This is a genomic window from Bartonella sp. HY038, from assembly GCF_014117425.1.
In the GTDB taxonomy this organism is placed as follows: domain Bacteria; phylum Pseudomonadota; class Alphaproteobacteria; order Rhizobiales; family Rhizobiaceae; genus HY038.
Genome location: NZ_CP059725.1, coordinates 230686 through 288356 on the forward strand (window position 1 = coordinate 230686; position 57671 = coordinate 288356).

The 57671-nt window shown below is 40.7% G+C and carries 55 protein-coding genes, 3 pseudogenes and 1 riboswitch (1 of these 59 running past the window's edge); of the genes and pseudogenes, 33 read left to right on the forward strand and 25 right to left on the reverse strand.

The window, feature by feature from the left end; genetic code table 11:
* The 5 genes from hpf to H3299_RS00895 form a co-directional block, all read right to left on the reverse strand.
* A protein-coding gene (gene hpf, locus H3299_RS00875; protein WP_182418473.1) for a ribosome hibernation-promoting factor, HPF/YfiA family crosses the window boundary here: on the reverse strand, positions 1-233 show its 5' end (the start). 355 nt of this gene lie to the left of the window's left edge; 233 of the gene's 588 nt are visible here — the first part of the coding sequence; it begins with the start codon at positions 231-233; its stop codon lies off the left edge, out of view.
* Between the two features lie 151 nt (positions 234-384).
* A complete protein-coding gene (gene rpoN, locus H3299_RS00880) occupies positions 385-1884 on the reverse strand; it encodes an RNA polymerase factor sigma-54 (RefSeq protein ID WP_182418474.1) in 1500 nt (499 codons plus the stop codon).
* A gap of 210 nt (positions 1885-2094) precedes the next feature.
* Positions 2095-3312, reverse strand: a complete 1218-nt coding sequence (rlmN, locus tag H3299_RS00885) for a 23S rRNA (adenine(2503)-C(2))-methyltransferase RlmN (protein WP_182418475.1) — start codon at positions 3310-3312, stop codon at positions 2095-2097.
* Between the two features lie 494 nt (positions 3313-3806).
* Positions 3807-4319 carry an invasion associated locus B family protein gene (locus tag H3299_RS00890; RefSeq protein WP_182419578.1) on the reverse strand — a complete coding sequence of 171 codons (513 nt, stop codon included), beginning with the start codon at positions 4317-4319 and terminating at the stop codon, positions 3807-3809.
* Positions 4320-4552: 233 nt separating this feature from the next.
* Positions 4553-4942: a YkvA family protein gene (locus H3299_RS00895; RefSeq protein WP_182419579.1), complete on the reverse strand. Its 390-nt coding sequence runs from the start codon at positions 4940-4942 to the stop codon at positions 4553-4555.
* 503 nt (positions 4943-5445) lie between these two features.
* On the opposite strand from H3299_RS00895, the gene H3299_RS00900 reads away from it, so the two are divergent.
* On the forward strand, positions 5446-6366 hold the full coding sequence (locus H3299_RS00900) for a sulfite exporter TauE/SafE family protein (protein ID WP_182418476.1): 921 nt from the start codon (positions 5446-5448) through the stop codon (positions 6364-6366).
* A 3-nt stretch (positions 6367-6369) separates the two neighbouring features.
* Entirely contained in the window at positions 6370-7194 is an 825-nt protein-coding gene (locus tag H3299_RS00905) for a TIGR02186 family protein (protein ID WP_246708100.1), read from the forward strand.
* Between the two features lie 72 nt (positions 7195-7266).
* Here the strand turns inward: H3299_RS00905 and mutS are convergent, their stop codons facing one another.
* Positions 7267-9990, reverse strand: a complete 2724-nt coding sequence (mutS, locus tag H3299_RS00910) for a DNA mismatch repair protein MutS (RefSeq protein ID WP_371739853.1) — start codon at positions 9988-9990, stop codon at positions 7267-7269.
* Between the two features lie 219 nt (positions 9991-10209).
* Positions 10210-10650, reverse strand: a complete 441-nt coding sequence (locus H3299_RS00915) for an RT0821/Lpp0805 family surface protein (RefSeq protein ID WP_182418477.1) — start codon at positions 10648-10650, stop codon at positions 10210-10212.
* Positions 10651-10793: 143 nt separating this feature from the next.
* Between H3299_RS00915 and pdxH the strand changes: the two genes are divergently transcribed.
* Positions 10794-11417: a pyridoxamine 5'-phosphate oxidase gene (gene pdxH, locus H3299_RS00920; protein ID WP_182418478.1), complete on the forward strand. Its 624-nt coding sequence runs from the start codon at positions 10794-10796 to the stop codon at positions 11415-11417.
* Positions 11418-11532: 115 nt separating this feature from the next.
* Positions 11533-11650: riboswitch (TPP riboswitch) on the forward strand.
* 99 nt (positions 11651-11749) lie between these two features.
* On the forward strand, positions 11750-13561 hold the full coding sequence (thiC, locus tag H3299_RS00925; RefSeq protein WP_182418479.1) for a phosphomethylpyrimidine synthase ThiC: 1812 nt from the start codon (positions 11750-11752) through the stop codon (positions 13559-13561).
* Between the two features lie 56 nt (positions 13562-13617).
* On the opposite strand, the gene H3299_RS00930 is transcribed toward thiC, so the two are convergent.
* Positions 13618-14154, reverse strand: coding sequence for an invasion associated locus B family protein (locus tag H3299_RS00930; protein ID WP_182418480.1), 537 nt, complete (start codon positions 14152-14154; stop codon positions 13618-13620).
* A 601-nt stretch (positions 14155-14755) separates the two neighbouring features.
* Between H3299_RS00930 and H3299_RS00935 the strand changes: the two genes are divergently transcribed.
* The 8 genes from H3299_RS00935 (at position 14756) to dut (ending at position 20709) form a co-directional block, all read left to right on the forward strand.
* Complete coding sequence (locus H3299_RS00935) at positions 14756-15940, forward strand: Re/Si-specific NAD(P)(+) transhydrogenase subunit alpha (protein WP_182418481.1); 1185 nt, start codon at positions 14756-14758, stop codon at positions 15938-15940.
* Positions 15937-16347, forward strand: coding sequence for a proton-translocating transhydrogenase family protein (locus H3299_RS00940; RefSeq protein ID WP_371739662.1), 411 nt, complete (start codon positions 15937-15939; stop codon positions 16345-16347). The genes H3299_RS00935 and H3299_RS00940 overlap by 4 nt, the downstream gene beginning before the upstream one ends.
* Positions 16348-16357: 10 nt before the next feature.
* A complete protein-coding gene (locus H3299_RS00945; protein ID WP_182418482.1) occupies positions 16358-17764 on the forward strand; it encodes an NAD(P)(+) transhydrogenase (Re/Si-specific) subunit beta in 1407 nt (468 codons plus the stop codon).
* A gap of 216 nt (positions 17765-17980) precedes the next feature.
* Entirely contained in the window at positions 17981-18643 is a 663-nt protein-coding gene (locus H3299_RS00950) for a hypothetical protein (protein WP_182418483.1), read from the forward strand.
* On the forward strand, positions 18643-19140 hold the full coding sequence (locus H3299_RS00955; protein WP_182418484.1) for a hypothetical protein: 498 nt from the start codon (positions 18643-18645) through the stop codon (positions 19138-19140). The genes H3299_RS00950 and H3299_RS00955 overlap by 1 nt, the downstream gene beginning before the upstream one ends.
* The gene (locus tag H3299_RS00960; RefSeq protein ID WP_182418485.1) at positions 19140-19613 is read left to right on the forward strand and encodes a hypothetical protein; all 474 of its coding nucleotides are present in this window, start codon (positions 19140-19142) and stop codon (positions 19611-19613) included. The genes H3299_RS00955 and H3299_RS00960 overlap by 1 nt, the downstream gene beginning before the upstream one ends.
* A gap of 207 nt (positions 19614-19820) precedes the next feature.
* Positions 19821-20060, forward strand: a complete 240-nt coding sequence (locus H3299_RS00965) for a hypothetical protein (RefSeq protein WP_182418486.1) — start codon at positions 19821-19823, stop codon at positions 20058-20060.
* 181 nt (positions 20061-20241) lie between these two features.
* On the forward strand, positions 20242-20709 hold the full coding sequence (gene dut, locus H3299_RS00970) for a dUTP diphosphatase (protein ID WP_371739665.1): 468 nt from the start codon (positions 20242-20244) through the stop codon (positions 20707-20709).
* A gap of 73 nt (positions 20710-20782) precedes the next feature.
* Here the strand turns inward: dut and secB are convergent, their stop codons facing one another.
* Together secB and H3299_RS00980 are read right to left on the reverse strand one after the other, a co-directional pair.
* Complete coding sequence (secB, locus tag H3299_RS00975) at positions 20783-21262, reverse strand: protein-export chaperone SecB (RefSeq protein ID WP_182418487.1); 480 nt, start codon at positions 21260-21262, stop codon at positions 20783-20785.
* Between the two features lie 120 nt (positions 21263-21382).
* Positions 21383-21910 carry an FxsA family protein gene (locus H3299_RS00980; protein WP_182418488.1) on the reverse strand — a complete coding sequence of 176 codons (528 nt, stop codon included), beginning with the start codon at positions 21908-21910 and terminating at the stop codon, positions 21383-21385.
* Positions 21911-22431: 521 nt separating this feature from the next.
* Between H3299_RS00980 and ugpB the strand changes: the two genes are divergently transcribed.
* The 5 genes from ugpB (at position 22432) to H3299_RS01005 (ending at position 28138) form a co-directional block, all read left to right on the forward strand.
* Positions 22432-23757, forward strand: a complete 1326-nt coding sequence (ugpB, locus tag H3299_RS00985; RefSeq protein WP_182418489.1) for a sn-glycerol-3-phosphate ABC transporter substrate-binding protein UgpB — start codon at positions 22432-22434, stop codon at positions 23755-23757.
* A gap of 104 nt (positions 23758-23861) precedes the next feature.
* Positions 23862-24746, forward strand: a complete 885-nt coding sequence (gene ugpA / locus H3299_RS00990) for a sn-glycerol-3-phosphate ABC transporter permease UgpA (RefSeq protein WP_182418490.1) — start codon at positions 23862-23864, stop codon at positions 24744-24746.
* Between the two features lie 11 nt (positions 24747-24757).
* Positions 24758-25609, forward strand: coding sequence for a sn-glycerol-3-phosphate ABC transporter permease UgpE (gene ugpE, locus H3299_RS00995; RefSeq protein ID WP_182418491.1), 852 nt, complete (start codon positions 24758-24760; stop codon positions 25607-25609).
* Between the two features lies 1 nt (position 25610).
* Positions 25611-26654, forward strand: a complete 1044-nt coding sequence (ugpC, locus tag H3299_RS01000; RefSeq protein WP_182418492.1) for a sn-glycerol-3-phosphate ABC transporter ATP-binding protein UgpC — start codon at positions 25611-25613, stop codon at positions 26652-26654.
* Between the two features lie 377 nt (positions 26655-27031).
* Positions 27032-28138: a substrate-binding domain-containing protein gene (locus tag H3299_RS01005; RefSeq protein WP_182418493.1), complete on the forward strand. Its 1107-nt coding sequence runs from the start codon at positions 27032-27034 to the stop codon at positions 28136-28138.
* A gap of 152 nt (positions 28139-28290) precedes the next feature.
* Here the strand turns inward: H3299_RS01005 and H3299_RS01010 are convergent, their stop codons facing one another.
* The 4 genes from H3299_RS01010 to H3299_RS01025 form a co-directional block, all read right to left on the reverse strand.
* Positions 28291-28644, reverse strand: coding sequence for a hypothetical protein (locus tag H3299_RS01010; RefSeq protein WP_182418494.1), 354 nt, complete (start codon positions 28642-28644; stop codon positions 28291-28293).
* Between the two features lie 49 nt (positions 28645-28693).
* The gene (gene zapE / locus H3299_RS01015) at positions 28694-29860 is read right to left on the reverse strand and encodes a cell division protein ZapE (protein WP_182418495.1); all 1167 of its coding nucleotides are present in this window, start codon (positions 29858-29860) and stop codon (positions 28694-28696) included.
* Positions 29861-30087: 227 nt separating this feature from the next.
* Positions 30088-30450, reverse strand: a complete 363-nt coding sequence (locus H3299_RS01020) for a cell division protein ZapA (protein ID WP_182418496.1) — start codon at positions 30448-30450, stop codon at positions 30088-30090.
* Positions 30451-30463: 13 nt separating this feature from the next.
* Positions 30464-30736 (reverse strand): DUF4164 domain-containing protein, encoded by a 273-nt coding sequence (locus H3299_RS01025; protein WP_182418497.1) that lies wholly within the window; start codon positions 30734-30736, stop codon positions 30464-30466.
* Between the two features lie 456 nt (positions 30737-31192).
* On the opposite strand from H3299_RS01025, the gene tkt reads away from it, so the two are divergent.
* The 4 genes from tkt (at position 31193) to H3299_RS01045 (ending at position 36970) form a co-directional block, all read left to right on the forward strand.
* The gene (gene tkt / locus H3299_RS01030) at positions 31193-33175 is read left to right on the forward strand and encodes a transketolase (RefSeq protein ID WP_182418498.1); all 1983 of its coding nucleotides are present in this window, start codon (positions 31193-31195) and stop codon (positions 33173-33175) included.
* 286 nt (positions 33176-33461) lie between these two features.
* Positions 33462-34469, forward strand: a complete 1008-nt coding sequence (gap, locus tag H3299_RS01035; protein WP_182418499.1) for a type I glyceraldehyde-3-phosphate dehydrogenase — start codon at positions 33462-33464, stop codon at positions 34467-34469.
* Positions 34470-34625: 156 nt separating this feature from the next.
* A complete protein-coding gene (gene pgk, locus H3299_RS01040) occupies positions 34626-35816 on the forward strand; it encodes a phosphoglycerate kinase (protein WP_182418500.1) in 1191 nt (396 codons plus the stop codon).
* A 125-nt stretch (positions 35817-35941) separates the two neighbouring features.
* The gene (locus H3299_RS01045) at positions 35942-36970 is read left to right on the forward strand and encodes a class I fructose-bisphosphate aldolase (protein ID WP_182418501.1); all 1029 of its coding nucleotides are present in this window, start codon (positions 35942-35944) and stop codon (positions 36968-36970) included.
* Between the two features lie 125 nt (positions 36971-37095).
* Here H3299_RS01045 and H3299_RS01050 read toward each other — a convergent pair whose 3' ends face one another.
* Positions 37096-37602 carry a GNAT family N-acetyltransferase gene (locus H3299_RS01050; protein ID WP_182418502.1) on the reverse strand — a complete coding sequence of 169 codons (507 nt, stop codon included), beginning with the start codon at positions 37600-37602 and terminating at the stop codon, positions 37096-37098.
* A 620-nt stretch (positions 37603-38222) separates the two neighbouring features.
* Here H3299_RS01050 and lptC point away from each other — a divergent pair.
* The 9 genes and pseudogenes from lptC to H3299_RS01095 all read left to right on the forward strand — a co-directional run bounded on the left by lptC (position 38223) and on the right by H3299_RS01095 (position 44824).
* Positions 38223-38888 carry an LPS export ABC transporter periplasmic protein LptC gene (gene lptC, locus H3299_RS01055; RefSeq protein WP_182418503.1) on the forward strand — a complete coding sequence of 222 codons (666 nt, stop codon included), beginning with the start codon at positions 38223-38225 and terminating at the stop codon, positions 38886-38888.
* 60 nt (positions 38889-38948) lie between these two features.
* Positions 38949-39521 carry an LptA/OstA family protein gene (locus H3299_RS01060; RefSeq protein WP_182418504.1) on the forward strand — a complete coding sequence of 191 codons (573 nt, stop codon included), beginning with the start codon at positions 38949-38951 and terminating at the stop codon, positions 39519-39521.
* Positions 39522-39609: 88 nt separating this feature from the next.
* A pseudogene (lptB, locus tag H3299_RS01065) lies at positions 39610-40341 on the forward strand (LPS export ABC transporter ATP-binding protein); the annotation flags it as partial.
* A 521-nt stretch (positions 40342-40862) separates the two neighbouring features.
* Positions 40863-41150: an integration host factor subunit beta gene (locus H3299_RS01070; protein ID WP_182418506.1), complete on the forward strand. Its 288-nt coding sequence runs from the start codon at positions 40863-40865 to the stop codon at positions 41148-41150.
* On the forward strand, positions 41147-41458 hold the full coding sequence (locus tag H3299_RS01075) for a LapA family protein (protein WP_182418507.1): 312 nt from the start codon (positions 41147-41149) through the stop codon (positions 41456-41458). Before H3299_RS01070 ends, H3299_RS01075 begins: the two co-directional genes overlap by 4 nt.
* Before the next feature lie 484 nt (positions 41459-41942).
* Positions 41943-42857 (forward strand): class I SAM-dependent methyltransferase, encoded by a 915-nt coding sequence (locus tag H3299_RS01080; RefSeq protein ID WP_371739821.1) that lies wholly within the window; start codon positions 41943-41945, stop codon positions 42855-42857.
* On the forward strand, positions 42854-43705 hold the full coding sequence (locus tag H3299_RS01085; RefSeq protein ID WP_182418508.1) for an RNA methyltransferase: 852 nt from the start codon (positions 42854-42856) through the stop codon (positions 43703-43705). Before H3299_RS01080 ends, H3299_RS01085 begins: the two co-directional genes overlap by 4 nt.
* Positions 43702-44181 carry a signal peptidase II gene (gene lspA / locus H3299_RS01090; RefSeq protein ID WP_182418509.1) on the forward strand — a complete coding sequence of 160 codons (480 nt, stop codon included), beginning with the start codon at positions 43702-43704 and terminating at the stop codon, positions 44179-44181. The genes H3299_RS01085 and lspA overlap by 4 nt, the downstream gene beginning before the upstream one ends.
* 85 nt (positions 44182-44266) lie before the next feature.
* Positions 44267-44824 carry a hypothetical protein gene (locus H3299_RS01095; protein ID WP_182418510.1) on the forward strand — a complete coding sequence of 186 codons (558 nt, stop codon included), beginning with the start codon at positions 44267-44269 and terminating at the stop codon, positions 44822-44824.
* A 17-nt stretch (positions 44825-44841) separates the two neighbouring features.
* On the opposite strand, the gene H3299_RS01100 is transcribed toward H3299_RS01095, so the two are convergent.
* The gene (locus H3299_RS01100; protein ID WP_182418511.1) at positions 44842-45639 is read right to left on the reverse strand and encodes a hypothetical protein; all 798 of its coding nucleotides are present in this window, start codon (positions 45637-45639) and stop codon (positions 44842-44844) included.
* A 157-nt stretch (positions 45640-45796) separates the two neighbouring features.
* Between H3299_RS01100 and H3299_RS01105 the strand changes: the two genes are divergently transcribed.
* Positions 45797-47110 (forward strand): dicarboxylate/amino acid:cation symporter, encoded by a 1314-nt coding sequence (locus tag H3299_RS01105; RefSeq protein ID WP_182418512.1) that lies wholly within the window; start codon positions 45797-45799, stop codon positions 47108-47110.
* Positions 47111-47199: 89 nt separating this feature from the next.
* Here H3299_RS01105 and H3299_RS01110 read toward each other — a convergent pair.
* Positions 47200-48092: pseudogene (locus H3299_RS01110) on the reverse strand (LysR substrate-binding domain-containing protein).
* A gap of 124 nt (positions 48093-48216) precedes the next feature.
* On the opposite strand from H3299_RS01110, the gene H3299_RS01115 reads away from it, so the two are divergent.
* The gene (locus H3299_RS01115; protein WP_182418513.1) at positions 48217-49206 is read left to right on the forward strand and encodes an aldo/keto reductase; all 990 of its coding nucleotides are present in this window, start codon (positions 48217-48219) and stop codon (positions 49204-49206) included.
* A 142-nt stretch (positions 49207-49348) separates the two neighbouring features.
* On the opposite strand, the gene H3299_RS01120 is transcribed toward H3299_RS01115, so the two are convergent.
* From H3299_RS01120 to H3299_RS01155, 8 genes and pseudogenes are all read right to left on the reverse strand, one after another.
* Positions 49349-50023, reverse strand: coding sequence for a methionine ABC transporter permease (locus H3299_RS01120; protein WP_182418514.1), 675 nt, complete (start codon positions 50021-50023; stop codon positions 49349-49351).
* On the reverse strand, positions 50016-51050 hold the full coding sequence (locus H3299_RS01125; protein ID WP_182418515.1) for a methionine ABC transporter ATP-binding protein: 1035 nt from the start codon (positions 51048-51050) through the stop codon (positions 50016-50018). Before H3299_RS01125 ends, H3299_RS01120 begins: the two co-directional genes overlap by 8 nt.
* Entirely contained in the window at positions 51050-51871 is an 822-nt protein-coding gene (locus H3299_RS01130) for a MetQ/NlpA family ABC transporter substrate-binding protein (RefSeq protein ID WP_371739674.1), read from the reverse strand. The genes H3299_RS01125 and H3299_RS01130 overlap by 1 nt, the downstream gene beginning before the upstream one ends.
* A 256-nt stretch (positions 51872-52127) precedes the next feature.
* Positions 52128-52505, reverse strand: a complete 378-nt coding sequence (locus tag H3299_RS01135) for a DUF6867 family protein (RefSeq protein ID WP_182418516.1) — start codon at positions 52503-52505, stop codon at positions 52128-52130.
* Positions 52506-52568: 63 nt separating this feature from the next.
* Positions 52569-53318: an ABC transporter ATP-binding protein gene (locus tag H3299_RS01140; RefSeq protein WP_182418517.1), complete on the reverse strand. Its 750-nt coding sequence runs from the start codon at positions 53316-53318 to the stop codon at positions 52569-52571.
* Between the two features lie 29 nt (positions 53319-53347).
* A pseudogene (locus tag H3299_RS01145) lies at positions 53348-54256 on the reverse strand (ABC transporter ATP-binding protein); the annotation flags it as partial.
* Positions 54257-54270: 14 nt separating this feature from the next.
* On the reverse strand, positions 54271-55875 hold the full coding sequence (locus H3299_RS15755; RefSeq protein ID WP_371739676.1) for a branched-chain amino acid ABC transporter permease: 1605 nt from the start codon (positions 55873-55875) through the stop codon (positions 54271-54273).
* 1 nt (position 55876) lies between these two features.
* The gene (locus H3299_RS01155; protein WP_182418518.1) at positions 55877-56791 is read right to left on the reverse strand and encodes a branched-chain amino acid ABC transporter permease; all 915 of its coding nucleotides are present in this window, start codon (positions 56789-56791) and stop codon (positions 55877-55879) included.
* Between the two features lie 395 nt (positions 56792-57186).
* On the opposite strand from H3299_RS01155, the gene H3299_RS01160 reads away from it, so the two are divergent.
* The gene (locus tag H3299_RS01160; RefSeq protein WP_182418519.1) at positions 57187-57477 is read left to right on the forward strand and encodes a hypothetical protein; all 291 of its coding nucleotides are present in this window, start codon (positions 57187-57189) and stop codon (positions 57475-57477) included.
* Positions 57478-57671: the final 194 nt, after the last annotated feature.

Sequence of the window (57671 nt, forward strand, 5' to 3'; positions counted from 1 at the left end):
GCGTCAAATGCGCCTTGCGGATCCATTGCGTCACCGGTGGTTTGCAATACCGCACCAGTGCTTAAATGTAATACGCAATCGGCAGAATATTTTGCCCCTGACTTTGTTACAGTTATATGCCCTGTAGTGCCATCAGCAAAATATTTAGAGATTGCATCATTGATGCGCTCTTCAATTCGGGTGCGGAAAGCATCACCGATATCCATATGCTGTCCTGAGATGCGTAGCGACATTGTGAACCTCGTTTATTATTTGTTACAAGACCAATGTAGCCCTAACCGATGAATAGCGCAAATACTATCCGCATCTTCCACAAACAACTTGATTTGAGCACCAGTTTTGCGGGGTTCTAGTCACAAATTATGTAAATGTCAATCGTCGAATTTAGGCTTTTGTGGACAAAATTCGTGCTTTTTTCTCACGCCGACGTGCAACAGAAGATGGAATATTCATTGCTTCGCGGTATTTGGCAACGGTTCGCCGTGCAATATCCATGCCCTCTTTTTTTAGTAAATCAACCAAATTATCATCGGATAATATAGCATTGGCCGGTTCGTCTTGGATTAATTGCCTGATGCGGTGGCGCACAGATTCTGATGAATGCGCTTCACTGCCATCTGCGGCGGCAATCGCCGTGGTGAAGAAAAAGCGCAAATCAAGCGTGCCGCGTGGTGTTGCAACATATTTATTGGTGGTAACTCGGCTGATGGTTGATTCATGAATACCAATTTTTTCAGCTAAAGCAGTCATGCTTAATGGCTTTAAATGACTAATGCCGTGGCGCAAGAAGCCCTGTTGTTGGCGCACGATCTCGCTTACCACTAGCAAAAGCGTATTCGCACGCTGGTCTAATGCTTTTAACAACCAATTGGCGCTTTGTAATGCATTGCTTAAAAACTCTTGATCGGTTTTGTCACGGCAAACAATATTGCTGTAATTTTCATTGATTAAAATTTTGGGTAATAGATGTGGGTTAAGTTCAACTCGAAAATCATCGCCACTATGCGTAATAAAAACATCCGGCACTATGATATCAGTGGGGCTTGAGCTAAAGGCAAGCCCCGGTTTTGGATCAAGCGCGCGAATTTCTCCAAGCATGTCGATTAAGTCTTCTTCATCAACCCCGCAAATCCGCTTTAATTTAACAAAATCTCGTTTGGCAAGATCTTCTAAATGGATAAGAAGCTTTGCCATTGCTGGATCATAGCGATTTTTGTCTTTAAGTTGTAGGGCAAGACAGCCGGCTAAATCCTTCGCAAAAATACCAATAGGATCAAATCCTTGCAGGCGATTTAAGACATTTTCTATTCTCGCAATTGATTGATTAAGCCGCAAGGCGGTTTCTTCTAGATCTCCAATGAAATAACCTGATTCGTCAATCTGATCGGCAAGATCACGGGCAATAAAGCGATCAACCGAATCATGAAAACTATAAAGAATTTGTTCATCAATATGGGCGCGAAGGCTAATCGGTGCACTGATAAATTGTGCAAAATCGTCAATATTACTGTTTGCACTATCTTTTAAGCGAAAATCTGCCCTTATATCGGGCTGTTTTGGATCTTCGATTCTGGGAGCGCTATCATAGATATTATCGTTAATAACTGCACTATCGGTGGCGATATGTTCACTTTGACTAAAGGCTGATTTTTGCAATTCCTCAGTGGTGAGGCTTGGTGTTTCATCACTATTTGGGCGAGTATCTTTAATATCATTATCGTTTTTATTGACAAGATCAAGCAATGGGTTGCGTTCAATTTCCTCGTTAATAAAACGTTCAAGCTCAATACCGGTCATTGCCAATAATTTAATTGACTGCACCAATTGCGATGTCATCACTAGCTGTTGGGAGTGCCGCAAATGTAATTCTGCTGATAAAGCCATTTACCTCCTCCCTTCGCTGCAAAATATTGACCAGTTTTTAATAATCCAAGTCTTTTAAAACCTAAAAAGGTCTTTTCATAAAGCTTTTTTTATTCTTTTCTTGATTTGTTGTTTATTTTTTGGCTTTCCCAAGGTCTTTTGCCATTATTATAAATAAAAAAGCCCCGAACTTTATTCAGGGCTTTCATAATCGCAATTTAAAAACAGCTTTTATGCATTGGCTGCAGCAAGCTTCTCGCGGTCTGCTTTGCGCATGCGTTCAGATGCTGATTTTAATTGACCGCAGGCAGCAAGAATATCACGGCCACGAGGCGTGCGGATAGGTGATGCATAACCGGCACGATTAACAATATCGGCAAAAAGTTCGATCTGTTCCCAATCTGAACATTGATAATTGGTGCCAGGCCATGGATTGAATGGAATAAGATTAATCTTTGCTGGGATGCCTTGCAATAATTTAACCAAGCGCTTTGCATCCTCAACGCCGTCATTAACATCTTTGAGCATCACATATTCAAAGGTAATACGCCGTGCATTGGAAAGGCCGGGATAATTACGACAGGCTTCCATTAATTGCTCTAGTGGATATTTTTTATTGATTGGCACAAGCAAGTCACGCAAGTCATCGCGCACTGCATGGAGCGATATGGCAAGCATTACACCTATTTCATCACCGGTGCGATAAATTTCTGGCACAACACCCGACGTTGATAGGGTTATACGGCGTTTAGATAGAGAAATTCCTTCGCCATCGGATGCAATCAGTAAAGCTTTTTTGACGCTTTCAAAATTATAAAGCGGCTCACCCATACCCATCATGACGATGTTGGAAATTTTACGCCCTTCTTCAGGTACAATCGCGCCATCAGGCGTATCCTTATCTGGAAAATCACCAAGCTTGTCACGGGCAACCAATAATTGCGCCAAAATTTCTTCCGAGGTTAAATTACGCACCATGCGCTGTGTGCCAGTGTGGCAAAATGAGCAAGTAAGGGTGCAGCCAACTTGACTTGAAATACAAAGCGTACCGCGCCCTTCTTCAGGTATATAAACGGTTTCAATCTCAACAGGCCGCCCCGCACCGCGCGGTGGGAAACGCAATAACCACTTGCGTGTACCATCGCTTGAAATTTGCTCGGTTACAATTTCTGGGCGTGCTATTGTAAAGTTTTGTGCAAGCTTTTGCCGCAATTCTTTAGAAATATTAAACATATCATCAAAAGACGAAACACCACGTACATAAAGCCAATGCCATAATTGCCCAACGCGCATACGTGTTTGACGTGCAGGAACACCGATTTTTTCAAGCGCTTGCGCCATTTCTTCGCGGCTCATGCCAATAAGGGCTGGCAGGGCTTCACTCATGCCGACAAGTGGGGGTGCTTTGTGACATGCACCAACAGGGGCTAAATCATAAGAAATGCTCATTAATAGGCTCGATTATCTAAAGGCTTTATGGTTGGTTTCATTATGGCACTTATTCATTGCACAAAGACGTAAGGAGTTTTCAATTTTTAAATTGAAATGTTTAATCCATATTATCCAGATAGGCCACCCTTGTGATTGCTCATTTTAAGCATCATTAGTCAAGTTAAGGCAAATAAGTGCAAATATCTCTATTCCATAGATGAAAATCTATATCTCATTAAAGGAGGCTTATATCATAAAAATTCTAAAAGGTCACGTTTTTTATAATAGTGATAAATGAGCCAGTTTTATTAACATGCAATATGGAACTTATAACTAAGATGTTGGCCATCTATTTTGTAAATTGCAAGATGTCTTAAAGTGAAAAACCCATGTGAAGGCACATGGGTTTATGAGTTTAATAGGCTTATAAATTCAAAATAAAACCATTAAATCAAAAGAATAGCTAATGTTTAATGTTTTATACCGTTTAGTGAGCCATTAATTAAAGCAAATTATTTGCAGTTTTTCATGGAGTTTAATGCAGCGGTAATGCCTTTAAGCGAGTAAGTATACGTTGTATTGGTACCGCGTGCTGATACCGCCTTCACCACCATAGTCGTACCCGAACGCAATGCTGCGATTAATTTTGTTTCGTTTTGCGGCGATTCAATCCAAGCCGATTTTTCTTTGGTGAAAAGTGTGAAGCTACCTTTACCATCAATCGTCACCGTAACATTGGCGCGCAAATTGTAACCGGCCATGAATTGCGGTTCAAAACTTGTCGATCCATCTGGACGCTTGGAAATAAGAAAGAAATTATCGCCATGATTGACACTTGATGGCTCTTGTTTCGTAGGTGCCGACAAGACATAGCAAACGGTACCTGTTCCAGCTTTATAGGAGTAAGCGCCCCAGTAATCAAACTGATTTAACCGTGTTGGGCTCTGTGCCATGGCGGCAGTTGCCAAACCAATGGTCAATCCAATGGTCATGATTGACGCTGCAACAAAAGTTTTTCCAAACATCATTATACCAGCTCACTTTTTTGTTTCATTTTTGTTTATCTTTAGTCTTTTGGTTTTAGTGCATTAACAGCTACATCATAAATTTCCAAAATGACTATTACTCAAATAATTTTTGTCTTTTAATTGTTTAAGCCCAAATTAGCAAATAGCAATTTAATGGCAAATTCTATAAAACAAATCAATAATGGCTTAAATAGGGTTACTAAAAAGTGAATAAGTGTATATTTTTCTGCTTAATATGCACTTTTTTTCACGTTTTTTGCTTCCAATGCCTCATCAGCTAGGTCAAAATGCTGCTCATTGATATAAGGTTTAATAGTTGCAAGGGCCGCAGCTAATACAGTTATATCATCGCTAAAGCCAATAATTGCCAAAAAATCAGGGATGATATCAATAGGCATAACAAAATAAGCAAGGGCTGCAAATAGCGTTGCCTTGACATGTTTTGGAGTGGCTGGATCAAAAGCACAATAATATGCAGCAATGAGTTCACGGGTAAATGGAATATATTGTGCTGCTTTTTTGAACGTAGACCAAAATAGTCTCTTAACACGTGTGGCACGGGTTTGTTGCTGGCGTTCACTACCTGCAGCTAAAATTTTACCCAATTGTTTTTCATCCAATACAATCGTCCTATAATTAAAAAGTTCAAGCAACCATTTTAAAATTGGTTTACGCTTATTTATGCGAATATTATCGTTTAAATAGGGATTAAATGCGGCGTTTTCCAATTAACTGCTAAAAAATTAACCATTTCTAATTTTATTGATTATATTGATAATGCGTGCTTTTGATCTATTATAAATTTCAAATGAAACATGAATGATGATATTTTGATATATTTTGTGGTCTCAACCGCTATATTCAACAAAATATATTGATTAATTGAGCTAGTTTAGAAGATTATTATCCTGGCCGCATAAAAGCGCCTAAATCATTGTTCTATTATAGAACAAAAGTTTTATAAAATGGACAGTTAGCGCTTTTTCATTACCCATACATCATATGCTTATGAGGTATGGGTTTGAAAATATAAGCTTCATTCAATCTGGCTAACGGGTTCACCCTATAGTTATATTGAAACATAAGACAGATGAACGTTAAAAGCCTGCTTCGGATTTAAGAGATGAGTATTTATCTGCCCATTGCTGAAATGTCTTTAAATATGCTGGTGTTAATTGGCATGGGAGCAGTTGTCGGTTTTTTATCTGGTCTTTTTGGCGTTGGCGGTGGCTTTTTGATTACGCCACTATTAATTTTTTATAATATTCCGCCAGCAATTGCCGTTGGTACAGGTGCCAATCAAGTTATTGCTTCATCGGTTACTGGCGCATTGTCGCATTTCAAACGCCGTACTCTTGATATAAAGATGGGTACATTTTTAGTTGTCGGTGGTTTGGTTGGCTCGGCAATCGGTATTGAGCTGTTTTCACTCTTGCGACGTATTGGTCAACTTGACCTTATTATCTCGTTGCTCTACGTGGTTTTACTTGGTGGCATTGGCATATTAATGACCATTGAAAGCGTGCGCTCAATGCGTCGTGCGCGTGGTGGCATGTCGCCAACAGTCCGCCGCCCTGGACATCAAGGTTGGATTCACCGCCTGCCATTTAAAATGCGTTTTAAAGCGTCAAAAATCTATGTCAGTGTGATTCCTGTTTTAGGTATTGGTTTTGTTATTGGTATTTTGTCATCCGTGATGGGTGTTGGCGGTGGCTTTATTATGGTTCCAGCTTTAATTTACCTTTTGCGAGTACCAACCAATGTCGTTGTTGGAACATCGCTTTTTCAAATCACTTTTGTCACCGCCTTTACCACTGTTTTGCAATCAATCACCAACCAATCGGTTGACGTGATTTTGGCATTTTTGCTGATGCTTGGCGGTGTTGTCGGTGCGCAATATGGCACCAAAGCTGGTCGCAAGTTAAAGGCCGAGCAGTTACGTCTTTTATTGGCTTTATTGGTATTGATTATGGCGCTTTGGCTAGCATTCCAGCTATTTATTCGCCCAAGTGAGCTCTTTAGCTTAACTATTGTGACGGGGTAGGTAATGAAAAATCTGTTTCCCTATCTTTTAAACAAAATAGCTGTTTGTGTTTTAGCAACAATGGTAGTTGCTGCCAATGCCCAAGCGCAGGATGCTACACCAACAGCGCCAGTTGCGACCCAAATACCCGAGCAGGTACAAATTATTGTCACCACTGATACCATCACTATTGGCACAAACTTTACCGGTACTGATCTTTATATTGCTGGCGTTGTGCAGCATGCCGACCCCTTGGTTGCGCGCCAAAATCGCTATAATATTATTGTGACCCTTGAAGGCCCCTCACGTGAAATGACCATGCGGCAAAAAAAACGCCGCCTAGGCGTTTGGGTTAATGCCGATGCGCTCACCTTTAAGTCTGTACCACTTTATTATAATCTTGGTGCAACAAGTGAGTTACGGGATATTACCGCGCCGCAAACCTATCGTGATCTTGGTTTGTCTATTGATTATATGCCCTTGCAGTCAGATAGTTTGGACCAGGAAAAAGTTCACCAATTTCGTGAACAGCTCATTGCTTTGAAGAAAAAACAACATCTATATACGGAAAATCCGGGAACAGTTATGCTTGATCCGTCTTCATTGTTTAAGGCGCGTTTTGAATTGCCTGCTAATTTGCCAGTTGGTAATTATCAAATCAAAGCGTATTTATTCCGCGATGGCGCCTATGTTAGCCATGCTGAAACCCGTATGGATATTATGAAAGCGCATTTTGCCTATTCTATCTATCATTTGGCTCATGCCCATGCTTGGCTATATGGCTTATTGGCGGTTTTTATAGCAATTTTTACCGGTTTTGCAGGACGTTTCATCTTGCGCAAGGATTAAAAAGGCAATTAGCATAAGCATTGGTTTTAGAAAAAGCGGTAAGGATTATGCGATCCTTACCGCTTTTGAAACTCAATGGCGATCAGCTTGTTGTTTTTTCCATAGGGCCTTTAATTGATATAATTCGTCTAAAGCTTCACGGGGCGATAAATTATCAGGGTTAAGGCTTTTAAACGCTTCGTCAAAAGCAGAATCAATGCTTGATTTTTCTTCATGCTTTAAAGCCACCGAAAACAGTGGCAAATCATCAATAAGCTTATTGGCTTTGCCAGAAATTTCACCATCTTCCAATTGCTTTAAAACATCACGCGCGCGGTTTACTACCTGTTTAGGTAGGCCGGCAAGCTTGGCAACTTGTACCCCGTAAGAGCGGTCGGCCGCACCTTCACCCACTTCATGCAAGAAAATAACATCGCCTTTCCATTCGCGCACTTTCATGGTGTGGTTGCTCAAACGTGGCAGTTTTTCGGTTAAAGCGGTCATTTCGTGAAAATGGGTGGCAAATAGCGCACGGCAATGATTAACTTCATGCAAATATTCAACACTTGCCCAAGCAATAGAAAGACCATCAAAGGTTGAAGTACCCCGGCCAATTTCATCAAGTATGACCAAAGCGCGTTCACCTGCTTGATTTAAAATAGCAGCTGTTTCGACCATTTCCACCATAAAGGTTGAGCGGCCACGGGCAAGATCATCAGACGCGCCAACACGGCTAAATAAGCGATCAACAGTACCAATATGGGCAGAGCCTGCCGGCACAAAAGAACCCATTTGCGCCATAATCGCAATAAGAGCATTTTGCCGCAAAAAGGTAGATTTACCACCCATATTGGGGCCAGTGAGCAACCAGATTTCACCAAATTGCGCATTTTTATGCGGAGATAGATTGCAATCATTGGCAACAAAGGGATCACTTGCTTGTTTGCGCAAAGCTTGCTCAACAACGGGATGGCGGCCAGCAACAATATTAAAAGCAAGACTGTCATCAATTTGTGGGCGGCAATAGCCTTGTTCATCGGCCAAAATAGCAAGGCTGCTGGTAACATCAAATAAGCTTAAAGCATTGGCACCATTGCGTAAAAGGTCGGCTACTGCAATAACTTCATTTTCGAGTTGACTAAAAATATCAAGTTCTATGGTCAAAGCTTTATCGGCTGCATTGGCAATGCGGCTTTCAAGGTCTGCAAGTTCAGTTGTGGTAAAGCGCATGGCATTGGCCATGGTTTGGCGGTGAATAAAGCGGGCTTTAGCGTCAGCACCTTCGGTCATTGCGCCAGATTGGTTGACGGTTACCTCGATAAAATAACCCAAAATATTATTGTGCTTGATTTTTAAGGTCTTAATGCCTGTTTCATCCATATAACGCGCTTGTAAGGCTGCAATAACTCGGCGCGACTCATCACGTAATGCGCGCATTTCATCAAGCTCTTGATGGTAGCTTGTGCGTACAAAACCACCATCGCGTTTTAACAAGGGCAGTTCATCGGCTAAGGCGCGTTCTAAATGAGCGTAAAGTGGAAGGGGTAAGGTTTTTAAGGCTTCTAAAGCTTGCGCCAATTCAATAGGTAATAAAGTATTTTCTAGCATTTCCGTTAGCGAAAAGGCGGCGGACATTGCATTTAAAATTGCGGCAAAATCGCGTGGACCGCCGCGCTCAACCCCAAGGCGTGATACAGCGCGCGGCATATCAGCTATGCCTTTTAAAATTGCTCTTATGCCATCACAAATTTGCGCATTACCAAGGAAAAAAGCCACTGCATCTAATCTTTGATTTATGACATTGGGATTGGTAAGAGGGGTCATTAAACGTTCAGCTAACAACCTTGCTCCGCCATTGGTTACCGTGCGGTCAATGGCTCTTAATAAGCTGCCATTGCGATCCCCCGATAAAGTGCGGCTTAATTCAAGGTTTAGACGCGTTGCTGGGTCAATAAAAAGGCTGCAGCCTTCAAACTCACGCTCCGGCCGCATCAAGGGTGGACGTTCGCTAATTTGGGTTTTTTCAATATAAGCAATAGCACCGCAGATAGCAATTAATTCGGGCTTAGTAAAATTGGCAAAACCGCTTAAGGTTGCCACTTTAAAATAATTGCAAATTCGAGCTTCGGCAGTTGCACTATCAAATAGGCTTTGTGGTTGTGTTGTAACACTGCGCCCTAAAATATCAAAAACGGGCCGTAAGGATTGGTCGTGGAATAGCTCATCACTGACCAAAATTTCCTTAGGGTCAATGCGCATAATATCGCCCAAAAGTCGTTCAAGACTGCTTTCAATGACTTTGAAAACACCGGTTGAAATATCAATCCATGCCAAAGCAAAGCCATGGTCGCCTTGTCCTTTAACCCGCCCCAAAGCCATAAGATAATTGGCCGATGATGGATCAAGCAATTTTTCTTCGGTGAGTGTTCCTGGTGTTACAAGACGAACAACGTCGCGCTTCACCACCGATTTTGCACCGCGCTTTTTAGCTTCTGCAGGGTTTTCAATCTGCTCGCATACGGCAACGCGGTAGCCTGCAGTAATCAGGCGTTGCAAATAATCATCTGCGGTATGAACAGGCACACCGCACATGGGAATGTCTTCACCAAGATGCTTACCGCGTTTTGTGAGCGTTATGCCAAGCGCACGCGAAGCATCAACTGCATCATCAAAAAATAATTCGTAAAAATCACCCATACGATAAAACAACATGTAATCGCTATGGGCCGCCTTGATTTCGATATATTGTTCCATCATTGGCGTTGGGCGATCAACTACAGGCGTTACGGGCTTATTGTCAGTGGCGCTTGGTTGCAAGGCTTGTGTTCCAGTCGTTCTTAAGCGATGATTAAAAATTGGCAATTATCATCATGTCACCATAAGCAATGGCACATTGATAAAATGCATATTGCGTCAATGATCAAAAATTGCAACGCTTACTACGCATTATTACACATGATAATGCGCCATTCCTTCAATGCAAACTTTCACTCAAAACTCAACTAAAATTTCAAGCTGAATTTATTTTTGATGGAATTAAAGCGCTTTTATTTGCGATACATTCCATGAAGTATCATTTTGCTGGCAGGCTTTGCCTTGATAAATCATAATGCCGTTGAAGGATTCGCGCGTAGTTTTAAATGAGCGACATTGGCTGCCATTTTCAACAAAACTGTCAAGGATAGACATGGTTCCGCGGCTACCTGTTGCGTCATTTTTCCAGTTAACGATTGAGGAATCAGGCTGCGCTGCTATTTGTTCACGCATGACTTTTTCGTCGCCGCCTAAATCAACCTTGGGTAAATTTACGCTATTTCCACCAATTGATCCGGTAATAATGCTGTTATCAGGCATGATTTGCGGTGTTTTGGGTTGCACAACAACGCAAGCTTGCAGGCACGACCCTAGCACTAATAGGCTAGAACCAAGCATTATGGGGCGAAAATAACAAGAAAATGCGTTTTTAAATTTAATCATCAAAAGCTTTCCGGTACTTTATAAACAAAGGTTTTGATGTAACCAATGCTTGAACTCTTTACGCAATACTAATAGGCTCATATCAAGCCGGACGACTTGAGCTTAACTTCTATCTCAGAATTTCACAAGCGCTAGGATATATTATGACAAATGATACATTAACAGAAGATGACTTTACCAAGGAGGAATCTCCTTTTGATCTTTTTACAAAATGGTTAGATGACGCAAGCGCTAGCGAAATAAATGACCCCAATGCGATGGCTTTAGCCACAGTGGATAGCCAAGGCCTACCCGATGTGCGTATGGTTTTGCTGAAAGGTTTTGATGGTGATGGCTTTGTTTTTTACACCAATTTTGAAAGTCAAAAAGGTGTGGAAATCTTAAATAGCATGAAAGCCGCATTATGTTTTCATTGGAAAACCTTAAAGCGGCAGGTGCGTGTTCGCGGTATTGTGGAAATCGTTAGTGATGAAGAAGCCGATGCCTATTATAATAGCCGAGCACGCGGAAGTCGTATTGGTGCTTGGGCATCTAAACAATCACGACCGCTTGAAAGCCGCTTTGCACTTGAAAAGGCAGTCGCTGAATATGGCTTGCGCTATGCTGTTGGTTCAATCCCGCGCCCGCCTTATTGGTCTGGCTTTCGCATTCGTCCAACTTATATTGAATTTTGGCACGATAGGCCATTTCGCCTTCATGACCGTTTGGTCTTTAAACGAGATAATATTGATGATGAAAACTGGCAAACCGTGCGGCTTTATCCGTAATTATCTTTAATTTATTGTGTAACTTAAAAAAGGTCATTATTCATTTAATGGCCTTTTGCTTATTTTAGAATGATTTTATTCCTCATTGACAATTGATTATATCTAGCTAATGATCGGCTTGTACCTGGGGTGTCTCGACAAGAGGCTGAGATATTGCTGGCTTTAAAGCAGCGCAATGACCCGTTGAACCTGATCCAGCTCATACTGGTGGAGGGATGGTCTTATGTCTGCTGCTTCTCGTCTTTATCTTTAGACTTATCGCAAATAGGCATTTTTCTCCTTTACCTTTGGCGAGAGGGATTTTCCTTTAAATAAAGCAAGGAGAATTCACCATGTCAGAAAATTGTTTTAAAGTAACAACTGGCGCACTTCCTTCTTCTAAAAAAAACTATAAATCAGGCACTATTTATCCGCAAATAAAGGTGCCTATTCGCTATATAAAATTGCATCCTTCTAGTAATGAACCAGATTTGCCAGTCTATGATTCGTCTGGCGCTTATAGCGATGAAAATACGGATATTACGATTGATAAGGGGCTTGCGCCTATTCGTGAATCTTGGATATTGGCGCGCGGCGATGTTGAGACCTATGAAGGGCGAACCGTCAAGGCTGCAGATAACGGTTTTGTATCGGAGGCAAAAAAAACACCAGAATTTTTGCAATGCCGCCAACCACTTCGCGCCAAAAATAATGCAGCCGTCACGCAAATGGCTTATGCACGCGCTGGTATTATAACGCCAGAAATGGAATTTGTTGCGATACGAGAAAATTTGGGGCGTGAAAATTTAGAGCATGAAATACGCACCATTGGTGAAAGCTTTGGTGCAGCTATTCCACCATTTGTAACGCCCGAATTTGTCCGCAATGAAATTGCGCTTGGTCGAGCAATTATTCCCAATAATATCAATCACCCTGAAAGTGAACCAATGATTATTGGTCGTAATTTCAGTGTGAAAATTAACGCCAATATTGGTAATTCAGCCGTGACGTCTTCAATGGAGGAAGAAGTCGAAAAAATGGTATGGGCCATTCGATGGGGGGCGGATACAGTGATGGATCTTTCAACAGGGCGCAACATTCATAATATTCGTGAATGGATTATTCGTAACTCTCCTGTGCCTATTGGCACTGTGCCAATTTATCAAGCCTTAGAAAAAGTTAATGGCATTGCCGAAAATCTAAACTGGGAAATTTTTCGTGACACTTTGATTGAGCAAGCTGAGCAGGGGGTTGACTATTTTACCATTCATGCTGGCGTGCGTCTTTCCTATATTCCCTTAACCGTTGATCGTGTTACCGGCATCGTCTCGCGCGGTGGCTCGATCATGGCGAAATGGTGCTTATATCACCATAAGGAAAGTTTCCTTTACGAGCATTTTGATGAAATATGCGATATAGCCCGTGCTTACGACATTGCCTTTTCACTGGGGGATGGTTTGCGTCCAGGTTCGATTGCTGATGCCAATGATGCGGCGCAATTTGCCGAACTTGAAACCTTGGGAGAGCTTACAAAAATTGCTTGGGCAAAAGATTGTCAAGTGATGATTGAAGGGCCAGGTCATGTGCCCATGCATAAGATTAAGGATAATATGGATAAGCAGTTAGCCTATTGTGGTGAAGCACCTTTTTATACTTTGGGGCCGCTTACTACCGATATTGCTCCGGGCTATGACCATATAACATCGGCAATAGGTGCGGCGCAAATTGCTTGGTATGGCACTGCTATGCTGTGTTATGTTACACCAAAAGAGCATCTTGGCTTGCCAGATCGACAAGACGTTAAAACCGGAGTTATCACTTATAAGATTGCAGCTCATGCCGCCGATCTTGCCAAAGGATTACCAGCTGCTCAATTGCGCGATGACGCGTTGTCGCGTGCACGGTTTGAATTTCGCTGGGAGGACCAGTTTAATTTATCATTGGATCCAGAAACTGCCCGTTCTTTTCATGATCAGACCTTGCCGAAAGAAGCTCATAAGCTTGCGCATTTTTGTTCAATGTGTGGTCCCAAATTTTGCTCTATGAAAATTTCGCACGAAATTAAAGACGAAATGGAAAAGGAAAAGCAAAAAAAAGAAGGTATGGCAACAATGGCACAAAAATATAAGCAAAATGGCGATCTTTATATGGACGTTTCAAAATAGTAAAAAGCACCTGTGTTTTCACACAGGTGCTTTCAAACTTTAAAGACATTAAAAGCTTATTGCTGTAAGGCAACGGCGCGGTCAAGACCTGCGCTAAAGCCTTTTAGTGAAACGGTGAGCGTTACATCTTGGCCACCATCAAAAGCCTTGCCAACGAGAATGAGGTTTTGTCCACTTTTTAGACCAGAAACCAATTGGTTGGTAAGTGGAAGATTTGCAACGCAACCACCTGGATAGCAAGTATTGAAAGCTGTGGTCGCTGGTGCGCCATTATCAATGCGATAGGTCATGCCTTCAGCTAAGCGAAGACCAAAAGGCAAAACAAGGTTGATTTTGCTGTCGGTTGCACTTGGAATAACCTCAATAGCCATGACGCGCTGACCATTATTTTGCATTTGCTGTTGTGATACACTACAGATTTTTTTGGAATTTTGCACACCGCAAGATACAGTCCAATCTTGGAATGTTTCTTGTACGGTACTTGCACCGCCGGAGAAACTAACTGAATTTGCGGCAGGAGCTGCATCTTGTGCAGAAGCGACCCCAAGTCCAGCGATGCTCAATACAGCTGCGATCAACAGTTTTTTCATCATATTTCTTCCTGTTTCATAGTCATAGATTGTGGCTTTACATTAAATTAAAGCTTATTATTCTCATAATTTCTAATTTTCTTAAATAAAAATTCTAATACAAATAGAATTAAATTTTGAAATTTTATATTATGACATTCTGTCGAAACCAATTAATCATTTCTTTGCTCATTAAAATACTGCAACACAAGCTGTGTAAGTTACTGAGCTTAGGTGACCTTCTATTTCAATATAAGAGTTAGAGCAATTTTGCAAAGAGTAAATAGTTAATTAAAAAATCAACAAGATTTATAAAATATTTCACCACTTTTTGGGCTAAATTTTTTATTAATTCTAATATCTTGTGCAGATTCAAACAGAGTTCTGGGTAATTCTAAAGACTGAAAAAAATAGCGAATAGATCAAAATATCTAAACATAAAAAATAATTATATTAAGTAATTAATTTTTTTTGCCTCATAAGGTTAAAATAGCATTGCAATCACCTTGATAATGGTGCTGTTATGGGGCAACAAAAATGTGTCAAAAAAATACATTGTATCACCTTAATTTAGGTGAAGCATTTTTTAATGCTTTGGTTGGTTCTAGTTAAAAGGAGAGATGACTTGGGCGAGATAATCTTCGTTGCCAAAGAAACGGCAGAGGGGGAGCCGCGTGTTGCTGCGTCTCCTGAAACAGTAAAAAAATATATAAGTCTTGGTTATAGCGTGCTCGTTGAAAAATCAGCTGGTGATCGCTCACGCATTCCAGATAGCGAATATGAATCAGCAGGCGCTACCCTTGCAAGCGCAAGTCAGGCAAAAAATGCCGATATTATTTTAAAGGTTCGCCGTCCTAATGAAAAAGAATTGTCAGCCTATAAAAAAGGCGCGGTGCTCATTGCCATGCTTGACCCCTATGGTCATGAAGGTGATGTGGCAGCGCTTGCCAAAGCTGGCATTAGTGCGTTTACAATGGAATTTATGCCGCGCATTACCCGTGCTCAGGTGATGGACGTACTTTCTTCGCAGGCTAATCTTGCCGGCTATCAAGCGGTGATTGATGCAGCTAGCACCTATGATCGTGCCATGCCAATGATGATGACTGCCGCAGGTACTGTGCCGGCTGCTAAATTATTTGTCATGGGCGCAGGCGTTGCCGGCTTGCAAGCTATTGCGACAGCTCGTCGTCTTGGTGCTGTGGTAACCGCTAATGATGTGCGTCCCGCCGCCAAAGAGCAAGTGGCATCACTTGGCGCAAAATTTATCGCCGTTGAGGATGATGAATTTCGTGCCGCTGAAACATCTGGTGGTTATGCTAAGGAAATGTCCAGCGAATATCAGGCAAAACAAGCAGCTCTTACCCAAGATCATATTGCCAAGCAAGATATTGTTATTACAACGGCGCTTATTCCAGGCCGTCCCGCACCGCGATTAATTACCAAAGATATGCTCAAAACCATGCGTCCTGGCTCAGTTGTTGTTGATCTTGCAGTTGAGCGCGGCGGTAATGTTGAAGGTGCGGTTGCCAATCAAGTGGTGGATGTTGAAGGAGTTCAAGTTGTAGGCTACACCAATATGCCGGGCCGTATTGCTGCCACAGCGTCTCAACTTTATGCGCGCAATCTTTTTGCTTTTCTTGAAAGCATGACAAATAAGGAAGCCAAAGAGTTGAAAATCAATCTAGATGATGAATTGGTAAAGGCAACTTTACTTACCCATGATGGGGCGATACTTCATCAGGCTTTCGCCCATGTAGAAATTGAAGAAAAACCAACTGCCAAAAAGGCCGCCAAGAAAGGGGCTGAATGATGGAGACCACTGCTATTGAAAATATAATTCAAAGCCTTGATCAAGCTAAAAACAGTTTAGAACAGATTGCTACAAATCAGAGCGAGACTATTATAACTATCACCCAAACAACAACGGGTGGCTCTATGGATTTTGTTTACCAATTGGCTGTTTTCTTTTTGGCTATTTTTGTTGGTTATTATGTTGTTTGGTCGGTTACGCCCGCGCTTCATACGCCGCTTATGGCGGTTACCAATGCTATTTCATCGGTTATTGTGGTTGGTGCACTTTTAGCTGTGGGTTGGTCTGCTTCTGGTATGGCGACAGCCTTTGGTTTTATTGCTCTTATCCTTGCCAGTATTAATATTGTTGGTGGGTTTTTAGTGACACAGCGCATGCTTGCCATGTATAAGAAAAAAGAAAAGTGAGGCTTAAATAATGAGTGTTCAATTTGCTGCCTTCCTTTATTTGGTGTCAGGCATTCTATTCATCATGGCCTTGCGCGGTCTATCGCATCCAACCACCAGCCGTAAAGGTAATATTTATGGCATGGTTGGTATGGGCATTGCCATTGTAACAACCCTATTATTAACCACTCCCGGATTTTTGGGTATAACCCTTATTATTGCAGGTCTTGGTATTGGCGGCGTGATCGGCGCTAGAATTGCAGATCGAATTGCAATGACCTCCATGCCACAATTGGTCGCGGCTTTCCACTCCTTGGTCGGGCTTGCAGCTGTTATGGTAGCTGCTGCCGCGCTTTATTCACCTAGTTCGTTTAATATTGGCGATGTTGGCTCAATTCATGGCCGCGCACTGGTTGAAATGGCGATTGGTGTTGCTATTGGTGCTGTGACGTTTACCGGTTCTATCATTGCATTCTTGAAGCTTGATGGCCGCATGTCTGGTAAGCCAATTTTATTGCCAGCCCGTCATCTTATCAATATTGCCCTTGGCATTGCTATTCTTGTTCTCATCATTGTTTTGGTGGCGAGCGAAAGTCATTTTGTTTTCTGGCTTATTGTTGTTTTGGCATTGGTTATCGGTGTTACTATGATTGTGCCAATTGGCGGCGCAGATATGCCGGTTGTTGTATCAATGCTTAATTCCTATTCCGGTTGGGCTGCAGCCGGCATTGGCTTTACCTTACAAAATATGGCGCTTATAATCACTGGCGCGCTGGTTGGCTCATCTGGTGCAATTTTAAGCTATATTATGTGTAAAGGCATGAACCGCTCATTTATTTCAGTAATTTTGGGCGGCTTTGGTGGTGAAACAGCCGCTGCTTCTAGTGGTGGTTCTACTGAACAACGCCCGGTTAAGCAGGGGTCTGCCGATGATGCTGCCTTTGTGATGAAGAATGCTGCTAAAGTTATTATCGTTCCAGGCTATGGTATGGCGGTTGCACAAGCACAGCATGCCTTGCGTGAAATGGCTGATAAGTTAAAGGCAGAAGGCGTTGAAGTTAAATATGCCATTCACCCAGTTGCTGGCCGTATGCCCGGCCATATGAATGTGCTTTTAGCTGAAGCAAATGTGCCTTATGATGAAGTCTTCGAGCTTGAGGACATTAATTCAGAATTTCCAACCGCTGATGTGGCCTTTGTTATTGGTGCAAATGATGTTACCAATCCGGCAGCCAAAACTGATCCAACCTCACCAATTTACGGTATGCCTATTCTTGATGTTGATAAGGCAGGAACAGTGCTATTCTTGAAACGTGGTATGGGTTCTGGCTATGCTGGCGTTGAAAATGAACTTTTCTTCCGTGACAATACAATGATGTTGTTTGGTGATGCCAAGAAGATGGTTGAAGCAATTGTTAAATCGCTTGATGCTGACTAGTCTTAAGGCTTATTGAGGCAAATATTAACGGCGATAAGATTATTAATTTTAATCTTATCGCCGTTTTTTATTGCAATTTATTATAAATATACCAAATTGCAAAGAACTTACATATTATAAAAAATAATTTATTAATGTCTTTCCATTTGTTGTTTACATTTTTCTTAAAGTATAATTTATTATATTTTGAAAATATTTAAAATAATCAAATGGTGGATGATGAAAAAAGCTCTTTCAGTTATTTTGGCAGCGGGCCTATTGGCTAGCTTATCAACAATTACATCAACAATCGTAGTGGCTGCGCCAATACCAGATGCGGCAATTCAATCTGCCCATGAAGTACCACCACCCGTGGCAAAAAATGATGCTGATTTTGATAAGGCATTATTGGATGATGTTGATGGTGTATCGCTACAGCTTTATACGCGTATTTCTTATAATGGGTTTTATAAAAAAATGCCCCTTGATAATGATGATGCGTTAAAGGCTGAATATAATATTACCAAAGCGCAGTTTGATAAGGCCAACGAAATTTTTAGCAAGCGTATGCAGGATGATAAAAGTTTTAAATTCATCAACCTTTTTGGTGCCTATTTCTGGGATCAAGCTGGCGCTGGCGGCAAAAACAGCGAGTTTGCCAAGGATTATGTCCAATCGGTTTTAAATGATGGTCCTCTTTACCTTGATCCGCCGATGACAATGACCGAATATAGCGATCTTATGCGCTATTATGGCAATAAAATTGCTTTTGAACCTGATATGGGTGAGCTAGCCGCATCTGACCGCGTGCTAAAGGATAAGGGCTACACTTTTGAGGAGTTACAGATTATTGGCGCGTGGCTTGGGCGTGCTACTGCGCTAGGCATGGGTATTCGGTAATGGTAATAAAATGGAACCGTCTATTGATACTGGCAATTTTAAGCTATCTTTTGTCAACCTTTCAGGTCATGGCGCAAGGTGCTCCCAATTATGTGCCAGGAACCCGCCTTGAAGGCGAGTATCAATCTTTTGGTAAATGGCAATTTACCGTTACCAGCCTTACGCGTGATGAAACATCTATTCATCCGCAAACAAATACGGTTGAGGTGTGTTTGAAAAAGGGTATGGATCAAGCGGCAATTCCGTTTACGCCCAAGCCTTTAAAGGGTCGCTGCGTTCTTCGTGGCAATCGATTTGCTGCAGATAATATTGACATTAATTATATTTGTGATGAAGGACAAGATATTTATAGCCACCTAAGTTTCAGCCTAGATCATAAAGGAGATGGCATTTATGAGGGGCCACTCAATTATGGAGTTGCGCCGCAAGATTTAGCTTATCAACTTCATTCCGTTGCCTATGTTACAGCAAAACGTATGAGTGATTGTGAGGACTGATGTTGCGTATATTATCTGTTATTTTATTGGTCATATTTTCATTTATGCCAATCGCTTATGGAGCTAGTGGTTTGCTTGATACAGATCGGCTCATAGAAGGCAAAGCCCGCGATACGATTGCTGAAACCTTTACCCCCGGCCTTTACAGTATCACTTGGTTTGAACCGATGCTAACGCCCAATTTAACCATTGAGAAAAGAGAGTTAAATCGTTGCTATAGCGCAGAAGACGCTAAAAATGGCGTGAATATTGCGCTGCCGCCAGCCCAACAAGCATCTTGCAAAAGCCGTACAACGATGGTGCATGATGACATTGTGTTTGATACCGATTGCACCAATAAGGCCTTTCAACAATTACGTGTAATGGAGTGCGGACACCGCCTTTGCGGTACTTATCGTTATTCAGACAAGGATGATGATCGCATTTTTGAGGCAACTGTTTTTATTGATAAAATGTCGGAAGATTGTCCTTGATTTAACACATTTTGTATTTTTTGCGACATTGGATGAAATGAGGATTATGTTATTTTATCTAATGTTGCATTCATAATAATACTCACCAGAAAATCTGGTTTGCTAATTAAATGTCGGTGTTAGAAAGGTTTTTTTATCGATAATTTAACTCTTAAACCATGGGAATTAGTGAAAGATCAGGCATATTACATTAAGGTGCTTGTCAATATGGGTATGTCCGAAGATGGCGCAATCGTTCGTTTTGGAACGGTAGGCGAAGGTGTTCATCCTAATTATCAGATAGCATTTGCTAACGGCGAGCAAGTCGACTATCGCGGTGATAATCATAAGGATAAATCAAAAGAGCCGAAATATAATCCTGCAAATTTATCGCGTGCTTATGACAATCAGGGCGTTCAGGATCTTTTATTTGAATGCATTAAACGTCAAGTAGAAAAAGAGAAATAATTAGTTTTAAGCGTGCGAATGATGGGCGTTTCTTGCAAAATTAAGATACGATAATTTAAATAGATGAGTGCGTTGCGATAGGTAGAGACATTTATTGCTTTTTGTTTAACCAAAGGGCAATATTTTTCATTTATAAAATTGCAAAATTTACTCAAATATTGATTATTTCCTTGAAGGATTGATGATGTCTGCTCACCTCCCTAAACTTGGTATTATCCGTCTTGGTCATAGCAATGGTTTGGATCTACCTGCCTATGAAACGGCAGGTGCAGCAGGAATGGATCTACGTGCTGCCCTTCCTAAAGACCGTCAGATTATTTTAAACCCAGGGCGGCGCATTTTGGTGCCAACTGGTTTGATTTTTGAAATTCCATTGGGTTATGAAGTGCAGATCAGACCACGCTCTGGTCTTGCCTTAAAGCATGGCATAACCTGCCTTAATACGCCTGGTACTATTGATAGCGATTATCGTGGTGAAATTCAGGTGCTGTTGATTAATTTAGGTGAAGAAGAATTTAGAATCACCCGTGCTATGCGCATTGCACAAGCGGTAATTGCGCCTGTTGTGCAGTTACAGTGCGAAGAGCGCCAAGAAGTTTCGCAAACAGAGCGCGGCGAAAAAGGCTTTGGCTCAACTGGACATCATTAGGGCACTAGCTAATTTTAAAGTAAATTAAAAAAATGCCTCAAATTTTCATTTGAGGCATTTTGCATTTTAAAGATTAGTTTGTTTGCACTTGTTGACGTGCATTTTCTTCAGCCATGCGCTGTTGGAAAATTGCTGCAAAGTCAATTGGGTCAATCATCAATGGTGGGAAGCCGCCACTGCGAGTAATACCAGCAATGATTTCACGCGCAAATGGGAAAAGCAAACGTGGGCATTCAATGAAAACAACCGGCATTACATGTTCTTGCGGGAAGTTTTGCACGCGGAACACGCCGCCATAAACGAGTTCAATATTGAACATAACGTCTTTTTCATCGCCTGCACGTGCATTTAATGAAAGCACAACGTCATACATGTCATCGCCCATTTCATTGGCGTTAACATTTACAGCAATATTGATTGGCGGAGCATTATCACGCAAGCGCAATGAATTTGGCGCATTTGGACTTTCAAAAGAAAAATCGCGGATATATTGCGTTAAAATATTAAGACTAGGTGCAGTTGCACCATTATTGTTTGCATCTGTTTCAGACATAAACACTACCTTCTTTTAAAGGCGAACAACGGCCCGCCAGCGTTGGAATATATTATTCGCTATCACGTAAGTACAATTATGGCAAGAAAAGCTGGAAATAGTTTTACGTTTTTTTTAGGATTATCGCAAGTTATCATCGTTTTTAGTGTCACTTATGTATTTAATGTCACGCTTTTCATCATTTTCACTGCGATAATCATTACTATCAAGATCAATGATTATTTCGCCATCCTCTGTCGATGAATAACCGCGACGATTACTTGTTTGATGGTCTGCGTAATATTTTGTGCTAAGTTTGGTGTGGTTCTTCATGAATTTTAGCAGTTTTTCTTGCACGAAAGGAATGAGCAAAATAATTGCCAAAATATCCGTTACAAAACCCGGAATAAAAAGCAAAATACCGGCAATAAAGGTCATTAAACCTTTAACCATGTGTTGGTCGGGATTTCTTCCTGCTGCAAGCTCTATTTGAACTTGCGTTATCATATCGCGGCCTGATTTTGCGATCAATGATCCCCCAATTACCATTCCCAAAAACAATAGTAATAACGTCCAAAGTACGCCGACTTGTCTTCCGACAACTATAATGCTTGCAACTTCAATAAAAAAAGCTGCAAAAAATACAAATCCAAATAAACGCAGCTTCATTAGTAATGCCTTTTAATCAACAGCGCAGTCGCCTCTAAACTTAACAAAATTATAGCTAGCTAAGATTTTACAATCTATCTTATAAAATAAAAGCTAATACCCGCTTAAATTACCAGCGGCTGAAGTTTTAATATAATTATTAAATATATAATTTAAAGTGCAGCTTTGCCTTTTGATGCTCACCGATTGAGGGGTGGGTAATGTTTATATAGTCTAATGGTTGGATATTTGCGTTTGGCAGTGATGTTATCGGTATTTAAGGCAGTGCCAACTGCGTTAACCCTTTTCGATATTTTAATAGCTAAAGATTTGTATTTTCTTAAAAATATTGCTACAAATTTTTTGTTGAATAAAAGCTGCAGTTTGAGGAAACAGTTCAACTTGGAGGAGCCATTTTTTTAATTCAACAAAATGTAATAAATTTGCAATAAGCAAGCGGTAACTCCAAGAGATTGAATGAGCCAAAATACATGGCTGGTCATATATTTTATGAGAATTTGGATCTAACTTTGGAGTAGGTTATGGGTTTTTCGGTTAAATTTGGTATTGCCGCAATTGTATCAGCGCTTTCAATGAGTACTGCATTTGCGCAAACAGAAATTACTTTTTGGCATTCAATGAGTGGTCAGCTCGGGCAGGAAGTTGAAAGCCTTGCCAATGATTTTAATAAAAGCCAGACAGAATATAAGGTTGTGCCATCTTTTCGCGGTGAATATGAAGAAAGCATGATTGCAACGATTGCTGCCTTTCGTGCTAAGCAACAGCCAGTACTCGTGCAAATTTACGAAGTAGGCACTGGCACGATGATGGCAGCTAAGGGCGCTGTTTATCCCGTATATAAATTGATGCAAGAAACCAAAGAGGCTTTTGATCCATCTGCTTATCTGCCTGTTGTTAGTGGCTATTATACCGATACTGACGGCAAAATGCTGTCTATGCCGTTTAATTCTTCAACACCTATCCTTTATTATAACAAAGACGTTTTCAAAAAGGCTGGACTTGATCCGGAAAAAGCACCAACAACTTGGGAAGACATTGAAGCTTTTTCTAAGAAAATTCTTGATTCAAAGGCAGCAAGTTGTGGTTTTACCATGACTTATGCTGCTCATTGGATTGGACTTGAGAATTTCTCGGCCGTGCATAATGTTCCTTATGGCACCAAAGAAAATGGCTTTGGTGGATTAGATGCAACTTTAACTTTTAATGGTGACTTGCAAGAGCGCCTATGGAAAGACCTGAAAAAATGGTCGGATAATGGCACTTTCCGTTATGGCGGTCCTGCTGGCGCTCTTGATTCTGCACCAATGTTTGTTGCACAAAATTGTGCCATGTTTATGCAATCATCGGGTTCGCGCGGCGGTATTGTCAAGCAAGCTAAGTTCGATGTGGGCTTTGGCATGTTGCCTTATTATGCTGATGTAAAAGGCGCTCCGCAAAACTCGATCATTGGTGGTGCATCGCTTTGGGTATTGCAAGGACATAAGGATGAGCAATATAAGGGCGCAGCCAAATTTTTAAATTTCTTGTCCTTGCCAGAAAATCAAGCGCGTTGGCACCAAAATACCGGCTATTTGCCAATTACCAAAGCTGCTTATGAGCTGAGCAAAAGCCAAGGTTTTTATGAAAAAAATCCCGGCACTGAAATAGCTATCAAGCAAATTAATTTAAATCCACCGACAGAAAATTCAAAAGGCGTGCGTTTTGGTAATATGCCACAAATTCGCTCTATCCTTGATCAGGAATTAGAAGCTGTCCTTAATGGGTCAAAGCAACCAAAGGCAGCGCTTGACGAGGCCGTTTCACGCGGCAATCAAATATTGCGTGAGTTTGAAGCTGCTAATCAATAGCTAGTAAGCGCATTTTAAAACCGAGGAAATGGCCATTTAGGGGCATTTCCTCTTTCATTTTTTTAGGCTGATTGGCCATACTTAAAATTTGGAAAAAAAGCACTATGCAAGAAAAACGGGTCTATTTTAAAAACAATACGCTGCCCTATTGGCTATTGGCACCGCAATTAGCGGTAACGTTTTTCTTCTTTTTATGGCCGGCTGCACAAGGTATAATTTCATCTTTCCAGCGTGAAGATCCATTTGGCTTTAAAACTGTATTTGTCGGCTTTGATAATTATGTCCGTATTTTTTCAAGCCCTGCCTATTTCCATGCCATTTATGTGACTGTTATTTTTGCCGTATCGGTGACGGTACTTTCCATGGGAATATCGCTATTGCTTGCTGTTGCCGCCGATCGGGTTATTAAAGCAAAATCATTTTATACGACAATGCTCTTATGGCCTTATGCAGTTGCGCCGATCATTGCTGGTGTTTTGTGGTTGTTTCTTTTCCATCCTACCATTGGCACAATACCCTATTTATTACATTTTATTGATGTTAATTGGAACCATCGTGTAAATGGAACTCAAGCGATGATATTGATCATTATCGCTGCAAGTTGGAAGCAAATTTCTTATAATTTTTTGTTTTTTCTTGCCGGCTTGCAATCCATACCAAAATCTCAAATTGAAGCTGCTGCAATTGACGGGGCAGGGCCAATAAAACGGTTTTGGACTATTGTCTTTCCACAATTATCGCCAACAACTTTTTTCCTTTTAATTATTAATATAAATTATGTGATGTTTGATACTTTTGCTATTATCGATGGCACCACTCAAGGTGGGCCAGCACAGGCAACCAATACTCTTGTCTATAAGGTTTTTGATGATGGTTATAAAAATCAAATGATCGGCGTTTCTGCCGCGCAATCAACCATTTTGATGATTTTAGTTATTGCGCTTACTATTTTCCAATTCCGCTTTGTTGAGCGACGTGTGCAGTATTAAGGAGTTCCATCATGGTAGAAAATCGCCCTTTTATGGTGTTCCTTACTTATTTTATCCTCATTGTAGGTATCATTATTACCTGCTTTCCTGTTTATATCGCCATCATTGCGTCAACCCATGGTTCTGATGCGTTTTCTACTGGCACATTACCGCTTTTGCCCGGTGGTCATGCTATTGAAAATTATACATTGGTGCTTGGCGATGGCATGGCAAAAATGGGCCTACCAGCGGTGGCACCGCTATTAACGAATTCATTTATTATGGCAATGGGAATTTCAATTGGTAAAATTGCGATTTCCATCATTTCCGCCTATGCTATCGTCTATATGCGTTTTCCATTTCGTAAAACCGCTTTTGCATTGATTTTTGTGACTTTGATGCTGCCAGTTGAGGTGCGTATTGTGCCCACATTTAAAGTGGTTGCCGATTTGGGGCTGATTAATTCTTATGCGGGTATGATTATACCGCTGATCGCTTCGGCTACAGCTACCTTTTTATTCAGACAGTTCTTTTTAACGGTACCCGATGAATTATTGGAAGCGGCGCGAATTGATGGGGCAGGACCATTTAAATTCTTTAAGGATATTTTATTGCCGCTAAGCCGGGTTAATTTGGCGGCATTATTTATTATTCAGTTTGTTTATGGTTGGGTGCAATATTTATGGCCGCTTATTGTCACTACTGACGCTAAATATCAAACAATTTTGGTCGTGATGCGCCAGCTTTTTGTGGAATCGGTACAATATGACCCTAAATGGAATATTTTAATGGCAGTTGCAGTGCTTGCCATGTTGCCGCCTATTATAGTGATTGTGTCGATGCAACGCTTATTTGTTAAAGGCCTGATTGAAACGGAGAAATGAGATGGCTTCGATAAAGCTTTCTAACATAAAAAAACAATATGATAATGGCATTACCGTGATTGAAGGACTTAACCTATCGGTTAATGATGGTGAGTTAGTGGTTTTGGTTGGACCCTCTGGTTGTGGCAAATCCACCCTATTGCGCATGGTGGCAGGTCTTGAGCAAATTAGCGGTGGTGAATTATATATTGGCGACAAGCTGGTCAATAATATCGAGCCAGCCGAGCGTGATATTGCGATGGTTTTTCAAAATTACGCGCTTTATCCGCATATGAGTGTGCGCGGTAATCTTGAATATGGTCTAAAAAATCGCAAAACGCCAAAGGATGAGCGTGATAGACGCATCATGGAAGCCGCCAAGATGCTCGAAATTGAACCGTTTTTAGATCGTAAACCACGACAATTATCGGGTGGGCAGCGTCAACGTGTGGCGATGGGGCGCGCTATTGTGCGCAAACCTAAATTATTTCTTTTTGATGAACCATTATCCAACCTTGATGCCAAATTGCGCGGTCAAATGCGCGTAGAGATTAAGACCTTGCAAAGGCGTTTAAAAACTACGAGCCTTTATGTAACCCATGACCAGTTGGAAGCTATGACCTTGGCGGATAAATTGGTGGTGATGAATAAGGGTAAAATTGAGCAAATGGGCTTGCCAGTTGATATTTATGATAAGCCTAAAACCTTATTTGTGGCTAGTTTTATCGGTTCGCCGCAGATGAATTTTTTAGAACGGTCAGTGTTAAGCGCCATTGGTGGAGTTGGCATGGTGTTTGGTAAAGAGGCTGATTATATTGGCTTTAGACCCGGCGCTGTATTATTGGGTGAGCCCCGTCAAGGTTGCCTCAATTTTAATGCTAAAATTTTGCTGGTGGAGTTAATTGGTGCAGGTTGTCAAATTCTGGTTGAGTGGCAAGGGCAACAATTAACCATTGAATTGCCGGATCGTTTACAGCAAAATAATGAAGGGAATTTACAGTTTTCTGTGCCGCTCAAAGATCTTCACCCCTTTAATAAGCAAAGCGGTTTGCGGGTGGAGGATTAGGGGTAGAACCTATTAATTAAAAGAAACAAGCACATTAAACAGCAAAAATATATTCATTTTAAATTCAAAGGGGGGGAAGCAAAAAGTGGGTGGTATACCCATTTGAGCTTTCTGATGTAGTAGATTACAGCTGTTTTTGTGTCCTTTCAGGATATGTTAAATTTTTGCGATAACTTTGTCGAAGAGCCTTGATAATATTTATATTTCTCGGCGGCTCTTTTCGCATTTAATCTTTGGTTCTCACAAAAATTTTCACTATCATTTCGTTTAAATTAATAGGCTCTGACCATAAGTCCCATAAATATTGCTTTCTAACCTTAATCTTATGATGAATATTATTAGAGTATTAAATTTATTGTGTTAAGTGGAAGTATAAAATGCGGAATTATTTATTATTAATATTATTTATACTATTATTAAGTGGTAATTTTGCAAATGCGGGAACCGAAAATAAAAAAATTGCTTTGTTCAACATATATGCAGGTGACGCTTGGCATCAGGCCATGCTTGAAAGTTTTACAAAAACTACAAATGAAGCGATTAAAAGTGGTATCATTGCAAAGGCCGATGTTTTTACAGTGCTTGCGGATAAAAAAGGTGAGCAAAAGGCGAAATTTCGGGATATTATTGCACAAGGTTATGATGCTATCATTATTGATGCGACCACGCCTAGTTTTTTAAGCGAACCCGCCTCTTTGAGTGAATTAGTCACAGAAGCTTGTGCTGCTCATATAATTATTGTTTTTTTTGGTGCTACAATCAGTGAACCATGTGCATGGCAGGTTGTTTCTGATTTTGATGAAATTGGAGAAAAGCGTGTTGAATATTTTCGACAACACTTTTCTAATCACTTTAATTTTGTGTTTGTAACTGCTGCGCTCAATGATCCTACTGCCGAAGAAATTGAAAACGGTAGCATAGGTGGATTGTCGAGATTTGTTCATTTTAAACCAGTAGCATCTGTCTTAGCAAGGCAAGGTGAAGGTGAGACGCAAAAAGCAGTTAGTAATATTTTAACGGACTTGCCATCTATTGACGCTGCACTTGTTTCGGGGGATTATGGTTATGAAGTTGCACAAGCCTTTCTTGCAGCAAAACGGCCACTACCAATTATCGTTATGTCGGGCAATCAAAATGAATTACAATTGTGGCAAGAGCAACATAAACTCAATGGTTATGAAACAATTTCTATAAGTGCACCACCGGCGATTGTTGATGCAGCATTTTGGCTGGCTCAACATATTCTAGATGGTAAAAGCGCCGATAAGAAACGTTTATTTATTCCATATCTTAAAATTACCAGTGATGAATTGGACAATGTGTTAAAAACTATTCCAAAGGGTGGGGTTGCGAGTGGATCTTTTAGCCATAAAGAAACAGTTGAAATTATTGATGATGCAAATTCTTATGAAAAAGCCAAATGTTTTATGACGCGCACGTTTAGTAAAACACCAATGCGTGATCTTTATCGGTATTGCGATTAAAAGTTTTTCCAATATCTAATATCAATGTTTGTTGTTTCAATAGAATTAAGTACTTCTTGGCCTGACCCTAAGTCTCATATTTTTAAAACACCATGTTTACAATTTTCACCAATCAAAATTTTTTGGTAATATTTTAAGTGTTGTTATATTACCTAAAAATATGCTTTACCAATTTCTACGCTTGTCGTGAGTGCATTTGTATCAATGATTGTATGGTGACTGTCTTTGATAGTTTCTTCATCACCCAATAAAATAAGATTGTTTTCTATTTGTAAATATTGGGTTGGTTTTAAATGGATGGCACTTACTAAGCTACCTGATATTGTTAAGTAAATATCAATCGTGCGCCAACCTTGGTCAAAGATAAGTTCAACTTTACGATCATTATTGCTAAAAACAATAACCATTTGTAAGAGATCTTGATTAAAATAGAAATCTTGCAAATGGGCGCAATCAAAAAATAGTGTCTCGTCTATTTTCCATAAATCAAGCGCGTGTAAAGCCATGATGGATCCTTATCAAGATAGGGCCAGGGAATATAACAGGACAGTCATTTTACTCTGCTTCATTCTTTTGCTTCTTCCTCGGGTCGCCCTCTGCCCATTCGCGCAAATATTCTTCACTTTGCATTTCAAAGAGGCGTGATGCGGTGCGCTCAAACTCGAATGTTTCAGTTGTATTAGAACGTCCTTCATAAAGCTTGTCAGCCGTAGCCGCCGCTGAGATAAAAAGCCGCGCATGATGGTCATACAGTGTATCAATAAATAAAATAAAGCGCTTGGTTTCATTGCGGCGCGTATCATCAAGTATTGGTACATTATCCATGAAAAATGTGCGATATTGTGCTGCAAGTGCCATATAGTCAAAGGCAGCAAGGGGCTTTGAACAAAGATCGAAAAATTCAAATCTTGCGCAATCCTTGGTCGCTTTGGGTATTTCCACCAAGTGGCCACGTACTGATATTTCGGTCGCCTCTGCTTTTTCATCACCGATGACATTTTGCCAAGCCGCATCCATTAATTTTTGCGCTTCATTGCCAAGTGGCGAAACATAAACTGGCTCACGGCCATTTTTTTCAAGGCGATAATCAGTTGGCGCATCAAGATTATAAACCTCGACTTGTTTTTTTAAAATTGCGATAAATGGCACAAATAATTGCCGATTTAAGCCATTGCGGTAAAGATTATCTGGCGCAACGTTTGAAGTTGCAATAAGGGTTACGCCCTTATCAAAAAGTGCAGTGAATAGGCGCCCTAAAATCATTGCATCGGCAATGTCGGTTACGGTAAATTCGTCAAAGCACAAGATATGTGCTTCTTTTGCCAAAGCATCAGCCACCACAGGAATTGGATCATTTTGTTTGGTTTCACCACGATTTAAAGCTTGGCGATGTTGGTTGATGCGGTCATGGACATCATTCATAAAGTCATTAAAATGGGCGCGTCTTTTATCACCTTGGGGCAAGCAGGAAAAAAATAAATCCATAAGCATGGTTTTACCGCGCCCAACTTCACCATAAATGTAAAGACCTTGAATGGGTTCTTGTGCGGCTTTGCGTTTGCCAAATAACCAACCAAGTGGACTTGATTTGCGAGAAAGATTTTTTTCGCGCAAACGATCAATCAACTTATCAAATTCAGCCACCAACTTGACTTGCGCAGGATCTTCATTAATTTCCCCAGATGCAATAAGTGCCTTATAGCGATGACTAACCAAATCCATAAAATTCGACTCCACTAAGCTATTTTTGCTCACTTTAATTAACGCATTATGCGTTTTATTGTGTCAATCTATATATGAGCTAAAAAAACGTCTAAAGGCAAGTGTTTATAAGGTTTTTTGTTGCAAATGGTAAACATTCGCATCTCCCAGTAGCTTTTTTAAAAAATAGTCAAACTGGTTTTAGCGCAAAATGTCTTTGTTAATTGTTATGAGCTGTCGTTTAAAACCTACTTTGTTGGCGCAATCCGCATAGCAAGACCTTCAATGCGCTTGGCAGCTTCATCAATAAGTGTGATAAAAGCTTGTTCCTGCTGCGAAATATTGGAAGAGGTGTTTTCTTGCTCAGCAGTGAGCTGGGCATTCTGGTCTTCTAAATATTCGACACGCTTTTCAATTTCAGTCATTTCATCCATGACCATAATACCCGCCATGACCGATAGGCGATGATCGCCAATTTCACCAAATGATGATTTTAAATGGCTAATATAGCGATCAAGTCGGGCAGCTAAGCCCGCTAAATGTTCCTCTTGTCCCTCATCGCATGCCATACGATAGGTTTTGCCATCAATTGTGACCATCACTGTTGCCATGGTTTTAACTTTCCTATCGCTCGATAACTGCTCTAATGGTCTCCATTGCCGTGATCAGGCGGCGGGACACTTCCTTATTGGCTTGTTCAAGGCGCTCGCCGCGCGATTCAGCCCTGTCGAGTTCTTGCGCCAAGCGCGAGCGGTCGGCATTTAGCCGTTGCACTTCTTCCTCAAATTCTTGCATGTCGCTTTGTGCTTCAATACGAGCCTCGACGGCATTTTCAAGCATGTTAAGGGCACGCGACATATGCTCAAGCGCCTGTTCTAACGATGTATTGACTGCCATTGGCTTTTATACCCTATCTATTAAAGCATATGGATAAAAATCCATCTACCCTTTATTCTCGCTTTTATCACAATGTAATTTAAGTGATTTGCCCAATTTAAAATCACCTAAAGTTCTTTCATAATCGAATCATGCAAATTACGAAAGATGTTAATTTATTTTATTCCACTTATCTTTCAAATTGTCCGATATAATAATGGACTTTCATTGATTGTAGACGTTTTCTTATGAGTTTGGCATGAGTTTTTAAAACCGGCAATTGTGTTTTGCCAAAGGTTTAAAATAATTATTGAACGAAAGTTATAGGAGCAAATAATACACAAACTGTTATTGAAATAAGGTATATTTGTCGTTAATGTTGACTTAACCGCCCTAAGTGATATTTGTGGTTAAGTCTTTTTAAAAGGCGTGTTTACACCCATCCCGTCAATGCCAGATTAAGCGAAAAATAAGCTCATGACAAATTCAGAGAAACAAAACCAGATGGCCAATGCCATCCGCTTTCTTTCCATCGATGCCGTACAAAAAGCCAATTCTGGCCATCCCGGCCTACCAATGGGTGCGGCTGATATTGCCACCGTGCTTTATACCCAATTTATGTCACATGATCCTAAAAAGCCTCATTGGCCTAATCGCGATCGCTTTGTGCTTTCAGCCGGACACGGCTCTATGTTGCTTTATTCATTGCTTTATCTAACTGGCTATGAAGATATTTCAATTGAAGAAATTAAAAACTTCCGTCAATTGGGCGCTCGCACCGCTGGGCATCCTGAATATGGTCACGCTGCTGGTATTGAAACAACAACCGGCCCATTAGGTCAAGGTATTGCCAACGCCGTTGGCATGGCCCTTGGTGAACGTTTGATGAATGCGCGTTTTGGTGATCTTGTTGACCATTACACTTTTGCATTAGCAGGCGATGGCTGTTTGATGGAAGGTATTTCGCAAGAAGCAATTGCCCTTGCCGGTCATTTAAAGCTCAACAAGCTTATTTTACTATGGGACGATAATAATATTACCATTGATGGTAATGTAAATGTTGCTGACAATACTGATCAATTAGCGCGTTTTGCGGCTGTTGGTTGGGATACATTCTATGTTGATGGTCATGATCAACAGGCAATTGCTGATGCTATTGCAAAAGCTAAACAATCGGATAAGCCGAGCTTTATTGCTTGCAAAACTACCATTGGTTTTGGCTCGCCTCATATGGCTGGCACTAATAAGGTGCATGGTTCACCCCTTGGCGCAGAAGAAATTGCAGCAACTCGCAAAGCGCTTAATTGGACTGCCGAACCATTTATTGTGCCTGAAGATGTTTTGGATAGTTGGCGCTTGTCAGGTCTTAACTCGGCAAAGAAACACGTTGAGTGGACCAAGAAATATGAAGCGCTTGACGCCAATACTCGTGCAGAATTTGACCGTTTGATGCGTGGTGACTTGCCAGGCAATTTTGATGCGGCAATTGATGCTTATAAGCAAAAGCTAGCCAATGATCAGCCAAAGGTTGCAACGCGTAAAGCGTCTGAAATGGCTTTGGAAGTCATTAATGGTGTTGTGAATGAAACCATTGGTGGTTCGGCTGATTTGACTGGTTCAAACAATACTAAGACCAGCCAGACCAAAAGCATTACACCCGATGATTTTTCTGGCCGTTATATGCATTATGGCGTGCGTGAACATGCAATGGGCGCAATCATGAACGGTTTGGCACTATATGGTGGTATCATTCCATATTCAGGCACATTCTTGTGCTTTGCCGATTATGCGCGCCCTGCAATGCGTTTATCATCACTTATGGGTATCCGCGTTATCTATGTGATGACCCATGATTCCATTGGTCTTGGTGAAGATGGTCCAACCCATCAGCCAGTTGAGCATCTTGCTTCCTTGCGCGCTATTCCAAATCATTTGGTTTTCCGCCCTGCTGATGTGACTGAGACGGTAGAATGCTGGCAATTAGCATTAAAATCCCACAAAGCTCCATCAACTATCGCGCTTACTCGTCAAAATTTGCCAAGTTTACGTAAAGAGTTTGATAGCGACAACCTTTGTGGTCTTGGGGCCTATGAGTTGGTAACTGCAAGCGATGAAGCAAAAGTTACCATTTTTGCCAGCGGTTCGGAAGTTGAAATTGCGGTTAATGCCCGTGATATTCTCGAAAAGCAGGGCATTGCAACTCGCGTTGTATCGGTGCCATGTTTTGAATTGTTCGAGCAACAATCACCATCCTATCGCAAGGCTTTGATTGGTTCAGCGCCAGTTAAAATTGCAATTGAAGCGGCTATTCGCCAAGGTTGGGACAGCTTCATTGGCAATGATGGTATCTTTATTGGTATGCATGGCTTTGGTGCCAGTGGTCCAATTGAAGAACTCTATCCGCATTTTGGCATTACCAGCGATGCTGTTGTTGCTGCTGCAAAAGAAAAGCTTCAATAATTTCATCAAGCCGGCGGTTTTTTCCGCCGGCTTTTTTCTTATCCTTTATTAAAAGATATATTTTTTCAAGAATAGGTATAAATATTTGTTGCTAAAAAGAAATCGTCATTAATTGGCAAAGATTGGGCGTTAAGTTTAGATCATGCGTTCCAATGCCACAGATTAATATGGGATTATCGCTTTTAAAATTACCTTTTTTTGTATAAAATCACTATCGTATAAATTCACTTGGTATAGGCTTTAAAAGCCATATATTTAAATTATGCCAATAATCAGGAGAATACCCATGGCAGTACGTGTAGCTATTAATGGATTTGGCCGTATCGGACGCAATGTTTTGCGTGCAATTATCGAAAGCGGTCGTACCGACATCGAAGTTGTTGCCATTAATGATCTAGGTCCAGTTGAAACAAATGCCCATCTTCTCCGTTACGATTCTGTGCATGGTCGTTTTCCTGGTACTGTGACTGTTGCCGGCGATACAATTGATGCTGGTCGTGGCCCAATCAAGGTTTATGCCGTTCGTGACCCAAAAGAACTGCCTTGGGCTGAAAACAATGTTGATATCGCTCTTGAATGCACTGGTATTTTCACTGCACGCGATAAAGCTGCTATGCATCTTGAAGCTGGCGCAAAGCGCGTTCTTGTTTCGGCTCCTGCTGATGGTGCTGATCTTACGGTTGTTTATGGTGTAAACCATGATAAGCTAACAGCAGATCATAAGGTGGTTTCTAATGCATCTTGCACCACCAATTGCTTGGCACCTGTTGCTAAAGTGTTGAATGATGCAATCGGCATTGAAAAGGGTTTCATGACCACCATCCATTCTTATACGGGTGATCAGCCAACCTTGGACACAATGCATAAGGATCTTTATCGCGCTCGTGCGGCTGCCTTGTCAATGATCCCAACCTCAACTGGTGCTGCTAAGGCTGTTGGTCTTGTATTGCCTGAACTTAAAGGTTTACTTGATGGCGTTGCTATTCGCGTACCAACCCCTAATGTTTCTGTAGTGGACCTTACTTTCATTGCTAAACGTGCGACATCAGTTGAAGAAATCAATGATCTCATCCGTAATGCAGCCAACGGTCAGCTTAAGGGTATTTTGGGCTTTACTGATGAAAAATTGGTAAGCCATGATTTCAATCATGATCCACATTCTTCAGTGTTCCACACCGATCAGACCAAGGTAATGGAAGGTACAATGTGCCGTATTCTTACTTGGTATGATAATGAATGGGGCTTCTCAAACCGTATGAGTGATACAGCTGTTGCTTTGGCAAAGACCATTTAATGCTGATGCGCTTATCCTTTAAGATTAGCGCGTGAATATTATAACGCCATGCATTTTCAGCTGGAAAATGTGTGGCGTTTTGTTTTTTAAAGTGTTTTAGGGCGGCGTGCCCAAGCTATTTAATGCATTTAACTAAATGCAATGAGGAGAAGATAAGTGGCATTTAAAACTTTAGATGATGTTGATGTAAAATCAAAACGCGTTCTCTTGCGCGTCGATTTGAATGTACCTGTAAGTGATGGCAAGGTAAGTGATGTTACCCGTATTGAGCGGGTTAAACGCACGATAACCGAACTATCTGACCATGGTGCAAAAGTGATTTTGCTTGCTCATTTTGGTCGTCCCAAAGGTAAAGTCGTTTCTGAAGATTCCTTGAAACAGATTATTTCTGCCGTTGAAGGTGTTTTAGGACAAAAAGTTGCTTTTGCAGATGATTGCATTGGCGAGCAAGCTAAAAAAGCCGTAGATACAATGAAAGATGGCGATGTTCTTTTGCTTGAAAATACCCGCTTTCATGCCGGTGAAGAAAAAAACGATCCTGAATTTGTTAAAGCTTTGGCAGCTAATGGCGATATTTACGTCAATGATGCGTTTTCCGCCGCTCACCGTGCCCATGCTTCCACTGAAGGTCTTGCCCATGTCTTGCCAGCCTATGCGGGCCGCGCAATGCAGGGCGAATTGGAAGCCTTGGAAAAAGGTTTGGGGCAACCTAAAAAGCCAGTTGTCGCAATTGTTGGTGGAGCCAAGGTTTCAACCAAGATTGACCTTTTGAACAATCTTATTGATAAGGTTGATGCGTTGGTTATTGGCGGCGGTATGGCCAATACATTTTTGGCAGCCCAAGGCTATAGCGTCGCAAAATCTCTTTGCGAACATGAACTGGGTGATACGGCGCGTGCTATTATGGTTAAGGCCGAAAAGCAAAATTGTGCGATTATTCTACCGATTGATGCGGTTGTTGCAAGTCGGTTTGAAGCTAATGCTGACCATCACAATTACGGCATTGATGCAATACCAGCAGGCGGCATGATTTTGGATGCTGGCGATAATTCGATTGAGCGTATCAATGCGGTTATTGATGAAGCCTCCACCGTGGTGTGGAATGGCCCACTTGGTGCGTTTGAATTAACGCCTTTTGATCATGCAACCGTTGAAGTTGCAAAACGCGTTGCCGAGCGTACGAAACAAGGCAAGCTTGTTTCAGTGGCTGGCGGCGGCGATACAGTGTCAGCACTTAATCATGCTGGCGTTGCTGATAAGTTTACCTATATTTCAACCGCTGGCGGAGCTTTCCTTGAATGGATGGAAGGCAAGCCGCTTCCAGGTGTTATTGCGCTAGAAAAATAAAGATTAAACACCAAGGCAATGCTCGTTACCAAGTTTTTTGGTATCTAGGCATTGCCTTATGAAAGCATATTTGTTCTGCCTATCATTACCAAAATCATATAATTAACTCTTATAGGAAGCCGTGAATGAGCGAACGTATAGCCGATATTGCCAAAAAATTGGTGGCCACTGGCAAGGGTATTCTTGCGGCCGATGAAAGCAACAGCACAATTAAAAAACGCTTTGATGCTATTCATCTTGAATCAACAGAAGAAAATCGCCGTGACTATCGCGAAATGTTATTTTCGGACAAAGATGCGATGGAAAATTATATTTCTGGCGTTATTCTTTATGATGAAACTATTCGTCAAAAGGCTTCAAATGGCCAAATGTTGACCGATCTCATCAAGGCAGCAGGATCAATTCCTGGCATCAAGGTGGATGAGGGGGCAAAGCCACTCGCACTTTTTGCTAATGAAACGATTACCGAAGGGCTGGATGGTTTACGCAATCGCTTGCAAGAATATTATCAATTGGGCGCGCGCTTTGCCAAATGGCGAGCGGTAATTGCTATAGATAGCAAAAGCCTACCAAGCCGTGGAGCAGTGTTACAAAATGCACAAGCTTTGGCACGCTATGCAGCACTTTGCCAAGAAAATAATATAGTACCAATCGTCGAGCCAGAAGTGCTCATGGATGGCGTGCCGGGGGATCACTCGATTGAACGCTGCTATGAAGTAACCAAATTTGTACTTCAACAAGTTTTCATCGCTTTAAATGACGCAAATATTGCCTTAGATGGTATGATATTAAAACCTAATATGATTATTGATGGCAAAAACGCCCGCAAGGCATCGGTTGAAGATGTTGCGCTAAAAACCGTGCAGTGTCTTAAAGAAACCGTGCCAGCGAGCGTTGCAGGTATTGCGTTTTTATCAGGCGGGCAGGGTGACGTTGAGGCAACAGCCCATCTTAATGCCATGAATGCAATTGGAAATTTACCTTGGCCACTTAGTTTTTCGTATGGTCGCGCTTTGCAAGCAGCAGCAATTAAAGCTTGGGATGGAAAGGCGCAAAATGTGTTTGCTGGTCAAAACGCCTTTACCCACCGCGCCAAAATGAACTCCCTTGCTTCATTGGGTAAGTGGAGTGAAGCAGCTGAAAGTGATAAATAAGCAAAAATAACTGGGTTGAATTTTGGAAATACAGTCTTTAGCTTTTAAAAGCGCTGTTCTCAAACGGCGCTTTTTATTTAAAAAATCGTATTTTTGAGGGGTTAAACTAAACGCAGGACTTATTTTTACTCTTGGAAAGGATCCTCTTTTACCAATACAAGCCAATCAACATTGTCCAATTTGAAACGTCCTGCTTCACTAAAACCTATCTTTTCGTGGGCTTTTAATGACGCAATATTGTCAAGATTAATAAATGCTATAGGCTTTCCCGTATTTAAAGAGCAAATCTTGTCGCATAATTTGGCAAGAAGTCCTTGGCCACGATAATTTTCGTCAATACAAACAGGACCGTAGAACCAATCATCTTGGGTTAAATTAGGATAAAGCTCTACAATTTTTTTAGCAACAGGTGGCAAGCTTTCAGAACTTACCGAGAAACTAAAAACAACACCGGCAACCTTATCACTTTCTTGCGCAATAACTGTGTTAAGACTAGTTTTGAACATGCCTTCAACTTTTTTTAGCGGATATTCGCCAAAAAGCCCACCATGATTGGATTGGGCATTTTTTTGCAATAATGGTGCCACATGCTTGCAATCTGCAAGGACCATTTTACGTGTAATAATATTCATTTTTTGCCCTCATTGTAATTTATGATATTTAAAAACAATATATGGATTGTACAAAATATATTTACATTACCGTGTTTATACACCACTCACTCCAGAAATTGGAATGGTAAAGCTATTGTTATGGGCTGTGGTTGTTTTTGATTCATATTTTGAACAAAATGAGCTGATTTTTAAAAAATATCTCTAAATTTTATACAAGTTTTTAAAATAGCGGCAGTAAAAATCAAAATATGGAATGAGGCGAAGATAAAAATTTCGCATATATAGGCGTGTAGAACGAAGCCTATCCATCATTATTGATCTTTAAATTCCAATTAATTTATCACGCAAAAATGCCGCTTTTGTGTTATACAACTTTAGCAAGAACATTATTCATATTAACATAGTTTCAAGTTTTTATTGTTACATGAGCGTTACGAGAATAGCATTGGCTTATGACCAAAATTTATCACTTGCTGTTTGGCAAAGCACTATTGATAATAGGGGCGCTAACTATAAATATAAAGAAAGGTTCAATTGAGTGAATTATTAATATGGAGCATACGCAATTAATAATTCCTTGTTAAAGAGATTATAATTATTATATCATAATATATAAAATTAATATGTAAGAGGACCGCGTGGACGATCGTCAAAATAGCGATAGCAGTATTTTTTCAACAAGTGTCAAAAAGGATAGTGTCTTTTTGGCAGCTATGAAGCATTCCAGTAGGGTAAAATTTATTAAAATTCTTTTACCGATTATTGCTGTGATGATTGCTGCGGTTTTTGCATGGTTTACATTTTTTGCCGCCCGCCCAACAGCGGATGTTGTTGCGCTTAATACTGATGGCAACGACAAACTTGTCATGACTAGCCCAAAAATTGAAGGCTATTCAAAAAGCCAAAAGCCTTACTCATTCAATGCTAGTCGCGCAGTGCAAGATCCACTAAAACCGGGCCTGATTGAGCTTGAAGATATTACCGCTAAAATGCCACTTGGCGAACGGGCCGAAGCTGAGGTATCTGCCATTGGTGGGATTTATGATAGTATTAATAGTCGTATGGTGCTTGAAAAACCTTTTACGGTTACAACCAGTGATGGTGTCAATGCTAGTTTTAAGTCAGCGGATATCAACATTGAAACAAGCCAATTAACCACAAATGAACCAGTGGAAATAATTCGCGACAGAGAACATTTGACGGCTGATAGTTTAAGTATTAAAGAAAATGGACAGGTCTTTATATTCAACGGCAGAGTCCAACTGGTTATTGCGCCGCAAGAAGCAGATAATAAAACACAATAACACTATGTTATGGAACATCAAAATATGGGTGGTTCGTGCCCAGTGAAGGAGCGTCAAAGAATGCTGAATATTTGCACTCGTTATCACCTGGGTCGTTTGGCTCTAATTGTGGGATGTCTTTTTACGCTTGCGCCGACTGCAATGGCGCAGCAAGCTAATTTTGGTCTTAATCTGTCCGGTGGCAAAGAACCTATAAAGATTGATGCTGACAACCTTGAAATGCGCGACAAAGAAGGCCTTGCTGTATTTACTGGCAATGTCACGGTTATCCAAGGTGATCGCTTGCTTAAAGCAGGTAAAATGATTGTCTATTACGCTAAGCCCGATGGTACAAAGCCACAGCAAGCAGCAAGCGGTGGACTTGGATCGAGCGGGATTGAAAAAATGGAAGTGTCAAACAAGGTCTATATTAAGCAAGGCACGCAAATCGCGACGGGTGATCAAGGTGCTTTTAATGGTAAAACCAATGTTATGATTTTAACAGGTAGCAATGTTGTTTTAACCGATGGTGATAATGTTGCGACCGGTTGTAAATTAACTGCTCATATGGATAGCGGTAAGGCTTTTCTTGAAAGCTGTTCCAGTCAACAGAAAAAAGGCCGTGTCTCTGTTATCATGAACCGCGCGGAATAAAGTTATAGTAATGCAGCAAATTGTTGAAGAAACAATCGAAATCGAACGCAGTGATGAGCCCGTTGAGCAAACAGATAACGCCAGCGTTAATCGCTATAAAGGCACACTGATTGCACGTAATTTGAGTAAAACCTATCGTGGGCGCGCGGTTGTAAGTGATGTATCTTTTGGTGTGCGCGCCGGCGAAGCTGTTGGCATTTTAGGACCTAATGGTGCAGGTAAAACTACTTGCTTTTATATGGTAACTGGTCTTGTTCCTGCGGATGGTGGCTCAATAGAAATTGATGGCTTTGACGTTACCACCATGCCCATGTATCGTCGCGCTCGATTGGGCATTGGCTATTTGCCTCAAGAAGCATCGATTTTTAGAGGGTTGAGTGTTGAAAATAACATTAAAGCCGTTTTGGAAGTTGTTGAAAAAGACAAGAAAAAGCGGGCACTGCAATTAGACGAATTGCTTGATGAATTTAAAATCTCGCATTTGCGAAAATCCCAAGCAATTTCCTTGTCAGGTGGTGAAAGACGCCGTCTTGAGATCGCGCGTGCGTTAGCTTCAAAGCCGAACTTCATGCTGTTGGATGAGCCTTTTGCCGGTATTGATCCGATCGCAATTTCTGATATCCAACAATTGGTCCGTCATTTAACGCGTCGTGGTATTGGCGTTTTGATTACTGATCACAATGTGAGAGAAACATTGGGGCTGGTTGATCGCGCTTATATTATTCATTCAGGTCAAGTGCTCACTCATGGTTCTCCTGACGAAATCGTGGCAAATGCTGACGTGCGTCGCCTCTATCTTGGCAATACATTTTCTTTGTAAAAGCTAAGTCATATTTTACGATGCTCCAATTGCTTAAACAGTTTGCTCAGATTTCGCAAGCTGTTTGACTTTTGTCAATTTATAAAGCGTTGCACTCATTGAACATTAGAAAATATTGCCGAAATATATCAAAATTTTAATAAAGGCATTGACGGATAAACACCTTGTCTTCATAAGTCATTCGCAAAGTTTATTTTGTTTTGAATACAAAATAGTTTATCAATTTATGTAAGTGGATCATCTCGAAAATATTTTTTAATTTTTGCAGTTTAAATTGCTGTAAAGCTGTTACTTTTTGTGGTTTTTAATTCAGGTACTTCACAGTGCCGGCAAATTGTTTTAAAAGAAACATACAAAATTATTCATTGGTTAAATTGCTGATTCACATTAATGTGATATTTGGCAAGTTGATGCCAAGCCATGATCGTACAAAAAAATTAGACTGAAACACTTAACATTTTACTTAAGCATTTATGCTAGAATAACATGAATATTATAATTCGCTGAAACGGAGATTAATTGTGATAAAATCGGAACTCGTGCAAATCATTGCCAGCCGTAACCCGCATCTTTTCCAGCGCGATGTTGAAAACATTGTCAGCACAGTGTTTAACGAAATTTCCGATGCCTTGGCTGAAGGAAACCGCGTCGAACTAAGAGGCTTTGGTGCTTTTTCCGTAAAAAATCGCCCATCACGTGTGGGGCGCAATCCGCGTACCGGCGACGCTGTTGAAGTTGAAGAAAAATGGGTTCCATTTTTTAAAACTGGTAAAGAATTACGCGACCGTTTGAATAGCGAAGACGAATGACTTTTAAACGCATCATAGCAGCAATTATCCTTATTCCATTAGCCATTATTGTTGTGGCCTTTATGGTTGCCAATCGAGCTGCCGCCACATTGGCGCTTAACCCTTTTGATAGCACTACTTGGCATTTTACTTTGCCATTTTTTATCTGGCTATTTTTGTTCTTAATTATCGGTATGATCATTGGTGGGTTTGCAGTTTGGTTTGAACAGCATAAATACCGCAAAGCCTTGCATGAATGCCAAAATGAATTAGCAGCACAAAAGGCAAAAAATCGCAATCAGGATCTCGATATTGCTGTTAAGTCATAAAATATAGTCGCAGATAGGCAGTGTTGAACATATTTTTGCTATTTAACGAGTATTTAAAGTAAGCGCTTTGGCTTAGACATAATCTGGCTTTTATTGACGTTAAACTATCATGCGGGCCTATGCCCGCATCATTCATTTTAAATAAGTTTTTAACCATCCAATTACAGGCAATATTCTGGTGAAATCTAAAAAAGCCCGACCATCAATGGCAAAGCAGAAAGTGGCAAAAGATAAGCCAAAATCTTGGGATAAACAACGCCCTTCACAGGCTAATTCATCCGCAAAAACAAGGTCTTTTCAAGAAGGTCCGCAAAAGCCCCGCGATAGACGCGATCAAGCTAGCTTGAGTGATGATAATAAGAACCAATCACATAGCGGTAAGCTAAGACGAGTAGAAAAGCCTGTCGAGAGTGGTGACAGCGCAACCACTACCGCACTGCCCTTTGATAAAGCAACACTCTTTAATGCATTATCCAACATAGAGATTGCCAAGGTGGAAGGTGAGCGACCATTAGGAAGTGCACCGCTTATTCTTGAAACCCTTGCCGATAATGATTACGCATTGCTGGATAGTGGCCATGGTTTAAAGCTTGAGCGTTATGGTCCTTATAAAATTATCCGCCCCGAAGGCCAAGCCCTTTGGCAGCCAAGCCTTGATATCAAGGAATGGGAACAAGCAGACGCCATTTTTACCGGCAATACCGATGAAGAAGGTTTGGGGCGGTGGAATTTTCCCAAAACCCCACTTGGTGAAACCTGGCCCATGGCATGGAATGATATGCCATTTTTAGGCCGTTTCACCTCATTTCGCCATGTTGGTGTTTTTCCTGAACAAGATGCCCATTGGCGTTTTATGGAACAGCAGATTATTGATGCTAAACGGCCAGTAAAAGTGCTTAATCTATTTGGTTATACGGGGGTTGCCTCATTAATTGCCGCACGCGCCGGCGCTGAGGTTACTCATGTCGATGCGTCAAAAAAAGCCATTGGTTGGGCACGCGAAAATCAAGAAGTTGCCGGTCTTAATGACAAGCCAATCCGTTGGATTTGTGAAGATGCGATGAAATTTGTTGAGCGTGAAGCACGGCGCGGCAAGACCTATGATATTATATTGCTCGATCCACCGGCCTATGGCCGTGGGCCACATGGCGAGGTTTGGCAATTATTTGACCATTTACCGCAAATGGTTGCTGGTTGTCGCGATATTTTATCTGATAGACCTTTGGCTGTCGTACTCACTGCCTATTCCATCCGTGCGTCATTTTATGCGATTCATGAATTAATGCGCGACCGTTTTCGCGGCCTTAAAGGCGAAGTTCAATCAGGTGAGCTTATTTTACGTGAAGAACAGGCAAAACGCGCCCTATCAACCTCATTATTTAGCCGTTGGATTGCATGATGAATAATTCAAGACCAAGAACCGGACAAGTAAAAGAAATTACCAGCCTTGCCAATCCAATTATCAAGGATTTAAAAGCGCTTTCTTTGAAAAAATTCCGCGACCGTGAAGGTATTTTTATAGCTGAAGGCTTGAAACTGGTTATTGATGCGCTTGAACAGGGTTGGCAAATTCGCACATTGGTATTTGCAAAATCTGGGCTTGGTAATCCAGCGATTGAAAAAGTGGCAGCACGCACCGTTGCAAGTGGCGGACTTGTTATTGAAGCAAATGACAAGGTTATAACATCAATTACGCGGCGCGAAAATCCGCAAACGGTTATTGGTGTTTTTGAACAAAAATGGCAGCCATTAGATCAGTTGAAAGCTGGCCGTGATGATCTCTATATTGCTCTTGACCGTGTCCGCGATCCTGGCAATCTTGGCACAATTATTCGTACTGCCGATGCAGTTGGGGCACGTGGTATCGTCTTAATTGGTGATACAACCGATGCTTATTCTTTGGAGACAGTGCGTGCGACTATGGGATCAATTTTCTCAGTACCGCTTTATCGTGCTAAAGAGCCAGAATTTCTTAATTGGCGCAAAAGCTTTAATGGCGACATTATCGGCACCCATTTAAAAGGCTCGGTGGATTATCGCACTATTTCCTATAAAAAGGGGCCAATCATGTTAATGATGGGCAATGAGCAACAAGGATTGCCCGACAGTCTTGCTCAAAGCTGCGATAAGCTTGCACGTATCCCACAAGCAGGACGTGCAGATTCGTTAAATCTTGCGGTGGCAACGGCGGTGATGCTTTATGAAATGCGCCGCAATGTTTTGGTATTGGATGAGCGTATAGCATGAAGAAATCAGCATTATGGGGCGGGATAATTTTTGTCGCCATTTTAGTCGCGCTTGATCAAGTGATAAAACATCTTGTCGTCACCCATATGGAGCTTTATCAAGCTATTGATGTTTTGCCGTTTTTAAAGCTTTTTTACACGCAAAATACCGGTATTGCTTTTTCAATGTTGGCATCTTTCCATGATTGGGGGCTTATTGCCTTAACTATTGTGGTTATTATTTTCGTTATATTTTTATGGCTGAAGGGCGATAAGAATAAACAGCTCGCTAATATTGGTTATTTGCTGGTGCTCGGTGGTGCCTTTGGCAATTTAATCGACCGTGTGCGTTTTCATTACGTGGTGGATTATATTCTTGTTTATGCCTATGGCTGGTCTTTTGCAGTTTTTAACGCCGCAGATGCTTTTATCACCATTGGCGCTGTGCTGATTATTCTCAATGAATTATTTGGTTCAAAACCAGTTAAAAAGACTTAATTTTTTTTAAAGTGAATTTTATACCGCTTGTTATTTGGGTCCTAATTGTTATCCTCAAAAGGATAGGTATTTAGGGGATGCATCTATGCGTAAAATTTTAACAGCGATAATTCTTTCAATTTCCTTTTTTACCTTTAGCATTATTGCCCCATGTGCCAAAAGCCGTGAATGCACTGATCATGAACGACTAGCCTTTTATGATGATGTCATGCTGAGCCGTTGGCTTTTTAAAGGGCAGATTATTGCTGAAAATAGTGAAACTACAAATACAGACATCTATCTGGAAGCAAATGAAAAACAGCGCCTTAAATTTAGCTATGCCGGGTGTGCATCATATTATTGCATAAATGTAACAGGCGTGAAGGGTGACAAAACATCTATTGTTGTCTTTGTAAACTATTTTATTCCTCCAGCTATTATTGATGAAAATTCAAAGGAATATATTTATGAGGGTAGCAGCACTATTTTTATTACAGATAACGATTTTTGTACTTTTCAAAATACTATTGATGAGGAAAATGGCCAATCAGTTCATATGATGAACTTGAATAAAATAGTTCAAATGGTAAGAGTAGATGTTGAAGACGTTTATGAAAAATACAAAAGCGGTAATTTAAAAAAATTTGAAGATTTTACTGACTGACATTTACGAAGAAAAAGTCATTCATAAATAAAACTGCCATCATAATCGCGGCGCCAATTTCTTGAAATCGCCTGATAAAAACTTATGCCCCACAACCAAAAGAATATAATGAAAGTTAATAAGAAATAATGAAAAGAAAGTTTTTCATCTATGACTTTCAGCATTGCATGAAATGCCTCGACATTGCTTCCAGAAATATCAAGATCATTATTGTCCATAAAATCAGTTATTTCCGATGATACGAACTGTGCCCGATATAGATCTAAAGGGGCCAGTGACGAATAGCTTTGCTGATAAACACTTAAAAATTGATCAAAAGACAAAGGTTTGCCCAGTTTGTCAACAATTGGCTGCGCCACCAGTTGATTGTCAATTTTATGATAAGTAGGTAAAAATAAGAAAATATAAAAGCCAATATAAAGAACAATGCATGGTAAACTTACAACAAGCATTATGTCGCGGATGAACTCTCTTGTTATGCGTGGTTTAAGGGTTAAACACCGCGCTTCCAAATAAAGCAGTAAGACAAGGTATGCCATTAAAGCGCAAAAGACCAAAATAAAGAGGCGAGACCACGGCTGATCGGGAAAGGGATTTAAAACATACGGCAATAATAGGCCAAGTGTCAAAATTGCAAAGACTAACCAGCCGATAATCAATACAAACCGCTTATAAAAAGGCACAGGCAATTGGTTGGTGCGTTTAAAGCCGATGAATAGCCAGAACGCAAATAAGAGTATAAGATAGATCAATAATTCTAGCCCCGATTTACTGACAGCCGTGAATAGCGGCCCACCAAGCGATGTTGTCCACATTATTCATGGCGAATAAGTGGCGAAATAGTGGATAAAATTTGATTTCAATCAATAAGCTGCTATGCGACTTTTGATCAAATTGCTTTTTTCTTGAATTTCATTGATAAAAATGTCAATTGAGGAAAATTTTGCATTTCAGTTGGATGAGGAGATTTATATGGCAATTGAAATTGAACATCTAGTTTCAACAAAACCAAAGCCGAAAATATACAACCATCTTTATGTTCAAGTGGTTTTTGCTATTGCTCTTGGTATTGCAATTGGTCTTAAATGGCCAGATCTTGGCAAATCACTCGAACCATTAGGCACTGTATTTATTGCTTTGATTAAAATGATCATTGCTCCCGTTATCTTCTTAACCATTGTTGTTGGTATTGCTGGCATGAGCAATCTTGCGAGTGTGGGGCGGGTTGCTGGTAAAGCGTTCATTTACTTTTTAACTTTTTCTACCCTTGCTTTGATCATAGGCTTAATTGTCGCTAATGTGTTTCAACCAGGTCATAACTTTCCAACGGCTATTTCAGATGCTGATAAAGTTAAAGCATTAAAATATGCGGCCGATGCGCAAAGTATTTCAATTATTGATTTTTTTAAAAGCATAGTGCCTAAAACATTAGTATCTGCATTTACTGAAGGCAATTTACTACAAGTTCTTTTGGTTGCTATTTTATTTGGTATTTCGCTTGCATCAATTGGCGAGCGCGGCAAGCCTATTCTTACGTTTTGCCAAAACCTTATACCACCTGTTTTCAAACTAGTTTCAATCATCATGCGCGCTGCGCCAATCGGTGCATTTGGTGCTATCGCCTTTACTGCAGGTGCATATGGGTCAGAGGCTATTTTCCGCCTTGGCTATCTAATTTTATTATTTTATTTAACTTCGGTTTTATTTGTCGTCATCATTCTTGGTGCTGTCTGCCGCTATAATGGCTTTTCAATTTTCAAGCTTGTGCGCTATATCAAGGATGAGCTTTTACTTATTCTTGGCACATCGTCATCGGAATCGGCACTTCCATCTTTAATGGATAAAATGGAAAAAGCTGGCGCTAAAAAATCAGTGGTCGGATTGGTTGTACCAACGGGTTATTCGTTTAACCTTGACGGCACCAATATTTACATGACTTTGGCTGCTTTATTTATCATTCAAGCCTATGGTGTTCCTGTTGACATTTGGCATCAGCTTGCTCTTTTGGGGGTTGCTATGGTGTCATCAAAGGGTGCGGCTGGTGTATCTGGTGCTGGCTTTGTTACCCTAGCTGCAACGATTGCCATGTTCCCAACCATTCCTGCTGAAGGTCTTGGCCTTATTCTTGGTATTGACCGCTTCATGTCAGAATGCCGTGCGCTTACCAATTTTACTGGTAACGCCGTTGCTTGTGTTGTTGTTGCCAAATGGGAAAACGCTTTGGATCAAGAACAGCTTCATGCAACTCTTGACCGCAAAACTGCCCCTGATGCAGTTGCATCATAAGCAATTTAACTTTTTATAAAAACAATCATTAAAAAAAGCGGCAGCCTTAAACCAAAGGCTGCCGCTTTTTTAGGTAAAATCAATTATTATTATCTGCGACGATAACGAATATGCTCGATAAAGAGATTAAAAGCCTGCATATGCTGACGCTTGCTAGGATAATAAAGGTAATAGCCCTCAAATGGCTCGCACCAATCATCTAATACTCGAATAAGCCGCTTTTTCTCAAATAAATTCCAATACGAGATCTTCAGGAATATAAACAAGGCCTGCGCCATCGAGTGCAGCATTTACCCGCAACTGCAATTGGCTTAAAGTTAGTTGACCATCAATATGAACATTTAAAGCGCGACCATTTTTTTCAAATTCCCATTGAAAAAAGCCGCCCGTTGTTGCTGAGCGCATATTAATGCAATTATGGTGGACAAGCTCGCGCGGGGTAACAGGTTTGCCATAGGTTTCAAAATATTGCTGTGTTGCAACAATTGCCATGCGTTGTTTTGGGCCGATTTTAACCGCTACCATATCTTGATCAATCGCTTCGCCAAAACGCACACCAGCATCAAAGCGATCTCGAACGATGTCAATAAAGCTATTGTCAAACGACGAGCTCTATTTTAATATCAGGATATTTTTTTAAAAATGCTGTTATCGCCGGCTGCAAGATTGTCATTGCTGGATGCTCACCTGCTGAAATTCGAATTGTGCCACTTGGTTTATCGCGCATTTGCTTTATATTATTAAGCTCTTGTTCAATATCGTCAAAACGTGGCACCAAGGTTGCCAATAATTTTTCTCCTGCTTCGCTTGGTGATACGCTGCGTGTGGTGCGCATAAGCAATCTAATCCCTAATCGCTCTTCAAGATTACGTATTGTTTGACTAAGCGCCGATTGCGACACTCCAAGCTTTGCGGCGGCTTTAGTAAAGCTTTTCTCATGAGCAACAGCAATGAAGGCCACAAGGTCATTTAAATTTTCCATATTAATAAGTACGCCTTATAAGCTCTATCCAATTATACCCTATTATAATTAATCATAGCATCATTTATATCTTAGTCATAGAGCAGCTAAAAATAAAGCTGCACCAACCTCATTGGAGAAAATCATGCAAAAGCGCTATTTAGGAAAAAGTCGATTAGAGGTTTCGGCCCTTGGTCTTGGTTGTATGGGTTTAAGCTTTGGCTATGGTCCTGCCACCGATAGAGCAGAGGCGATAAAACTTATTCGTGCAGCTTATGACAAAGGCGTCCGTTTTTTTGACACCGCCGAAATTTATGGGCCATTTTTGAATGAAGATGTTGTTGGCGAAGCCTTACAGCCATTTCGTGAAGACGTAGTCATTGCCACTAAATTTGGCTTTGATACTGAAAATGCCAATGCTTTACAAAATATGGATAGTCGGCCAGAACATATTAAACGTGTAGTAGAACAGTCATTAAAGCGTTTAAGAACTGATTATATTGATCTTTATTACCAACATCGTGTTGACCCCAATGTGCCGATTGAAGATGTTGCCGGCACAGTAAAAGACTTAATTGCACAAGGCAAAGTGCGCCATTTTGGTCTTTCCGAAGCGGGGTGTGAAACCATACGCCGCGCCCATAAAGTGCAAGAAGTAACCGCATTACAAAGCGAATATTCCATGTGGTGGCGTGAACCAGAAAATGAGATCATTCCATTATTAGAGGAGCTAGAAATTGGCTTTGTACCTTTTAGCCCATTAGGCAAAGGCTTTTTAACTGGCAAACTCAATTCACCAGATGATCTTAAAGAAAATGATTTCCGCTTATCGGTACCACGTTTTGCCAAGGAAGCTATGGAAGCCAACCAAGGATTGCTTGATGCTATTCAAAAAATTGCACAAGATCATAATGCCACACCCGCGCAAATCGCCCTTGCTTGGTTACTAGCCCAAAAGCCTTGGATTGCACCTATACCCGGTACAACAAAAATATCGCGCCTTGAGGAAAATATTAAAGCGGTTGACGTTGTATTATCCCCCGCAGCCTTAAGCAATATTAAAACCGCCCTTGATGCGATTGAAGTTGTTGGCGCGCGCTATCCTGCTCATTTACAAGCACGTGTTGGTAAATAGGCCTTATTTCTGACCCTAATCAAACCAATTACCCAAAATAGGGTAATTGGTTTTTATTGCTTTAATAATTAAACTGCAACAAAGTATGTTTATAGCAATATTGTTCAACGTATTTTAAATTTGCTAAAAGCCCTTTGCAGCTTTAACGTTTGCTATGATCATATTTGCGCGAAAGATGATCACCAAACCACTGCACGGCTACATTCAATGCAATGAGTATAGCGACTACAACCGTCATAACGTCACTCATATCGCGTTTATAACCATAACTAATGGCAATTCTACCCAAACCATTACCGCCAACAAAGCCAGTAATAGCACTGGCGCTAATAATAGCAATGATTGTAACAGTAAGGCCGGTAATCAAGCTAGATTTTGATTCTGGAATGATCACTTCACGGATAAGCTGCATACGTGTTGCGCCCATCGAGCGTATTGCATCAATAAGGCCTTTATCAATATTGCGAAACGATAGCTCGGCCATTCTTGCGTAAAATGGTATTGCTGATATGGCAAGCACGAAAATAGTTGCTTCATTACCAAATGGCTTACCTACAACAAACCGCGATACAGGCATCAAGTAAACAAATAGAATTATCCAAGGAATGGCTCTTACCGCATCGACAAGAGCACTCACGGGTCGATTAAGCCAAGCATTTTCAAAAAGACCATCCTTACTTGTCACATAAAGATAAAGTCCAAGTGGTAGCCCAAATAAAAGCACAAATAGACCTGACCAACCAGTCATCCAAAAGGTATCAAGAATGGCTTTAGGGACTTCGTCATAAATAATCGAAATATTTTCACTATTAAACATAGCCCAAAACCTCGCAATGGTCTGCTCTTTGCTTTAACCAATTCATGGCAAGGCTAAGTCGATCTTTATCTTTTGCATCCGCTGCAATGAAGAAAAGGCCTATAGGCTCATCTTGAATTGTATCAATACCACCTTGCAAAATGCGGGTGACCATGCCAGTGTCATTGGCAAGATTATTGAAAAACGGTTTGCGCGCTTCATCACCGGAAATATGCAATTCTATAATCGCATCGTCTCCACAGGTTTGATGTAATTTAGCAGCAATGCTGCTTGGTAATTGTGGCGTTATGACTTGTAAAAGAGATTGTGTCGTTGCATTTTGTGGGCGAGCAAAAATATCTTTGACAAAGCCTTGTTCTACTATTTTTCCGCGATCAAGTACAATAAGGCGATCAGCGATAGAGCGAACAACTTCCATTTCATGGGTGATGAGAATAATAGTAAGTTGCATTTTGCGATTAATTTCGCGCAAAAGCTCAAGGATTGATTGGGTTGTTTCAGGATCAAGGGCAGAGGTTGCCTCATCGGATAATAAGATGCGAGGATTACCTGCAAGTGCGCGGGCAATACCAACGCGCTGCTTTTGGCCGCCGGATAATTGCACCGGATACATTGTAGCTTTATCAGCAAGTCCAACAAGTTCTAGCAATTCATTAGCGCGAGCAAAACGTTGTTTGCTATTCATGCCAGAAAATTTCAGCGGTAATGCAACATTTTCAATAATTGTCTTGGAAGATAATAAATTAAAATGTTGAAAAATCATGCCGATTTTTTGGCGAATTTTACGCCATTCATTGTCGCTCAATTTGGAAATATCTTGCCCTTCAAAATAGATATGCCCTTGATCAATGGTCTCAAGACCATTGAAACAACGAATTAGGGTTGATTTTCCAGCGCCACTACGGCCAATTATACCAAGGATTTCGCCTCTATTAACTGTCAATGAAATATCATCAACCGCCGCCGTTTGTGCAAAATGGCGACGGATGTGCTTCAGTTCTAAAACTGGGGTTGTTTGTAATGTCATTACCACGTCGTTGCGTAATTGATACCAAAGATGCGCTTAAGTTCAGCGCGCGCTTGTTCGCTGTGATAAGCAGCGACTAGTTTTTTAACCCAAGGTTCATCCTTATCGGCAGTGCGTACAACAATAATATTGGTATATGGGTTATTTTCTGGCTTCTCCCACGCAATACCATCCTTTGCGCCATCAAGACCAGACACCAAAGCCCAATTTGTATTAACCACAGCAATATCTAAATCTGCGATAGAACGGCCAAGCATACCTGCATCCATCTCAACAAATTTCAATTTTTTTGGATTGTCTTTGATGTTGTTTGGCGTTGCTAAAATATTTTTAGGGTCATCAAGAGTAATCAAGCCATGTTGGGCAAGCACGAGTAACGCACGCCCCTCATTTGATGGGTCATCAGGAATACCAACGCTGGCACCTTCCTTTAATTCGTCAAGGTTTTTGATCTTGCGCGAATATACACCCATTGGAAATAAAGCAGTATCACCTGCGATAGTTAGTTTATAGCCGCGTTGCGCAATCTGCGCGTCAAGGTAAGGCGTATGTTGAAACGCATTGGCATCTAAATCACCGCCATTAACGGCTTCATTTGGAATAGCATAATCATCGAACATAACAAGCTCGATATTAAGGCCATCTTTTTTAGCAACTTCAGCAGCAACTTTCCAAACATCTGCTTCTTGACCATCCATCACGCCAAGCTTGATGGTGGTTTTATCTTCAGCATGAAGCGAAGACATGGTCGTGCCAACCATACCTAGTGACAATATCATTGCTAAAAGTGTACGGCGTTTAAGTGCAGTAAAGAATGCCATGGAAATGCTCCTTTGTAATGGCCGGTCATCATTGCCGGATTTATCTGCATAATTGTGCGGCTATAGCAAAAAACCAAGAAAGAAAAAACGATAAATCTGTTATTTTGCAATAAGATTTTACAATTAATCGCTTTTATCGATAGTTTTTTTCTAATCTATGGTTAAAAAACAATATTGCTATTAAAAATGATAAAAATATTGCCAAAATAAGACTCGCTTCACATTTCAACAAATGGTTTGTTTAATAATTTAGTTGTCACTTTTCACTATAGGAAAGTGGGGATGTTTTTTTATAAAGCCAGCTATATTGGCGCACCATTTGATTTACTCGTGTATGGCGATAGCCAAGGGCACAAAAAATCAGCATAACCACAAGGTCAACTAAATAATAATGTAGCGATAAAAATGTTGCATGATAAGTGACATTTCCATTGTCGGCTTCATAGTAAGGAATGACATAGTGCAAAAAACGAATGGCTACAGCCAATAAAACCATATAGGCAAGTGCAATGCTAATATTGCGCCAAGTAAGGGCGCAAGCACGTCCAGTCATCCATGCTGCACCGCCACCTAATATTACTGTAATGATGAGAAAATAAACTATCGAGGATTGCTCGAATAAAATGCCTCTCATTTGTTTTCTCCTTATGCTTGTCTTTGGTATTTTACTATTTTTCGCAAATTTTAATTGGTAAATCTAATGATGGCCGCCTTCCAAATACGCAGCGCGCACTTGTGGGTCTTCTAATAATTCACGGCCAGTGCCACTCATCGTAATAACACCATTGACCATAACATAGGCGCGGTCAGCAAGACGCAGCGCACTAAAAGCATTTTGTTCAACCAAAAACACTGTAAGACCAGTTGTCTTGTTTAAATCCTTAATGGCAGCGAAAATTTGCTTGGCAACAAGTGGTGCAAGCCCAAGCGAGGGTTCGTCAAGCAAAAGAAGGCGCGGCCTTGCCATTAATGCGCGTGCAATCGCCAACATTTGTTGCTCGCCGCCCGAAAGTGTACCGCCGCGTTGGTGCAAGCGCTCTTTAAGGCGGGGAAATAGTGCAAACATTTTTTCGACATCTTCATCAAAATAAGCCATATTATCAAGGCTTGCACCCATTTGCAGGTTTTCCATTACGCTCATACGTTGGAAAATGCGCCGTCCTTCAGGGGATTGCGCGATGCGTAAACGCGCAATTTCATGAGATGGCAATTTTGTAATATCTTTACCATCAAATATAATACTACCACTGCGAGCTTTGGGCGCACCAAATATAGTCATCATCAAAGTTGATTTACCAGCGCCATTGGCACCAATAAGGGTGGCAATTTCTCCTTCATGCACTTCAATGTTAACATTTTTTAAGGCTTGGATAGAGCCATAAAAAGTCTCAACATTATTGACCTTGAGCAGCAGTTTCTTATCATTCGTTACTTGGCTATCTTTCATCGTGCTGCGTCTTTCGTGGTCTCGTCAGTTTCTTCAATCAGCTTATGAACGAGTTCATCGGTTTGATCACCATTGTGTGTATCTTGTTCATCAATCCACAAATCTTCAATTTCTTCATCATCAACACCAAGATAGGCGGCAATAACTTTAGGATCGTTTTGGACCTCCAGTGGTTTTCCATCTGAAATTTTTGAACCATATTCAAGAACGATAACATGGTCGGATATTTCCATAACCACGGACATGTCATGTTCAATAAGCAAAATGCTGGTGTTGTAGTCTTTTCTTATTGAAAGCAGCAATTTATTAAGTTCAAGCGACTCACGCGGATTTAATCCTGCAGCAGGCTCATCAAGACATAAAAGCTCGGGATCTGTACACATGGCGCGAGCAATTTCCAAGCGCCTTTGGTCGCCATAAGGCAAATCACCTGCAGGATCATCAGCGCGGTCAATAAGGTCAATTTTTTCAAGCCATTGTGCGGCTTTATCAAGGGCGTGTTTTGCTGCAGTTTTATAAGATTTAAGGCCTAAGAGGCCAGAAAGGCTAAAGCCAGAGGCTTGCATTAAAGTATTATGCTGCGCAACAAGCAGGTTTTCAAGTACGGTAAGCCCAGTAAAAAGTCTTATATTTTGAAATGTGCGGGCAACCTTTGCCTTTTTGGTTATTTCAAAATCAGCAAGACGTTCCAATTTTAGTGTCTTGCCGCTTTTTTGCCGCATCGACACCATTCCACCCGTTGGGCGGTAGAACCCAGTAATACAGTTAAAAACGGTTGTTTTTCCTGCGCCATTAGGTCCAATCACTGCTGTGATTTCACCACGTTTTGCACTAAAGCTTAAATCATCAATGGCGATAATACCGCCAAATACCATGCGTAAATGTTGGACATCAAGAATGATATCATCTTGATTAATTGTCTTTTCTTGTTGGGACATTGTTAGATTTTTCATCAACCATTTCCCTCTTTGGTAAAATTACCAGAAATATTTTTCTTTTCTTTTAAGTAGGCGCTCGGTTCGCGTCCACTTACAAAGCCACGTGGCCGCCAAATCATAATGAAGACCATAGCAAGACCAAACCACAACATACGATATTGAGTAGGATCAAAGCCGGGACCAAATACCATTTGTACCGATGGAATACTGCGCAAAGCTTCTGCGCCGCCAACCATAATAATAGCAGCGATTGCAATGCCCTTTAGCGAACCCATGCCACCAAGGACAACAATGGCAAGAATAATGATCGATTCTAAGAAATTGAAGCTTGTATAATCAATCATGCCTTGACGTTGCGCAAAAAATGCACCGGCAATACCACCGAAAAAAGCGCCTGTGGCAAAAGCAGATAATTTGGTTGTAACTAGATTTATACCAAGTGAACGGCAGGCAATTTCATCTTCACGCAAAGCTTCCCAGGCTCGTCCAATAGGTAATTTCTTTAAGCGAGTGATAAAAATAGCCATTGCGATGACAAAAAATAGCACAAGATAATAAAGGAAAATTTTAAAATAAATTTGGCTATTTATGAGACCAAAAATATCGGCAAAGCTTTCCTTGCCACGAGCAAAAGAAATACCAAAAAAAGTAGCTTGCGATTGCACCTTAACGCTATTGCTGCCGCCGGTAACGGGTTCCCAGTTTTGTAAAACAATACGGATAATTTCGCCAAAAGCTAATGTAACAATTGCTAGATAGTCGCCGCGCAGTCGTAAAACAGGAAAGCCGAGCATCATACCCCAAAGAGCGGCTAAAATACCTGCAAGGGGAAGACACAGCCAGAAAGAAAACCCGAAGTGATTGCCAAGCAATGTCACCGTATAGGCGCCAACAGCATAAAATGCGACATATCCAAGGTCAAGCAATCCAGCTAAGCCAACAACAATATTAAGCCCCCAAGCCAATATCACATAGATGAGGATATAAATGCCGTAATTATCGATAAAAAACGATGATTTTTTAAAAATATCAGCTAGTTTTGGCTCACTTGTCGAAGATAAATAAGCAAATATATAAACAAGGAAAATAACTAAAATTGGATAGATAATAAGCAGAACAGAAACTGATTTTCCTCCTGCTTTGGAAAGGCCTTTAGATATAAATCTCAATACCTGATCAGTCGATTTTTGGCCAAATCTTGAAGACGAGCGTATTATGTTTAGAAAAATCAATAGAACAGCAAGTATTATAGCAATTATGGCTAATTGATCTATTTGGGCTGAAAAATCGTAAATGCCTTCTTGGCTTGCAGTTACATACCAAAGCCAAGCACGATACCCAATAAACAATGCAAGAACTGGTATGATCGCAGCATATGTTCCACGTGACCCGCCGCCAAATAGCACCCATGTAAAGCGTCCAATAGCTGCAATAGCGATATAATTGACTAAATAGCCAATTTGTGGGGTTAAAACCAGTTGGTTTTCAAGATCATAATCGGCATTAAAACCAATAATGAATAGAAATAGAATAAAGGCAATACCGCCAGTTAATAAGCCTTGCTTTAAAGCATTGGAAAAGCGTTCTGATAACATATTTTGATTGGATAGGTCTGACATGTTAGACTTTCTCCACTTCTGGACGACCAAGAAGCCCAGTGGGCAGGAAAATCAACACTATGATCAAAATCATAAATGTGGCGGCATCCTTATAAGCAGGGTCAACATAGGCTTGCCAAAATACTTCAATAAACGCAATTAAAATGCCACCTAAAACAGCACCCGGCAAAGAGCCGATGCCGCCTAAAACAGCTGCAGTAAAAGCTTTGATGCCGACAATGAATCCTTCGGTAAAGGAAATCGTACTATAGTAGATTAGGAAAATAACACCGGCAACGCCAGCAAGTGCGCCGCCCATGATAAAGGTTATTGAAATTGTACGATCCACGTTAATACCGAGCAGAGACGCCATTTTTGCATCTTGAGCGCAAGCTCTTTGAGCGCGCCCTAGCGAAGTTTTGGCAACTATAAACGAAAAAATTGAAAGCAATATAATTGTAGTTGCGACAACAAGAATTTGTTTATATTGCAGGGTAACGGTTGTTCCAGGGATAAGAAAACCACCTGAAATTTCACCGGTAAAGGTTTTGGGTCGCAAACCTTGGAATACTGGTACAAAATTTTGCAGTACAATTGACATACCAATAGCGGTAATAAGCGGTGCTAGGCGAAAAGATCCACGTAATGGGCGGTAGGCCACTCGTTCAATTGTCCAGCTCCAAGCTGATGTAAAAAACATCGTGACTAGCAACACAACCACCAACGCAAAAGCCACGGGCAATGCTGTGGGTAGCAAGGCAAGCAGCATAAACGAAATTAAAGCAATAAAACCGCTCACCATGAATACATCACCATGGGAAAAATTGATCATTCCTAAGATGCCGTAAACCATCGTATAGCCAATAGCTATCAAGCCATAAATTGCACCAAGAGCAAGCCCCTGTATCAAAGCTTGAAGGAAGTAATTATAATCCATAATATCAATTTCCTGATTGCTTAAATAGTTCTTCAGTGTCTTGGAGCTTATTTGGCTCGCTCATTTAAGCATATAGCATTTTTTCATTTGCTGTTTGTACGTCACTGTTGGGCGATGTTCATAACAGATACGTCGTTTCAATCAATAAGTTTGCACTATTTTCATGTTAAAAAATACAAAAATATCCGTAATTAGGTAGGATTTTTTGCAAAATAGCTAAATTTATGCCTCATTTTGAGAGAAAATTACACAAAATAGGCATTTTAGCTAATTTTCTACGAGTCGGTTAACCGGTAACCATTTTGTTATTGTTTGCTGTTTCAACAGCTCTTGTCAAATCCCTTGTGCTTTCCCAGATATATAAAAGGTTAAAAATTTTATTTTAGGAGTTTGCAATGAGTATTTTTGAGCGTGAGCAATCCGAAGTTGAAAAACTAAAAAAGCATATTACAAATTTGCGCGAAGAGCTTAATGCTCTCACTCAAAAATCTAAAGATATGCATCTTCTTGATGATGCCCATGAACTTGGAGAGCGCTTGCGTCAGCATGGACGCAGGGCAGCCCACGAAGTAGCTGATCAGGCTATGATTGTGCGTGATAAGGTGAAAGAAAATCCTAAAACAACACTTGCTGTTGTTGCAGCGATAGGGTTTTTGGCCGGTGCTTTTTTCTGGACACGTAGATAGAGTTTTTTTTAAGCGAATTAGGTTGGATTTTTAAATTTAACCGCTTTATTAATTAAAAAAGCTTATAGATTGTCTTTTCAATCTATAAGCTTTTTTTTATAATGCAATTAAAAATTGCTTTTTTGCAAAATAGATAATGGGAATTTATTAGAATAATTTAAAAATATTGTATTTATATTTGAAATATAAAAATA

Excerpts from the sequence above, each read along its gene's own strand:
- H3299_RS01020 (WP_182418496.1), bottom strand. The coding sequence starts at position 30,450 with ATGGCAACAGTGATGGTCACAATTGATGGCAAAACCTATCGTATGGCA.
- H3299_RS01100 (WP_182418511.1), bottom strand. The coding sequence starts at position 45,639 with ATGTGGACAACATCGCTTGGTGGGCCGCTATTCACGGCTGTCAGTAAA.
- H3299_RS01115 (WP_182418513.1), top strand. The coding sequence starts at position 48,217 with ATGCAAAAGCGCTATTTAGGAAAAAGTCGATTAGAGGTTTCGGCCCTT.
- thiC (WP_182418479.1), top strand. The coding sequence starts at position 11,750 with ATGTCAGAAAATTGTTTTAAAGTAACAACTGGCGCACTTCCTTCTTCT.
- H3299_RS01010 (WP_182418494.1), bottom strand. The coding sequence starts at position 28,644 with ATGGCTTTACACGCGCTTGATTTATGGAAAATAGACGAGACACTATTT.
- rlmN (WP_182418475.1), bottom strand. The coding sequence starts at position 3,312 with ATGAGCATTTCTTATGATTTAGCCCCTGTTGGTGCATGTCACAAAGCA.
- H3299_RS01095 (WP_182418510.1), top strand. The coding sequence starts at position 44,267 with ATGCGTAAAATTTTAACAGCGATAATTCTTTCAATTTCCTTTTTTACC.
- H3299_RS01130 (WP_371739674.1), bottom strand. The coding sequence starts at position 51,871 with ATGGCATTCTTTACTGCACTTAAACGCCGTACACTTTTAGCAATGATA.
- H3299_RS00955 (WP_182418484.1), top strand. The coding sequence starts at position 18,643 with ATGGTAATAAAATGGAACCGTCTATTGATACTGGCAATTTTAAGCTAT.
- H3299_RS00940 (WP_371739662.1), top strand. The coding sequence starts at position 15,937 with ATGATGGAGACCACTGCTATTGAAAATATAATTCAAAGCCTTGATCAA.
- H3299_RS01005 (WP_182418493.1), top strand. The coding sequence starts at position 27,032 with ATGCGGAATTATTTATTATTAATATTATTTATACTATTATTAAGTGGT.
- gap (WP_182418499.1), top strand. The coding sequence starts at position 33,462 with ATGGCAGTACGTGTAGCTATTAATGGATTTGGCCGTATCGGACGCAAT.
- H3299_RS15755 (WP_371739676.1), bottom strand. The coding sequence starts at position 55,875 with ATGTCAGACCTATCCAATCAAAATATGTTATCAGAACGCTTTTCCAAT.
- tkt (WP_182418498.1), top strand. The coding sequence starts at position 31,193 with ATGACAAATTCAGAGAAACAAAACCAGATGGCCAATGCCATCCGCTTT.
- H3299_RS01085 (WP_182418508.1), top strand. The coding sequence starts at position 42,854 with ATGATGAATAATTCAAGACCAAGAACCGGACAAGTAAAAGAAATTACC.
- H3299_RS00960 (WP_182418485.1), top strand. The coding sequence starts at position 19,140 with ATGTTGCGTATATTATCTGTTATTTTATTGGTCATATTTTCATTTATG.
- H3299_RS00980 (WP_182418488.1), bottom strand. The coding sequence starts at position 21,910 with ATGAAGCTGCGTTTATTTGGATTTGTATTTTTTGCAGCTTTTTTTATT.
- H3299_RS01160 (WP_182418519.1), top strand. The coding sequence starts at position 57,187 with ATGAGTATTTTTGAGCGTGAGCAATCCGAAGTTGAAAAACTAAAAAAG.
- ugpE (WP_182418491.1), top strand. The coding sequence starts at position 24,758 with ATGGTAGAAAATCGCCCTTTTATGGTGTTCCTTACTTATTTTATCCTC.
- ugpB (WP_182418489.1), top strand. The coding sequence starts at position 22,432 with ATGGGTTTTTCGGTTAAATTTGGTATTGCCGCAATTGTATCAGCGCTT.
- secB (WP_182418487.1), bottom strand. The coding sequence starts at position 21,262 with ATGTCTGAAACAGATGCAAACAATAATGGTGCAACTGCACCTAGTCTT.
- lspA (WP_182418509.1), top strand. The coding sequence starts at position 43,702 with ATGAAGAAATCAGCATTATGGGGCGGGATAATTTTTGTCGCCATTTTA.
- H3299_RS01155 (WP_182418518.1), bottom strand. The coding sequence starts at position 56,791 with ATGGATTATAATTACTTCCTTCAAGCTTTGATACAGGGGCTTGCTCTT.
- H3299_RS00965 (WP_182418486.1), top strand. The coding sequence starts at position 19,821 with ATGGGTATGTCCGAAGATGGCGCAATCGTTCGTTTTGGAACGGTAGGC.
- H3299_RS01120 (WP_182418514.1), bottom strand. The coding sequence starts at position 50,023 with ATGTTTAATAGTGAAAATATTTCGATTATTTATGACGAAGTCCCTAAA.
- dut (WP_371739665.1), top strand. The coding sequence starts at position 20,242 with ATGATGTCTGCTCACCTCCCTAAACTTGGTATTATCCGTCTTGGTCAT.
- H3299_RS01105 (WP_182418512.1), top strand. The coding sequence starts at position 45,797 with ATGGCAATTGAAATTGAACATCTAGTTTCAACAAAACCAAAGCCGAAA.
- zapE (WP_182418495.1), bottom strand. The coding sequence starts at position 29,860 with ATGGATTTGGTTAGTCATCGCTATAAGGCACTTATTGCATCTGGGGAA.
- ugpC (WP_182418492.1), top strand. The coding sequence starts at position 25,611 with ATGGCTTCGATAAAGCTTTCTAACATAAAAAAACAATATGATAATGGC.
- ugpA (WP_182418490.1), top strand. The coding sequence starts at position 23,862 with ATGCAAGAAAAACGGGTCTATTTTAAAAACAATACGCTGCCCTATTGG.
- H3299_RS01025 (WP_182418497.1), bottom strand. The coding sequence starts at position 30,736 with ATGGCAGTCAATACATCGTTAGAACAGGCGCTTGAGCATATGTCGCGT.
- H3299_RS01135 (WP_182418516.1), bottom strand. The coding sequence starts at position 52,505 with ATGAGAGGCATTTTATTCGAGCAATCCTCGATAGTTTATTTTCTCATC.
- H3299_RS00915 (WP_182418477.1), bottom strand. The coding sequence starts at position 10,650 with ATGATTAAATTTAAAAACGCATTTTCTTGTTATTTTCGCCCCATAATG.
- H3299_RS00890 (WP_182419578.1), bottom strand. The coding sequence starts at position 4,319 with ATGTTTGGAAAAACTTTTGTTGCAGCGTCAATCATGACCATTGGATTG.
- H3299_RS01050 (WP_182418502.1), bottom strand. The coding sequence starts at position 37,602 with ATGAATATTATTACACGTAAAATGGTCCTTGCAGATTGCAAGCATGTG.
- rpoN (WP_182418474.1), bottom strand. The coding sequence starts at position 1,884 with ATGGCTTTATCAGCAGAATTACATTTGCGGCACTCCCAACAGCTAGTG.
- H3299_RS00950 (WP_182418483.1), top strand. The coding sequence starts at position 17,981 with ATGATGAAAAAAGCTCTTTCAGTTATTTTGGCAGCGGGCCTATTGGCT.
- H3299_RS00930 (WP_182418480.1), bottom strand. The coding sequence starts at position 14,154 with ATGATGAAAAAACTGTTGATCGCAGCTGTATTGAGCATCGCTGGACTT.
- H3299_RS01075 (WP_182418507.1), top strand. The coding sequence starts at position 41,147 with ATGACTTTTAAACGCATCATAGCAGCAATTATCCTTATTCCATTAGCC.
- H3299_RS01045 (WP_182418501.1), top strand. The coding sequence starts at position 35,942 with ATGAGCGAACGTATAGCCGATATTGCCAAAAAATTGGTGGCCACTGGC.
- H3299_RS00945 (WP_182418482.1), top strand. The coding sequence starts at position 16,358 with ATGAGTGTTCAATTTGCTGCCTTCCTTTATTTGGTGTCAGGCATTCTA.
- H3299_RS01125 (WP_182418515.1), bottom strand. The coding sequence starts at position 51,050 with ATGACATTACAAACAACCCCAGTTTTAGAACTGAAGCACATCCGTCGC.
- H3299_RS01060 (WP_182418504.1), top strand. The coding sequence starts at position 38,949 with ATGCTGAATATTTGCACTCGTTATCACCTGGGTCGTTTGGCTCTAATT.
- pdxH (WP_182418478.1), top strand. The coding sequence starts at position 10,794 with ATGACAAATGATACATTAACAGAAGATGACTTTACCAAGGAGGAATCT.
- H3299_RS00905 (WP_246708100.1), top strand. The coding sequence starts at position 6,370 with ATGAAAAATCTGTTTCCCTATCTTTTAAACAAAATAGCTGTTTGTGTT.
- H3299_RS00900 (WP_182418476.1), top strand. The coding sequence starts at position 5,446 with ATGAGTATTTATCTGCCCATTGCTGAAATGTCTTTAAATATGCTGGTG.
- H3299_RS01140 (WP_182418517.1), bottom strand. The coding sequence starts at position 53,318 with ATGAAAGATAGCCAAGTAACGAATGATAAGAAACTGCTGCTCAAGGTC.